This window comes from Haloferula sp. A504, assembly GCF_044385805.1.
In the GTDB taxonomy this organism is placed as follows: domain Bacteria; phylum Verrucomicrobiota; class Verrucomicrobiia; order Verrucomicrobiales; family Akkermansiaceae; genus Haloferula.
Genome location: NZ_JBISBU010000047.1, coordinates 1 through 40,669, shown reverse-complemented (window position 1 = coordinate 40,669; position 40,669 = coordinate 1). Strand labels below are relative to the sequence as shown.

Below are 40,669 nucleotides of genomic sequence, written 5' to 3'. Positions count from 1 at the left end.
GCCTTCGACCACTACCGCGACCACCGCCAAAAATCAGTGAACACCATCAATATGGCACAACCCATCCAATCATAGCCTGCCAAGCAAACGCCCTAACTTCGGCCTACTCAACCTTTTCCGGCAGCAAACTGATTTCGGTCGAGCCCGCATCATCGGGCAGTTCGGGTTCCTCGAAGTCCACCGGCGGACCGAACAGCCAGAAGCGGCGCTGGCGCTGCTTTTCCTGGTAGGCCAGGGCCATTTCCTGGCCGCTTTTCAGCTCCTTCCAGTCGTCCGGACGGGCCTCGACGACCGGCACGCCGGGCTTGAACGGGGCGGTGGCGAGGTCCGTCACCTTGTCGACACCGGCGACGGTGCCTTCCTTGATGGCGGTCATGGTGCCGCAGGAACTCAGGGCGAGAACCAAGGGAACCCAGCTGAAAATACGGAGGGACATGGGGAGGTTCAGCGAGATGAGGGAAGGAGGAACTCTCCCCTCGGACTTGGGATCGTAACTCCCTGGCGGGCGTAAAGTCAAATGGTCAGTGCCGGGATTTGAGGACCAGGAAGTTCCTCACGGGCTTGTTCCACAAGGGGCGGGTGAAGGCCGGGCCGCCCGGCAAGGCTCCGGAAGCCCAGATTTCCGACGAGCGGCCGCCGTCGAGGTTGAGGGCGGATCGGAGCCGGATTCCGCCGATCGTGGCTCCGGTGAGCGCCGTGGCGAGGTCGGCCAGCGAGCAGGCGCCGGTGCGGGCGAGAATCCAGCCGTGGCGGCCGTCGGTGGCGATGAAGGTGCGGGCGGAGGAGACCTTGGTGCCCAGCCCGGGAACGGTGCGGTCGTTTTCGACGAGGAAGGGCCCGGCCTGCAGGGCCTGGCTGCCGCCGGAGAAGCCCTGGCGACGGACGAGGGCGGGGCGATCGTTTTTCTCAACGTAAAATCCGGAGCCGAGGGACGAGGCGCGGTTGATCGAGCCGGTGGATTTGCCGGAGGCGACGACCCGTCCGAGTGGCTGGCCCTCGGGGGTGAAGAAGCCGCCGTTGACGGCGGCGAGACCGTTCAGGGCACGACCCGCGGCGCGGGCGTCGGGCCAGAGCGAGGCGGGGCCGGAGGGCTGATCGGCGACGACAAGGCGGTGACTGCGGGCGTCGAAGGTGATCGCCTGGATCGAGATGCCGGCGAGGGAGGTCTTGAGGTGGCGGGGGGTGCGGAGGGGTGTTTCGGAGGGGGCGTCCGTGGAAGCCCGGAGGACGGCGGGTTCGGTGGGGCCGGAAGGAGCAGCGGGAACCGGACGGTCCCTTTCCCCGGTGGTGCCGATTCGGAGATCGGCGGTCCCTTGCCGGGGGGCGCAGGCGCTCAGGCAGAAGGCAAGGAACAGCGCGAGGCGGATCATTCGAGGTCGAAATGGGCGTGGAAGTGCGGAAGGTAGGCGTTTGCGAAGTCAGCGACACTGACGGGGCGATCCGCCTCCTGTTCGACGCAGCTCATCGTGACGCCGTCGATGCCGCAGGGCGTGATGGCGAAAAACGGCAGCAGGCATTCGCGCGTGACGTTCATGGCGAAGCCGTGGCGGCTGATCCATTTCGAGACGCCGACGCCGATCGAGGCGAGCTTGCGGTTTTCGATCCACACGCCGGTGAGGCCCTCGCGACGGCCGGCCGCGATGCCGAAGTCGTGGCAGGTGAGGATGAGGGACTCCTCGAGCTTGCGCAGGTGTTCGTGGAGATCCTTGCCGCGCTGGCGGAGGTCGAGGATGGGATAGCCGACGAGTTGGCCGGGACCGTGGTAGGTGGCCTGGCCGCCGCGGTTGATCTCAAACACGGGGGCGGGGAGCTTTTCCGGGTCGCGCAGCGAGCTTTGGTCGCGGCGCCGACCGATGGTGTACACGGGTTCGTGCTCGAGAAGGAACAGGGTTTCCGGGCCGTGGGCATCGAGGATTTCGGCGGCGGCGCGCTCCTGGAGGTCGAGGCCTTGCTGGTAGGGGAGGGGGTTCTGGAAGCGGCGGATTTGCATGGTTTGCCGGGCGATGGACTCGGGCTCCGCGGCCCCCTGAAGGGGGAACTACGAACATCCGTGGCGGGCGGGTTAGATCGGGGTGCGGCCGAGGGCTTTGGCTTTGAGGGGGTCGGAGGCCTGGAGGTGGGCGAGGCCGATGGCGAGCGCGTCGGCGGCGTCGTGCGGCGGAGTTTCGGCAAGGCCGAGCAGGGCGCGGATCATGAAGGCGACCTGGGCCTTGTCGGCGTTCCCGCGGCCGACGACGGCCTGCTTCACCTTCTTGGGCGCATATTCGTAGATGGGAAGTCCGGCATCGGCGGCGGCGATGAGCGCGGCGGCGCGGGCGGCACCCATGCTGATCGCCGTCCGGTGCGACTGGACGTAGATGATGCCCTCCACGGCGACCTCATCGGGTTCATGCGTCTTGATGACGTTGGCGAGGTGGGCGCGCACCGCGGCCAAGGCGGCGGACTGCGGAAGTCGCTGGGGAATTTGGATGACCTCGTAGGCGATGACCCTGGCCTCGCGGAAATCGCCTTCGACCACCGCGTAGCCGGTGTTGCGGATGGCCGGGTCGATGGAGAGGACGCGCACGGGCGAAGTTCCAAGTGAGAAGTTCCAAGTGCCAAGCCGTCGGGCCTGCGGCTCCGGACGGCCTGGAGTCCGCGCTCCGGCCGTTCAGCGGCGACGCTTCTTGCCGCCACCCTTGCGCTTCTTGCGGACGGGACGCGGGTCGTCGTCGAGCAGCGCGGTGTAGAGGTAGTCGAAGTTCTCGAGCTTGCGGCGCGGGATGGTCTTGTCGACGAAGACCTCGACGGACTTGGCGAAGTCGAGTTCGTCGGCGGTGAGCAGGGTGAAGGCGTCGCCGGAGGCTTCCGCGCGGCCGGTGCGCCCGATGCGGTGGACGTAGTCCTCGGCATTCTCCGGCACCCGGTAGTTGATGACGTGGGAGACGTCCGAGATGTCGATGCCGCGGGCGGCGACGTCGGTCGCGACGAGAACCTCGTACTTGCCTTCCTTGAAGCCGGCGAGCGCCTTCATGCGGTCGGCCTGCGCGATGTCCGAGTGCATGGCGATGACCTTCGGGTGGCCCTTTTCGGCGAGCATCCGGCAGACCTGGTCGGCCTCCTTGCGGGTGCGGGTGAAGATCATCACCGAGTGGTAGTCGGTCTGGTCGAGCAGGGCGATGAGCAGCTCGTCGCGCTGGTCCATGGAGACCGGGTAGAAGGCGTGGTTGACGCTGTCGGGCACCGAGCGGCGGGCGATTTCGACCTCGATCGGGTCGGTGAGGCACCACTGGGCGAAGGTCTGGATGGCCGGCGGCATGGTGGCCGAGAAGAACAGGGTCTGGCGTCCGTCCCAGGGGCAGAGGTTCACGATCTTGCGCACCTGCGGGAGGAAGCCCATGTCGAGCATGCGGTCGACCTCGTCGAGGATGAGCGTCTGGATCTCGCCGAAGCGCATCGTGCCGCGGAAGAAGTGGTCGACGAGGCGGCCGGGGGTGGCGACGACGATGTCGGCCTTCTCGAGCTGTTCGGTCTGGGTGCCGTAGCCGACGCCGCCGTAGAGGAGCGCGACGTGGGTGCCGCTGCCTTTTCCGTATTTCTCGAACTGCTCGGCGACCTGGTGGGCGAGTTCGCGGGTCGGCTCCAGAACGAGGATCTGTGGTTTGCCGAGGGGCTTGATCTTCGACAGCGTCGGCAGCGCGAAGGCGGCGGTCTTGCCGGTTCCGGTCTGCGAGGCTCCAATGACATCCCTGCCCTCGAAAATGAGGGGGATGGCCTGAGCCTGAATCGGGGTCGGGTTTTCGTAGCCCGACTCGCGGACCGCTTGGAGGACGGTCTCCGATAGACCGAGTGAATCAAATCCCATGCGCCGTGAGGCGTAGTCGCAGCCGTCGACCCGGTCAAGGGTGGTCTTGCCTGCGAAAAGACGATCAGTTGGGGATGGGTGCCGGGGGTGAGTGGATGAGCAGGCACTCTTCCAGCATCGGCTGGATCTCCTGGAGCAGCGGTTCGCCCTCGGCGAGGGGAGTCAGGTAGCGGGACTCGATGCGCTGCAGGGCGTAGTCGAGATCGACCCCGGCCAGCGAGTCCGGTCGTCCGCGGACGAGCGCCACCAGCAGGGTGTGTTCACCGGGCCGGACGAGGGCGCGGATCTTCTTGGAGAAGGGAAGTTCGCCCGGTTCGCCGTGGTCGCGCCCGGCGAGCATCGTGGCCAGCCGGCCGCTGGTGGTCTGCACTTTGCGGGCATCGGCATGGCGGGCCGGGTTGACGCTGGCGAAGGAAACGAGGGCCAGATCGCGACGGTCGAGCAGGTGGATCTCCTCGATGCGGAAGCGCCGCATCTTTTCGTCGACGGTTTCCTCGAAGCTGCGGCTGCTGAAAAGCGCGTCGAGCCGCCACATCGCCCGGTGCCAGAGATCGGGCGGGTCGAAGGGACCCCCGGTGTGTTCGGCGAGCGTCCGGCGGAAGGCGGCGCGGATGAGCGTTTCGAAATCGTCAGGGTTCGGCAGAGCGGTGGCACCGATGACGGGCCGCAGCGCCTCGGCCAGTTCGCGGTCGGTGTAGTCACGCGGGGGTGCCGGTGATCGTTGTGGCAGCGGGGCGACGTCCGGCGCGCGGTCGGGCGGCGCGGACCGGGTGGCGGTCTCGGTGGCCAGCGGGGCGCTGACCTCCGGCCGGGGGCGGGGTCGCGGGGTCGTCGCGGCGGTCACCGGGGGCATGTCGGGCAGCGGGCGGGCGCGGGCCGGGCCGCCGACGGGAACACCGAGGGGCAGGGGGGGGAGGGCCAGGGAACTCATGGGGGGAGGGCCGGGAATCAGGATGACCGGGAGGGAAAGCGGTCGGCGATCTCGCGGGCCGAGGCCGCGAGTTGTTCGAAGGCGAGGTGGATGCGCTCGGCCTCGGCCGGGGCCGACATCTCCTCGCGGACCCAGACGCGCATGCGCTCGAGTTCCTCGCGCAGTTGTCCGACGAGGCGGGTCTCGCGTTCCTGGAGCTGCTCGAAGAGCTGCCGCTGCCAGCGGTCGAAGCCGGGTCTGAGCTGGGCGTCGACCGCCTGCCGTGCCTCCTCGGCGAGGTCCTGGCGGCTGCGGGCGACGCTTTCGATCCGCCGTGCGAGCTTCTGGGTTTCTTCCTGCTGGCGGAGCCGGTCGGCATCGAAGGCATCACGCAAGGTCACGCTCGCGTCGCGGCATTCCTGGCGCAGCGATTCCAGATCCCGCGACCAGGCAGCGGCAGCCGATTCGACCGGCATCGGTTGGAGCTGGGATTCGAGGCGGTCGAGACGCCGCTCGACGGACTGCATCTGGCGACCGACGAGGATCTCGCGGATCCTCTCGACCTGTTGGGCGGGCTGGGGGGTGGGGGATGTCGGTGGCATGGGTGAATGCACACGGGGGGTGAACCCTCTTTTCATAAGGACCCGGAGAGTTCCGGAAAAGCCGAAGATGAGTGCTTCGCTTGTTCGGATGATCAGGATGGATTGACAAATTCGACGAACGGGTGAGTCGACGGGAGACAAGCGGGTGGTTCCGTGGTAAGAGCCTTCCGGGATGGCCAAGAAGGAGGACAAAGAGAAGGACGACAATGCGGTCGATCTGGAGCGCAACAAGGTGCTCCGGGACGCCTACGAGAAGACCCGCAAGAGCCTGATCGCCCGTCTCGACAACTGGGAGGACCAGCGGACCTGGGAGGAATTCTACCAGACCTACTGGCGGTTGATCTACGCGGTGGCGATCAAGGCCGGACTGCGGCCCGAGGAGGCCCACGACTGCGTGCAGGAAACGATCCTCTCGATCGCCAAGCAGTCGAAGAAGAAGCTCTACGACCCCAACCAGGGTTCCTTCAAGACCTGGCTGATGAACATGACGCGGTGGCGGATCAACGACCAGTTCCGCAAGCGCAAGAAGGACACGGCGATGGCCGGTGGCGACTGGATGGACGACCGCAAGACCGCGGTGATCGACCGTTTCGAGGATCCCAAGGGCGACCTGCTCGACCGCCTGTGGGACGTGGAGTGGAAGAAGAACCTGGCCGATGCCGCGCTGGCACGGGTCAAGGCGCAGGTTTCGCCGAAACAGTACCAGATCTTTGACTATTATGTGGTCAAACAGTGGGACGCGAAGAAAGTGCAGGAGCACCTCGGCGTGAGCATGGCTCAGGTCTATCTGGCCAAGCACCGGGTCGGGGCTGTGTTGAAGAAGGAGCTCGCCCGCCTCGAAGAGAATGCCGACGACTAGAATCCGCCCGGATCCGACCATTCCGGATCATGAGGTGCTCCGCAGGATCGGGGGCGGTGCCTACGGCGAGGTATGGTTGGCGCGGGGGGTGACCGGTGCGCTGCGGGCGGTGAAAATCCTGTGGCGCGAGGATTTCGACGATGAACGGACCTTCGAGCGGGAGTTCGAGGGCATCTTGAAATACGAGCCGCTCTCGCGCGATCACCCGGGGCTGGTCAACGTGCTCCACGTCGGGCGATGTGAGGAACCGAAGTCGTTTTACTACTACGTGATGGAGCTGGGGGATGACGTCACCACCGGCGGCGACATCAACCCGATCGAGTATGAAGCGCGGACGCTGCGGACGGATGTCCAGCGTGCCGGAGGCAAGCCGCTCGACACGGGCTTCTGCATCGAGGTCGGCCAGCTGCTCGCCGAGGGCCTGCACCACCTGCACGAGCACGGCCTCGCCCACCGGGACGTGAAGCCTTCCAACGTGATCTTCGTCAATGGCAAGGCGAAGCTGGCCGACATCGGGCTGGTCGCGGCGCGCGGCCAGCGCACGTTCGTCGGGACCGAGGGCTTCGTGCCGCCGGAGGGACCCGGCTCGGCGCGTGCCGATGTGTATTCGCTGGGCAAGGTGCTCTACGAGGTGGCCACGGGGAAGGACCGGCTGGATTTCCCCGAGCTTCCGGATTCGATTCCGTCCGGCACCGACCGCAAGCAGTGGCTGGCGCTCAACCAGATCATCTGCGAAGTCTGTGAGCCGCATGTGTCGCGGCGCTCGATCAGCAGCGCGGGCGAACTCGCCAAGGCGCTCGAACTGCTACGCCAGGGCAAGCGCCGCCGGCGCCGCAGACCGGTCGCGGGAATGCTCACCGCCTTGATCCTCGGGGGAGGGCTGGCATGGGGCGGGTGGCAGGCGGCGCATCAGGGACCTTGGGCGGAAACCCTCGGGCTGGTTCCTCCGGCGCCCCCCGCGGCGGCGCCGCTGAAGGCCTTCATCAAGGTGACCAGCAATCCCGACGGCGCCGACGTGATCGAGATCGTGGACGAGATTTCGGGTGCCGGCGAGTTGATCGGACGCACGCCCACCGAGGTGCTCGACTCGTATGTCGGGGAGGAAATCTCGCTGCGGATCCTGCGGGACGGGTATCAGCCCTACGAAGTCACGGTGAAGGTGCCCGCTTCGGCGGCCGAGGAGCCGCTCGTGGTTTCGGCCCCGCTCAAGGTTTATTCGCCGCCGGCCGCGGACGAACCCTGGAACGACCAACTCGGAGAGGATTACCGTCCGCTCGACGGGGCGCACGAGAGTGTGCGGCCGGTCGGCGAGGCGGCCTGGCTGACCTATCTGGCGGCCACCGAACGGCCGGCGAAGGTCGGGCAGATCATCGAGATCGAGGATGGGGGCCGGAAGGACAAGGTGGTGGCGACCAGCAAGGCCGAGGCGGCGGCCTACTGCGAATGGTTGGTGGAGACGGGGGTGGAGCAGGGGTATCTCACCGGCGACCACGAGGCGCTTCCCCGCTTCGTCGATGACTTCCCGAAGAACAAGCTCAATGGTGCCGCGAAGAAGGATGGCTGGAAGCCGTTCCGGGTGCTGGTACGGCGGATTCCGTACGGCCGGATCATGGTCGAAAGCCATCCGCCGGGTGCGGAATTCTACCTCGACGGTGTCAGCCAGGGATCGGGTTCGGGTCCGTTGCTCATCGAGCAGGTCCAGCCCGGGAAAATCGAGCTGATGGCTTCCCTCGAAGGCTACAAGTCCGAGACGCGGCGCATCGACCTGAAGCCCAGCGAGACGCTGGACCTGACCTTCGACCTCGAGCCGAACATGAGCGTCGTCATCACCGAGCCGTGGGAGAACTCGCTCGGCATGCAGATGGTTCCGGTGGGCGACGGCTGGATGGCCTCGATCTGGGAGACCCGCCGGGCGGATTTCCGCGAGTATGCCGAAGCGATGGGCGAGCGCATGCCGTCCCCGGCGGACTGGCCATTCGAGGCGGATGCGAACGGCGATGAACTGCATCCGGTGGTTTCCGTGTCCCGGGATGAGGCGGAGGCCTTCTGCCGGTGGCTGACCGACAAGGAACAGGACGAGGACCGGCTGACCCGCTCGTTGGAATACCGCCTGCCGACCGATGCCGAGTGGACGCAGCTTGCGGGTTCCGACGAGCTTCCGGATTTCTCTCCGGCGAAGCGCGACCGGCTGAAGCCCAAGGTGTTCTTCTGGGGCCGGGGATGGCCGCCGCCCGCGGGTGCCGGGAACCTCGGCGAGGTGCCGGGCTTTGCCGACGGCTTCGCGGCGACGGCGCCGGTCGGGAGCTTTGCGGCCAATCAGGCGGGGCTCTACGACATCTGCGGCAATGCCCAGGAGTGGGTCTCGGATCCCTACAGCAGGCTGAACCCGGACAACGGCGTGCTGCGGGGCGGCGGCTGGCGCAGCTCCCGCGACGAGAACTTGTACATCGGATCCCGCAACCCCCAGCCGCCGGATGCGACGGATCCGACCTACGGCTTCCGCGTCGTGCTTGCCAAGAAGCCGGCCGAGGTGGAGGAAGAGGATCCCGAAGAAGAAAACACCCCCGAAGAACAAGAAGATGGTCCAGATCCAGATTGATTACGAAGGCGAACTCCACTGCACCGCCACCCATGGCCCCTCGGGGTCCGTGATTTCGACGGATGCCCCGGTCGACAACAACGGGCGCGGCGAGGCCTTTTCGCCCACCGACCTGGTGGCGACGGCGCTCGGGTCCTGCATGGCGACCGTGATGGGCATTGCCGCGCAGCGCAAGGAGATCCCCGTGGAGGGGATGAAGGTCACCGTCCGCAAGCACATGTCGGCCGAGACGCCCCGGCGCATCGCCCGGTTGGAGTTGGATCTCAGCGTGCCGCTGCCCGCCGATCATCCGGAGCGGGCCTTCCTCGAGGCGACGGGCCGCGGTTGCCCGGTTCACCACAGCATTCATCCCGACATCGAGGTCGAGATGAATTGGGAGTGGACCGGTTGAGCCGGGCCTTCCCGGGAAAAGATTGAACCCGCCCCCGGCATCGTGCCGGAGACGGGTTCGTGCAGCAACCTGACGATGAAAACGGTCGGGTCGTAGATATCAGAAGCGCCAGACGAGGTCGAGGGTCAAGCGGCTCTCGATCACGCTGTTCTCCTCATCGGTGAGCGGGATCTCGTAGGCGACCCCGGTCTGGATCCGGTCGGTGATCTTCGAGCGGAAGCCGACCGCGGCGGTCACCAGGTGGCGGTTCCGGTCGGCGTTTCCGGCACCGATGTTGAAGAAGTCGCTGCCTTCGAATTCCGCAATCACCGGGACGGCCCCGCCGGCCTGGGCGTTGAAGGCGCGACGGCCGTCGCCCGCGTCGATCACCGAGAACCAGTTCAATTCGATCAGCGGAATGAACCACGGCGTCACCTCGTAGCTGGCGTGGGCGCTGAGGAAGCCGGTGGTGGCCTGTTGACCCGAGAAGGGGATGGACACCCCGGCACCGCCCGCGAACTGCCAGTCATCGATGGTCTGGACGCCGGACAGGATCAGGTTCACCGATCCGTCGCCGGCTCCCTGGAACACATCCGAGTTCCCGGTGGGAAACTCGAAGGTCAGCGAGCCGCTGAGGGCCCGGCCGGCGTCGGGGTCGAGGATGAACGCATACTTGAGTCCGCCACCCAGGTTGGCGAAGCCCGAGGTGTCGGCCAGGGTCGCGTCCGGATTGAAATCGATGTAGCCATCCTTGGTCGCGACGATCGAGAGTCGCTCGGACAGGGCATACTCGAACTGCAGGGCGTAAACCTGGACGTCGCCCCCGACCGGCAGGTTGCCGGCCGTGGTGTTCACGAAGTCGGGCAGCGCGTGGTAGGCGAAGATCGGGCGGATGTTGGTCGACGGAACCGCCAGATCGAACAAGGTGGGGTTGGTGATCGGCCGCCGCAGGTCGTAGATCCAGTCGCCGTTCGAGGGCGCGGGATCGTCGTTGATGACGGGCGACACGCCGGCCAGGGCCGGGGTTCCGATGGCGAGGGCGACAAGGGGAAGCAGGGTGCGTTTCATGGTGTTTGGTGGATTGGATTGGAACGGCTTTCGGGCCGCCGCGAAGAAAGTCCAAGAACCACCGACCCCCAATTGGAATTCCAGCGGATTTTTCCAATTAGGCGATTTGCAATGCATGAAAGAAAAGTCGTAGTTCGTCGATGTGAAGTCCGCCAGACGTAGGCCTTCCGGGTCGTCAAGGGGCAGGCGGACGGCCGGATTTTGGCACGCTGGGGGCGACAAACCGCCTTCGTTGCTTCAAAATCCACTTGCAGGCCGGGCTCCGGTGATGGAGTCTCTTTTGCGAAACGTTACAAAGTTAGGTAACTCACTAATTAAATGATTCCCGAGCAAGCTCCCTTTTCCCCCCAAGAGCGATCCGCGCTGGAGGCGCTGTTGGCCGGACTGACACCGGGCCAGCGCTTGTGGCTGGGCGGTTACTTGTCGGCCCAGGCCCCAGCGCCCGCCGCCCCGGCCGCGGGCAAGCCGGAGCCACTGACGGTGCTCTACGGCACGGAGTCGGGGAATGCCGAGAGCCTCGCCGACCTCACCGCGAAGCAGGCCAAGCGGCGTGGTTTCAAGCCATCGGTCAGGAACATGGCCGACCTTTCGCCCAAGGACCTGGCGAAGGCCGGCAAGCTGCTGGTGATCGTCAGCACCTGGGGCGATGGCGACCCGCCGGAGACGGCCACCGATTTCTACAACGGCCTGATGAACGACACGGTCGATCTCGGTGGCGTCGAATTCTCGGTGTGCGCGTTGGGCGACACCTCCTACGAGCAGTTCTGCAAGACCGGCAAGGACATCGACGAGCGCCTGGAGAAGCTGGGAGCGAGACGAGTGGCGAACCGTCAGGACTGCGACGTCGACTTCGAGGAGGACCACGCAGCCTGGCTCGACACCGTGCTCAAGGCGCTCGCACCGAAGGGGGCGGCGGCTCCGGATGCCGCCCCGGCGGTGGCGCTTCCGACGGCCTCGGCTTTCGGCAAGAAGAATCCCTTCGACTCCGAGCTGCTGGAGAGGGTGCTGCTCAACGGTGAGGGTTCGCAGAAGGAGACCTGGCACTACGAGCTTTCCCTGGAGGGCTCGGGTCTGACCTATCTTCCGGGGGACTGCCTTGCCATCGTGCCGGTCAACGCGCCGGACATGGTCGAGGGCGTGCTCAAGGCGGCGCGGCTCAAGGGGACCGAGGAGGTCGAGATCAAGGGAGCAGGGACCAAGCTGCTGGCCGATGCGCTTCGCGAAGACCTCGAGATCACCACGCTTTCCAAGGCGATCCTCAAGAAACTCCAGGCCGAAGCGGGTTCGCAAAAGCTCGGCAAGCTGCTCGCCGAGGATGCCAAGGACGCGCTGAAGGATTACCTCTGGGGCCGCTGGGTGGAGGATGCCCTGACGGATTTCGCCCCCAAGGGGCTCTCGGCACAGGCGCTGGTGGAAATCCTGCGCAAGCTGCCGCCGCGGCTCTACTCGATCGCCTCCAGCCCGCTCGCCCATCCGGACGAGGTTCACCTCACGGTGGCGTCGGTCCGCTACGAGGCCCACGGCCGGACCCGCAAGGGCGTCGCTTCGACCTTTCTCTCCGACCTGGTCGAGACCGGTCAGCCGGTGAAGGTCTACACCCACGTCAACAAGAACTTCCGCCTGCCGCATTCGGACGACACCCCGATCATCATGGTCGGCCCCGGGACCGGGATCGCCCCCTTCCGGGCCTTCATCGAGCATCGGGCCGAGACCGGTGCCAGGGGCGACTCGTGGCTGATCTTCGGCGACCAGCGGTTCACCTACGACTTCCTCTACCAGCTCGAGTGGCAGGGCCACCTCAAGAGCGGCGCGCTGGGCCGGCTCGATGTCGCCTTTTCCCGCGACCAGCCGGAGAAGGTCTACGTGCAGGACCGGATCCGCGAGAACGCCGCGGAGCTCTACACCTGGCTCGAGCGCGGTGCTCACTTCTATGTCTGCGGCGATGCCTCGCGCATGGCCCACGACGTTCACGAAGCCCTCATCGAGGCGGTCGAAACCGCCGGCGGCAAGAGCCGCCAGGAGGCCGAGGCGTACGTCGATGCGCTCAGGAAGGACAAGCGCTACCAGCGCGACGTCTACTAAGTTCCAAGTAAGAAGTTCCAAGTTCCAACAACATGTCTGACGAGAAACTATCCGCGAACGAGGGGATCAAGACCCGTTCGAACTACCTGCGCGGGACGATCGCGGAGGGTCTGCGCGACCTGTCGACCGGCTCGCTGAGCGAGGACGACCAGCAGTTGCTCAAGTTCCACGGCACCTACCAGCAGGACGACCGCGACCTGCGCGCCAACCGCCGCAAGCACAAGCTGGAGAAGGCCTATTCCTTCATGATCCGGATCCGGGTTCCGGGCGGCGTGGCCACGCCGGGCCAGTGGCTCGAGACCGACCGCATGGCGGATGAATTCGCCAACGGCACGATCAAGCTGACCACCCGCCAGGCCTTCCAGCTCCACGGCATCATCAAGTCGAACCTGAAGCGGACCATCAAGGAGATCAACGACACCGCGATGGACACGATCGCCGCCTGCGGCGACGTGAACCGCAACGTGATGTGCAACCCGAACCCCTACCTCTCGTCGGTCCACGACGAGGTGCTGCGGGCGGCCCAGGACATCTCCGATCACCTCACCCCGCAGACCAGGGCTTATCACGAGATCTGGCTCGATGGCGAGAAGGTCGAGAGCTCGAAGGAGGAGGTTGAACCGATCTACGGCAAGACCTACCTGCCGCGGAAGTTCAAGATCACCATCGCGGTGCCGCCGAGCAACGACGTCGACATCTATGCCAACGACCTGTCCTTCATCGCCATCGTCGAGGATCGCAAGCTTGTCGGCTACAACGTCGCCGTCGGTGGCGGCCTGGGCATGACCCACGGCAACGAGGCGACCTTTCCGCGGATTGCCGACGTGATCGGCTTCTGCACCCCGGACCAGGTCGTCGATGTTTCGGAGAAGGTGGTGATGGTCCAGCGCGACCACGGCGACCGGACCGACCGCAAGCATGCCCGCCTCAAGTACACGATCGAGGATCGGGGCGTGGATTGGTTCAAGGCGGAGCTGAACAAGTATCTCGGCTACGACCTGGAGCCGGTGCGCGACTTCAAGTTCGAGAACAACGGCGACCGCTACGGCTGGGTCGAGGACGAACTCGGCAACTTCCACTTCACGCTCTTCGTCGAGGGCGGACGCGTGGTCGACACGCCCGGCTATCCGATGCGGGAAGGTCTTCGTGAGATTGCCAGGGTCCATGAGGGCGACTTCCGCCTGACCGCCAACCAGAACGTGATCATCGCCAACGTCGCGGCCGAGAAGCGCTCGGAGATCGAAGCCCTGCTCGAGAAGTACGGCATGCACCAGGCCCACCAGCGCAGCTCGCTGCGGCTTTCCTCCATCGCCTGCGTCGCCCTGCCCACGTGCGGGCTGGCCCTGGCCGAGGCCGAGCGCTACCTGCCGGACGTGGTCACCGACATCGAGGAGAAGCTGGAGGAGCTGGGTCTGCGCCACGATGCGATCACGATCCGCATGACCGGCTGCCCCAACGGCTGCGGCCGCCCCTTCATCGCCGAGATCGGCTTCGTCGGCCGCGGGCCGAACCGCTACAACCTCTACCTCGGCGGGGGGCATGCCGGACAGCGGCTGAGCAAACTCTATCGCCAGGACCTGGATGCGACCGACATCCGCGCCACGCTCGATCCGATTCTGGAGCGATACGCCAAGGAGCGGAACGAGGGCGAGCACTTCGGTGACTTCGTGATCCGGGCGGGCATCGTGAACGAAACCATCCAGGGGCCGGACTTCCATCAGAACATCAAGGAAGAGGCATTGAAGAACTGACCATGGCGACTGCGACGGACATGGAGGCCGGTCTTTCGGCCGAGCTCGAGACGCTCACGGCCGGAGAACGGCTCGAGCTTCTCGCCGGGCGTTTCGGCGACCGGCTGGTCGCGTCGACGAGCTTCGGGATCCAGTCGGCGGTGATGCTCGACCTGCTCTCGCGGCACGCGCCGCAGGTGCCGGTGGTCTTCATCGACACCGGCTTCCTGTTTCCCGAAACCTACCGCTATGCCGAGGAGCTGACCGCAAGGACCGGCATCGACCTCCGGATCTACCAGCCGCTGGTTTCGGCCGCCCGCATGGAGGCGCTCCACGGGCGGATGTGGGAGCAGGGCGGGGAGTCGCTGGAGCAATACGGCATCATCACCAAGGTCGAGCCGATGAACCGCGCCCTCCGCGAGATCGGCGGCGACGTGTGGCTCAGCGGCGTCCGGCGCAGCCATTCGAGCACGCGGGTCGACCGCGCCTTCGCCGAGCGGCAGAAGCGCACCCTGAAGGTCTATCCCATCCTCGACTGGGCCGATGCGCAGGTTTCGGCCTACATGCATGATCGCGGCTTGCCACCCCACCCGCTTGCGTCCAAGGGTTACGTGACCATGGGAGACTGGCACAGCACCCGTCCCGCGGAACCCGAGTCGGGTGCCGAGGCGACCCGCTTCAACGGCGAAAAATTCGAGTGCGGCCTGCACCTCGAGTCGATGAACAACGATTTCCAGATCTAACACGAACGAACCCCGACGAAACACGAACCCCGACGAACCATGCCCATCGCAGAAAACATGGTTGCCACCATTGGCAACACCCCGCTCATCAAGCTCAACAAGGTCGGTGCGGATCTCGGTGCCGAGATCTGCGTCAAGGCCGAGTTCTTCAACCCGCTTTTCAGCGTCAAGGACCGCATCGGCAAGGCCATGATCGAGGCCGCCGAGAAGGACGGCTCGCTCAAGCCCGGCGGCCTGATCATCGAGCCGACCTCCGGCAACACCGGCATCGCGCTCGCCTTCGTCGCCCGCGCCAAGGGATACCGCTGCATCCTGACCATGCCCGAGAGCATGTCGATCGAGCGCCGCGTGCTGCTGCGCCTGCTCGGGGCCGAGATCGTCCTCACGCCCCGCGCCAAGGGCATGGGCGGAGCGATCGCCAAGGCCAAGCAGCTCATCGAGGAGAATCCGGACTCGTTCGGTCCGGGCCAGTTCGACAACCCGGCGAACCCGCAGGTTCACCGCGAGACCACCGCCGAGGAGATCTGGCGCGACACCGGGGGCGAGATTGCCGCGTTCGTCGCGGGCGTGGGCACCGGGGGCACGATCACCGGGGTTTCCGAGGTGCTCAAGCAGCGCTGCGACCTGAAGACCTTCGCCGTCGAGCCGACCGCCAGCCCGGTGATTTCCGGCGGTGATCCCGGCCCGCACATGATCCAGGGGATCGGTGCCGGCTTCATTCCCGGCAACCTCAATGTCGACATCATCGATGAGACGATCCAGGTCAGCAACGAGGATGCCTTCGCGACCGCCCAGGCGCTTGCTCAGGAGGAAGGCCTGCCCGCGGGGATCTCGACCGGCGCCAACGTCTGGGCAGCGATGCAGGTGGCGGCCCGGCCGGAGTTCGCCGGCAAGCGCATCGTCACCATCGGCTGCTCGTCCACCGAGCGCTACCTTTCCACGCCGCTCGCAGAAAGCGTGCGCGAGCAGGTCAGCCAGCTCCCGGTGGCGGAGGTCTGAAGTGGCGCAAAGGTTTGCTTTGCGAGTGATCCCCACGGCTCAGCCGTGGGGGCGAATCGGAATATCAGTCGGCGGTCGTCTCTTCGAGGCGAAGATCCTTGAGGTAGGGATTTCCTTCGAGGGGTGTCAGATCCGTCACCAGGGTGCCCCGAATGTTCAACTGCCAGAGCTCCGACAGGTCTTTCAGCGGCGTCAGGTCGGAAACTCCGGTTCCCGACAGGTGGAGAAACTGCAGATTGGACAGCCCCTCGAGTGGTGTGAGGTCGGTGACCCGGGTGTTCGTCAGGTAGAGCCTTTCGAGGTGGTCCAGCCCTGCCAGGGGAGTCAGGTCCGCCACCTTGGTGTTCGCGAGGTTGAGTTCCCAGAGCTTCGGCAACCCTTCGAGTGGCGACAGGTCCGTGACCCCGGTGTTCTGCAGGTACAGCCACCGAAGCTTGGGCAGGCCTTTCAAGGGTGACAGGTCCGTGACCTCGGTGCGCCGAATGTCCAGAAGCCATAACTCCCGCATGCTTTTCAGCGGAGACAGATCGGAAACCCCGGTTCCGGCCAGGTCGAGAAACTTCATGCCGGTCAACCCGTCGATCGGCGTGAGTTCCGTCACCGGAGTGTTCATCAGGTTGAGCCTTTCCAGATGGTCCAGTCCCCCGAGGGGCGTCAGGTCCTTCACATCGGTATCCCGAAGATTGAGGCTCATCAGTTCGGGCATGCTCGCAAGCGGCGTCAGATCCGTCACGCCGGTGCCCTGAAGCTCGAGCCAGCCGAGCTCGGGCAGTCCGACCAGAGGCTTGAGATCGCGGACTCCTCTCGCGCGCTTGAGATCGAGGGAAAACAGGCTCGGCATCCCTTCCAGGGGCGTCAGGTCGGTCACCTCCGTGCTCCGAAGATCCAGCGAGCCGAGCTTTGCCATGTCCTTCAACGGCGGCAACTCCGTCCCGGTCGCCTTGTCGAGATGGAGGGTCTCGAGGCTCGCCAGGGTGCCGAGGAAGCTCATGTCGGCCAGCGACCCCCGGAGACTCAGGATCGTCGGTTCAAGAAGGAGAATCCGGTCGATCACCGCCGCCCCGTTTCCAGGTGTGATGGGGACTGCAAGGCGGAGGCCATCCTGCCCAACGTAAAGACCCGCGTCGCATCCAAGCTCCTCGAACTCGGCCCTCCAGCGGCTCTCGCATTCCTTGACGTCCGTGGTCCACGTCTTGTCGGGAAGCCGCCACTCCGACTCGAACTCCAGTTGAAAGGCGAGGTCCCAAAGCAAAGAGGTATCATCGGGATCGGCATGACGATCGATTTCCTGGTTCAACTCCGGAACATCCCGCTTCCGGATCAGGGTATTCCGAAGCTCGGCAAGTGCGGCCTGCCGGCGTTCCGGTGATGGGTCAGCCAGTTGCGGAATCAGGGCTCGAACCCGTATCTTCCTTTCCAGCTCTTTCGTCTGCCATTCGGGTTTGCTCCTGCCGCTATTCCCTTCGGCTTCAGCACCGGTCTCCGCCCCGTCGCGCTCGCCGCATCCCATCAGCAGCAATGTCAACAGGAGTGGAAGCAGGTGTCTCAAGATCGTGGAATCGCCTTCCCATCACTACGCCTGCGGTGGAGAAATTCTCTCTGCAACCACCGAGCCGGGGTCGGTCCCGCGAGCCAGGGTCCTTGATCTTGAGCAATGGGGTGACCATATCCGGGCCTCCATCCGGCCGATCGGCCCATTTCCGGAATCGGAGAGCTCGTCGTCTTGGCCTGGTTTGCGACTTCATCGTGCAGCGGTTCGGTGAATGATCCATCGTCACGGTCGGCTGCTCGTCGACCGAGCGCTACCTGTCCACGTCCCTCGCCGAGAGCGGAGAGCGTGTGCGTGGAGGTCAGCCAGCTGCCGGTGGCGGAGATCGGATCGACTTCCGTTTTTCGTGTCTCTTACAGATTGCCTGTCCCTTTAAGTGCAAAGTTTAAAGATTGCGGCTCCGGTAGGGGCCTCCGTTTTCCTGTTGGAATGGCCAGGCGCTGGCCTGCCGACCACCTTGCAGCAGCGGGCAACTCGTTGAAATTTTGTTGAACCATCCGGGGCTTCCCGCCACTTAAGGCAGCGAATGAACCGCACCGAGGGCGGGGACCAGCCGGAGGGTCCCCAGAAGAATTCGCGCCCACCTGCGGATCCCACCGACGAGGATTTGATCGATGGGATCAACGGGGGTGACGAGCGGTCCTTCCAACTCCTCTACGACCGCCATGGTGAGTGGGTGCTCCGCATGGCGTGGCGGATCAGCGGCGACGAGCATGTCGCCCAGGATGTTGCCCAGGAGGTTTTTCGCTACTTCCTCGGCAAGTTTCCCGGCTTCGAACTGCGCTGCCGGCTGCGGACCTTTCTCTATCCGGCCATCCGCAACCTCTCGATCGGTGCCCTGCGCCGGGAACGCCGCTTCGTCGGCGGGGAATCCGGGGCACTCGTGATCGAGCGGATGCCGGCAGCGGACCCGAGGGCTTCCGAATTTCACGAGTTTCACCGGATCATCGGCAGGCTGAGCCCCGATCATCGGGAGGTGCTGCTGCTGCGCTTCGTCGATGGCATGACGCTGCCCGAGATCGCGGAGCTTACCGGCATCCCGCTGGGCACCGCCAAGTCACGCCTGCACCACGCACTCGCGGCCCTTCGTGCGGACCACGATCTCGAAAATCCCGCCGCGCCGGTGAACGAATCGGGTACGGAGGACACTTCATGGAAAGAGACGCGATGAATGCCGACCCGTCAGAACCGGATCGCCAGCCTGAGGAGAACCTTCCCCCGGAATGGTTGGAAGCGCTTCGCACGCTGCCCTCCGAGCGATGCCGCCTCTCTGCGGAGACCGAAGTGGCCATCGCCGCGATCGCAGGGGAGCGGCTGGCGGTCATCCGTCGCGGGGCGTGGCGGCGGTGCTGGCGGCCGGCCCTGGCCGCGGCCGCCTGCGTGGTTGGTTTTCTCGTTCTGTTCAACCGGCCGGATCCGGAGCCGAAGGTCACCACGGTGAAGCCCGAGGACGAGTATGCCCTGATCCTGCGCGAGGTGTCGGCGGTGTTTCCCCGGCAGGTCAAGGCGATCGTCGCGGGTGGACCGGAACTCGAGATCGATCTGGCCGATCAACCGCTTTCCGGGCCTAAGCAGGCGGTGGTGGTCGAGGTTTGCGAGGAGAAGGGCTGCAAGACGGTGATCACTTACGTCGGCCAGACATTCGAGATCGGCAGTCACCGGCTGACCGTCCGCGCGGATGAGAGCGGAGCGATCATCGTCGATAGTCCGGAGTTTGACGGGACCGCTGGGAGTCCCGAGCATCCGGCTCCGGGCCTTTTCATCAATACACGACGGATCTGATGCATGGGTTTATGCCAGGCTTTCTCGGCGTCATCGCGTGCTGCGCGGCGGCAAATGAGGTGCACCGCTTTGATGCCGACGGCCGGCATCTCCCGGCGGGATGGCCGGAGCCTCAGCCCCGGATCGTCGTGCTGGCAGAAGAGCCGCTTCGTCTTCAGTTCGAGGGAGTGCCGGCCGATTGGAAGCCGGTCGTCCATCTCCACAGGGTCACTGGCACGCGCCGCGTTCCGCTGGCGGGGGGCGAGGCAGAGGGTGCCTCATGGACATGGACTCCGCCAGCCGCTCGCGGACCCGCGCACTACGAGGTCCGCTTCGGTGGCGAACCCGAGCGGGTCGTCCACATCGAGGCCCGCGATCCCAGCTGGCTGAAGGCCACCCTCGGGATGCTGCGCAACCAGGTCGATTGGAATGCCGTGGGACTGACGGCCGACGAACGCCGCGCGCTCACCGATCACGGCCTGCGGATCGGCGGGTCTTCCGGCCGTGATATGGGTGTGACCGCTTCGCTGGAAATGACTCCCCGCCAGGGCGACGCCGCGCGTCGCCGCGTGGTCTGGGACGAACGGCATCCGAACCTCGTCGTCTGGCGTCCGGGTCCGGCCGCAGGGGACCTCGAGGTGCGTGCCCCCCGCTGGTGGATTTCCGCTGCGGCGCTGGCCACCGACGAGGGGCTGATCCGTATGCTCGATCTTTTCACCGAACCTCCCTACAACCCCTGAACGAAGATGATTGCCATCCACAGATTTCTCCGCCCCGCCGCGATGTCGATCGCCGCGGCGTTTGTCCTGCCAGTGACCTCTTCCGCCGAGGAAGAAGTCGCCCAGCCCCTGTCAGCCGCGGTCCTCGATTTTGCCGACGGTAACAACGGACTCGACGGCGTCGGTGCTTCCGTCGCCGCGCTGCTGCAGGTTCAGCTCACGGTTCACTCCGAGGCCATCCTCGTCGAGCGGGCCGAGCTCAACGAGATCCTCGGCGAGCAGGAGCTCACGCTTTCCGGTGCCGTCACCCCGGCTCAGGCCGCGAAGGTCGGCCAGCTCACCGGCGCCGAGGTCCTGGTCAGCGGGCGGGTGTTCGCCGTGCAGGACCGCATCCACGTCGTCGCCAAGGTCATCTCGGCCAGCACCAGCCGTGTCTTTGGTGCCACCGCCGCCTACGACCGCGGCAAGCCGGTCGAAGGCGCGGTTGAGAAACTCGGCGCGGACGTGGCCAAGATCCTCAACGAGAAGGCGGCCGACCTCCGCGGCGGGGCATCGATCGAGGAACGGACGCTTGCGGAAGTGAAGAAGATGTTCATCGATCAGAACACCGGAAAGGTTTACGTCCATATCCCCGAGACGATCATCCAGGCCATCGTGCCCGACCCGGCCGCACAGACCGAGATCGGCCGCACGCTGGAGGCGGCCGGTTGGGAGGTGGTCGAGGCGGAAGCCGATGCGGACCTCGTCGTCCGCGGCGAGGCCTTCGCCGAGACCGGCGTGCGTCGCGGCAACCTGTGGTTCACCCGCGCCCGGCTCGAGTTCACCGTCAAGGATGCCAAGGGCAAGGTGCTCAAGACCGACCGCATCGTCGCCGGCAATGTCGATCTCACCCAGGCCGTGTCCGCCAAGGGCGCCCTGCAGAAAACCGGCCTGCTGGCGACGCCGGTCATCGGGAAGGCGTGGACCACGGCTTCTGATGAGAAGGAGTAGCTCCCACCATATCGCCTCGATGCCACGACCCCTCGTTGCCGCGATCGTTGCCACCGGCCTTTCCACGGCCTTTGCCGCGGAGCTTCGATTCATCCCGGCCACTCCGGAGAATACGAGCCTGCCCGACGGCTCTCCGGTCGAGGAGGGGTCCTCGCATTGGAAATGGCTGCCGGACGAGGGCAACGGAGGTGTGTGGGAATTGGCGGATGATCTCGACCGCAGCGCATCGTCGCTGGTCGTGTGGATTGACGGACTCAAGCCAAAGACCGGATACGAGGTTTTCGCGTATTTCTGGGCAGATAAGCCGGGACTGAGTTCGGGTGCCGATTTTCAACCAGTCCAACTGGGCTGCAGCGTGGCGGATTTGCAGACTTTCGATGGGATTGCCGCGAGAGGCAAGGAGGGCGGAAATTCATGGATGACAAGGCCTGGTTCGGTGATCGGTGAAAGACTTGGGTATCAGGCGAGCATCCGGTTCGAGATGCCGGAGGGCTTTCGGACGACCACCGAGTCCGCGATGCTCGTCCGCGCTCGGCTCGGGTTTTCCTGGGCCGACAATCGAGGCAAATTGCCGGTCTTCGTGGCAGCGTATCCCTATCGGAACCTGCCGGGCCGTGTCTGGATTGATGGTGTGGGGGTTCGGGAACATGAGGCCGGTGAAGCAGGAAAAGGGAGGCGACGGGAAGGCACACGACTCCACCGGGCGGTGCGCACGGCCGACTGGATCACATTGCGCCGTGAACTTGCCCTTGGAGCCGAGGTCAATGCTCTTGACGAAGATGGTGTGACATCGCTGTTCCACGCCTGTGCCTCCGGGGACCGGGAAATGGTGAGCCACCTCCTTGAAGCGGGTGCCGCTCCGGACGTCCCGGGGCAGAAGTTGTCTGCGCTTTCGGCGGCCGCGATGGTACCGGATCTGGAGATCGTGGAGGAGCTGCTCGAAAACGGGGCGTCCGTGCCGCTGTCGCGCACCTTGGTCTTGAAAAGAAGCGGTACGGGGCCGAATTATGCTTCCGCACCTCAGATCGAGCATCCCGCTGCCGCCGCTATTGGAGCCGGTTCGTTGCCGGTTCTGAAGCGACTGCTTGAAGAGGCTCCGGAGCTCGATCTAGAGGCAATCTCGAATCCATACATAGTCGCGGATGCCGTCAGTTTGGGATACTGGGAACTTGCCGAGTTTCTGATCGACCGGGGGTGTGGACTTACCACCATGAACGACCGGAATTTCCCGACCATGCCGGGAGCGGTGCCTCTGATCCGGGCCGTAAGCATGGGAGGAGAGGAAGCGTTGCCGGTGGTTGCGGCGATGGAGCGGCGCGGCTTTCCCCCAGTGCTCTTCTACAAAGAGGACCCCTGGCCCGGATATGCCGGATTTGACGGTGGTCGACTGTTTCCGTGGGATGGTCTGACTGCCGCCGCATGGTCGGGGCAGCTTGAGATGGTGCGGCGGTTTCTTCCCGGTGCCGCGCCAGCGGGTCCTGTCTATCAGCATCGGCTCATGTCCCTCGCTCTCCACTCGGGAAATGAGGAAATCATCGCGCTTGTAAAGGGCCGGTTTCCCGATGTCCGTCTTCCCCGGTGGAAGCTGGAATCCGGGCAGCGGGCCGATGGAACGGTTTCTGATAAGGCCCTGCGGCTGCTACTTCCGAGAACGTCTGCGCCACCCGCACGCCTTGCATCGGAGCCCGGAAGGCGTGTGCTTGCAGTGGTCTCGTCACCGGATTCGGCAGGGCCGGGTGACGCTTTGGCGGCTTTGGCATCCGGACGCGATGGGTGGGAGGTGGTGGATCGTGAAATGGTGGAACAGACGCTGACCGAGAATCGTATCGCAGCACCCTGGCTCGATGGCCGGCATGATCTGGGTGCGCTGGGTGACCGCTTGGCGGCGGACGTCTTGATCGTGACCAGCCAGCTCCGAGGGCGTTCCTTGGGACTCTACCGCTTCGAAGTCGTGGAGGTGCGGAGCGGCTTGGTGGTGCATCGGGAGTTTTTCAATACCAAGGAACTTGAGCCCGACCAGGACTTCGCCGGATTGCTCGATCGTTCTGAGCGGGTGCTGGCGGGAGTAGAGGCGGAACAAAGGAGACAGGCGGTCACTGTGTTGTCCTTCAGCGGGTTGGGAGATCTGGCGAACTCTCGGGCACTGATCGATGAGCTTGATGCCGCAGTTCGTCGCGGGATCGATGCGACTCCGGGAATGATCTCGATGGATCGCTCCCAGACGGATCGACTGATCGAGGAAAAGAGCCTTGGGGGAGATGACTCGCTCTGGTCTGCGGCCCACTTGCTCGAAGGGGTTGTGCGCCCGACGGATGCGGGCAGGATCGAGGTTGCGCTCCGCCTTGAAAGCCTTACCGGGGAGGGAAAGGCGACGCACGACGTGGTGGTGAGTGGAGAGGCGATGATGGTCGCGGATCTCGCATTGCAGGCATGGAACGATCTGCTGGTTAAGCTTGATGCCACTCCAGATCCAAGGGTGGGGCTGGAGGCCGACCCCAAGGACACCAGGCGTGAGGCGGAACGACTTCTGCGTGAGGCGGAATGGCTATCCAACGTGATGGACGTGGAGCCCGAGGGACTGATCCAGAAAGTGGAGGCAGCAGCGGCTCTTGGGGCATCTCCGGAGCAGGTGGTGCCATTCCAGCTCGAACTGCTGGCCGATCTGGCGTGGCCCGATCGTGCGATCGCTCCCCATGCCGACTACCTGCCGATTTCTGTGCATTTGGCCGACCGCTTCGCTGCCGCCTTGCCCGAGTTGCGCAGGCTGCTCCATCATGCCGCCTACTTGTTTGATCGACACGGCGAAGACCTTTTGGCTCGGCGGGTCCGGGACCGCTCGTTGAAGGGAAGCCTCGCGGATGATCCGTTTTGGAAAGTCATCGAAAAGTTGTCCGCCGTGCGTGCGGCACTCGCGTCCTTTGATCGCCTGTTTGGCGCGAATGTTCAGCGGGACGTGGAGCTTTTTGGCAGGGAATTGGACGAGTTCACCGCGCACTACTTCAAGGTGGCGAAGCCGATCGTTGTGAAAGCGCATCCTCCGGCTTACAATCACTACAAACTTGATGTACTCGACAAATCGGTCCTTCTGCGAAACCCGGCGCTGGCGTCGGGGTTGGTTGGGATGATGCATGCGGGTGCCCCGCTCCCGGATGCCGCCGCCACCTTTGAAAAGGCATTGTGCCGCTCGGGCTCAGGAGGATATGGGGAATTCGGATGGCTCGCACCGGAAAAGCTGCTGGCCCGGAAGTTCCTTGAGAGCCTGCCTCAGTCCGATTCACCACTTGTTGCGGTCAGGACAGCGGAGGCCGGTTGCGTTCTTGCCCGACCAGCAGATCGCTCGCAGGCGCTGCGCGGCTTGATGAAGGCAAGAGCGACTGCCTTAGGCAGGAATGAAGCCAAGGATTTGGATATCGAGTTTGGGACGAAGCTGATCAAGCGGCACATTCCCTTGCTTCTGTTCAGGAGTTCGATGGGGATTCTGGGCACAAGGGAGCCACGTCATGGTGGGGCGCTGATTGCATGCGTTTTTCACCAACCGGAGAGTGCCCCTGACTTTCTCACCCGGAACGCCATGTATCTGCATGCCATCCGCAGTGTGGCTCATGTGCCCGCAGGTTCGCCGCGGATCCGGTCTGTGCCGCCCACGCGGGAAAGGACCTTGGATAATTATGCCACGATCGCAGACAGTCTGGTGAGCGCTGGCGCGATCAATGATCTGCATCACTTGATGGAAGGTGCGGCATTGTTTGAGCTTCTGACCGGGTTCGAGTTGTGCCGTGAGCTTGGATCAAAGTACTCGAATCTGTTGGATAAGTCTGTTGCGGACGAGTCATCACGCAACGCGGTCACGCCCCGCTTGCGGGTCGATCTGCGCGGCGCCGACGGGCTTCCGGGCATTGCCTGGCAGCCCATGGTCGACTCGTCCAACCCGGAGGTGCTCTGGATTCTTCACTACCCTTACGATAAGGGCCTTGTGAACCCGGGTAGCCTCTTCCGGACAGAGAATGAGCCAATCGATTTTCGCGAGATCGAGAGCTGGCCGCGCCATTTGGAGCCATGGTTGGTTGCCGTGGACTGCCAAAAGGCCGAGTTGATCCGGCCGGTCGATCTGTCTTCGGTGCCGATTCCCGCAGGTGCGAAAGGCTCTCGGACCAAAGGCTCCGTCTATCTGACACAAGAATTCGGGCAAACCAAGGAAGAGATCCTGGTCAATGTAGTGAGGGTGGATCCGAGCCAAGAGAAGGATCCTCTGGTGGCCGTGCGGATCCGCAAACGCGACGGCAGGGTGACAGCACTCCCGGCAGGCTTCACCATTTCCTCACACTCATACTGGAGATCGGGCAAGGTCAATCCTGTGACCTCGATAGACGGTTCATTCTACTTCCTGGGGCTGCAGAGCAGCCGTTTTGCATCCTCCGGACGGCGTGGGGGTTGCGTGATCTGGCGTCTCGATGCCGACGGCGAGCTTGCGCCACTGAACGTGCCCGGCCGCAAGCCGGAGCTCACACCATTCGATGCATTTGACCGAGCTCCCGCCGCTATTGTGGCTCAGGGGAATGAGCTCTTTGTTTACCACAAGCCCGAACACTGCGGATATTTTGATCCTGAGAACGGCACTTGGAGAATGCTGGAATTCGGCGACCGAAAAGAGGCAGAGAGTCATCAAAGCAGGATTTATCAGAGGCTCTACCAACAGATTGTGATGCCCATCCATGTTCTGCGCCGGGCGGATGGAAAGCCCCCGCTCAACATAAGCTACGATTCCCGAGTTCCCGGACACTTGGTTATCGAGGGCCGGGGGATCAAGGAACGCGTCCATGTTCCAGTCACCCTTGATTTGCCACAAGACTATCTTGACTCGGCAAAATTCGTCGTCCAGCAGCAGGACACTGGTGAGAGAAGTGTGCTGCCCTTCGATGGTCTTGTGGACGACTTTTTCCCCGTGCCCCTGAATCAGACTGCGAAGCATCTCGTGGTGGCGCTCAAATATGGTCGTGGATTGGGCTACTATTCCGGGGGGTGGTCTGCCAAATTCCTTCCCTTCCTCTGGTTTGTTCCCAAGGAGGAGTTATTGGACGCAGTCGATAAATTGACAGAGCCCTGAATATTCGTCATCGCAGGAGCATGAACCGAAGAACATGAAGTGGCCATCCAGTTCTCCAAGGTCGCGCTGCAAAAGACAGGCCTGCTGGCGACGTCGGTCATCCCAAGGGCGTGGCACCAGCCCGGTGACCAGGAGTGAAACGGCGGCGCTTCAGATTCCTGTTTTTCGGAAGTGCCCGTCCAACAAGCACCCCAAAGAACCCGCTTTATTCATGAGGTTCCTGCCCTTCGTCTTCTTTAGTTTGCTTTCAGGTTTGCTTCCGGCCCAGGTCCGGTTCATTCCAGCCACTCCTGAGAACACGCGCCAACTTGATGGTTCTCCGATAGCAGATGATTCATCCGTCTGGAAGTGGTTGCCTGAGGAAGGGAACGATGGCGTCTTGGAATCGGCGGGCGATCCCGAGCGCAACGCGCCGCCGCTGGTGGTTTGGGTCGATGGGCTGGAGGCGAAGGCCGACTACGAGGTCTTCGGCTACTTCTGGGCCCCGGGATTTGGAGAAGGACAGGCCAAGGGACCGCACCACTGGCCGGCGCGGTTCGGCTTGGGGCTGGCGAGCCTCACGACCTATGGCGGAGTGCATTCGGAGAGGATTCCGTGGATCATCAGTCCGGGGGCGAAGATCAGCGGGGTCCACGGCATCTCGGCAACCCTCGAGGAAAAGGATCCGCTCAAGCTGGGAGAGATAAATCTCTCGACGGCGAATGGCGGCACCCGGCTGATCCGTGCCCGGGTGGGCGTCGCGCGGACCGACGACGAAGGTCGTCTCCCGGTGTTCCTGGACGACTTTCCCGACAGTATCCACTGCGGCAAGACGTGCATCGATGGCGTGGCGGTGAGGAAGGCTGCGGAGGACAGCGTGCCATCGGCGGGGGCAGGCGGCTCGCAAGCATTGCATTTCGCGTTGCGTGTGCAGGACAGGCTGAGTGTCGAACGCGAACTGGCGGCGGGTGCGGACGTGAACGCGCTCGATGCCGATCTACTTTCGCCACTGTTTCACCCGGCAGCCGATGGCGACCAGGGGATGGTGAAGTTGCTGTTGGAGGCTGGTGCGGATCCGAATGTGGCGGGTCAGTCGGTGTTGGTGCTCACCGCAGCCGCCTCGACGGGAGATACGGCGATGATGAAGCTGCTGCTGGAGGCGGGTGCAGAGGTGCCGGAAGGACGGCTCAAGCCTGCCTCGTGGATGCCGGAGAACCTTGATCAAAGCCATCTGCATCCCGCGATCGCGGCAATCCGGATCGGCTCGCTTGCGACCCTGAAGCTCCTGCTTGAAAAGCGTCCGGACCTTGATTTCGAGGCCCTCGGGCCGGCGTATGACGAGAGCAAGCCCCGCAACAACAAGGCGACTTCCTTGTTCGTGGTGCAGGATGCGATCGCGATGGGGCACGACGAGCTTGCCGCCTTTCTCATTGATCGCGGATGCGAGTTGCGGAGCAACAAGTTCGGTGGACCGCACTCTTCGGTCGCGAGTCCCCACTTCTCGCTGCTGGCCCGTGCCATCACCGAAGGGGATGCGCTCAAGAGGACCCGCGCGGCACTGCTCCGGCGAGGGGTCCCGGCGGTGCGGCCCCCGCTTCCCGACACGGACTACTACGGGGATGGTCGCTACTTCTACGGGGTGGTTCCCTGGGATGGGCTCAGTGCGGCGATTCGGATGGGGGATGTGGGCTTGACCCAGGAACTGCTGCCACAGGCGGGCCAGGTGAATGGGCGTTATCAGGACCTGCTGCTGGCGCTGGCGCGTTGGACGGGTGAGCCGGAGATTCTGGCGATGCTCAGGGAGAAGTTTCCCAACGCCGGTTCGCGGCAGTTTGCAAATCGCGAGCCAGACAAGGAGGCTGCCGGAGGCGAAGAACTTCGCATGCTGCTGCCCCGCACCAGGCCCCCGGCCGGGCAACCCGACGCCGTCGCGGGCCGATGGACGCTTGCGGTGATCGCGGCACCGGCGGCTGCCGCGCAGGGAACCCTTATCGAGGTCGCAGCAGCCGGAGAAGAAGATTGGACCGTGGTGGACCGGGAGTTGGTGGCAAGTGCCCTGACCGAAGCGCGAATGGCGAATCCCTGGGGCGGGGGTGAGCATCGATTTGCGGAACTCGGAGACCGCATGGCGGCGGACCTCCTCATCATGGTGTCTCTCCTCGAGGGTAAGGAAACCAAGCTTCTGCGGTTCGAGGCCGTCGACGTGGCGACGGGTCTGGCCGTTTTCCGCGAGCACATGGATCTGGAGGTATTTGATCCCGACAAGTCAGTGAATCCGCTGCTCGGGCGGATCCGGGCACCCTTCGAACGAGCCCGGACCGGGGACCGCCCCAAGGCGATCACCCTGTTGCCCTTCTCGGTTGCCGGGGATCTGCCCCATTCGCGATCGCTGGAAGGACTCTTTCGGGCAGCCATCCAGGCGGAGGTGGATTCGACCCCGGGGCTGCTGTCGGTCGGCATGCAGGAGATCCAGGCGATCTCCAACGAGCAGGCCCTGGGTGGCGAAGGGGAGCTTTGGGCGGCGGCCTTCACCCTGGAAGGGGGCGTGGCCTCTCTCGATGATGACCGGATCGCCGCAACCTTGCGCCTGCGCTCGATGACCGGTGACGGGGAACGGTCAGTCGATGTGACCGAGGAAGGTGGCGTCGACGAACTCCCGGTGCTGGTCTCGCGGGCGTGGGTCGGGCTGACTGCCTCCGAACTTTTTGGTAAGGCGGAGCCACCACGGAAAAAACCGGATGTGCAGCAGGCAAGGGCCGAGGCGGCGCGTCTCTTGAGGGAGGGCGAGTGGCTGCTCAATTCAAACCTGGCCTCCGAAGCCTTGCCGCTTCTCGAGCGGGCACGATTGCTCGGTGCGGAGCCGAAGAGCCTGGTCTTTTTTCATTTGAAGGCCCTAAGAGCCGACCTCGGGCTTCGAGAGGTGTTCCTCAGGTCGGACATGCCGAGGTTGGCCCTCACGGAGCATCCATTGTCGCTGCCCTATCAAGGCCGGTTGCTCGATTCGATGGCCGCCGCCCGCGTGCTGCTGGACCAAGCGTCCTATTACCATGCCCGCTATGGTGAAGCCTTCCTCAAGTGGGATGATCCTGTCTTCTGGGAGGTGGTGGAGGACCTCTCCTTTGTCCGGGCGTCCATCCCGAGAAGCCTTCCTCCTGGGGTCTCGATAGACGAGATCCGGGAATTCGGCTCCGAACTCGACCGCTTTACCGCCACCTATTTCGAGAATCGCTTGAAGATGAAGAAACCGACGATCGCTCCATCGAGGTTCAGCCACACGCTTCCGGGGTCGATCCCGGCCCCGATGCTGCGCCGTAACCCCGAACTCCTGAAGGGTCTGGTGCAGATGCTCTTCGCCTGTTCGGACGTGGAGGATGGAGGTTCGTCGGAGCATCAGGATCTGCTCCGGCAGATCGGCTGCATCGACGGCAGCGGGGTTTGGTATGGCGCAAGCGAATTGGTCGCCGATGCGGTCCGGAAACGTTTCGATGACAAAGCGGGGCCGACGCACTCGCTGCGGGAGGCCGCGCTTGCCTTCGTCCATTCCAGGGGCGACGCGCATGCCGATGCGGCGAGACGGCTGGCTGAAGAGAAGGCGAAGCTCGGACGGGGCGAGCGCCAACGCCGACCCACGTGGATCGGCGTTCGCTGGCCGGAGAGGTTTGGGAATCCGGGCTTGCTTGACCGGGGTGAATTCTCCCTGCCGCTTCATGGAGAATCCATGCTTGCCTCGGTCCTGCACGAACCCATGGGCCACCGGGAGGTCTTCCTCCGTCAATGGTATGCCACGGCGATCCGGACCCTGGTGGAGCTCGAGGAGAAATCCGCGGGTGACGCGGACCGCTACATGAAGCTGAACTCGCCTGGGGATCGATACGACGGGCTGGCGGACAAGGCCGCGTCCAAGCCTGACGCTGGCAAACGGATCGCCGAACTCTCCGAGGCGACATTGCTGTGGGAGCGCATTCATGGACGGCCATTGCACGACGGCATGATCAAGCGGTGGAAGCGCCTGCATCCATCGGGTGGAAACGAAGGCCTTCGAGCGAGGCTGCTGGTCGATCTTCGGCAGGTCGACGGTTCCCTGCCGGGGCTGTTCCAAACGCCGATGGTGGACCAGAAGGACCGCGAGCAGCTGTGGGTCTACTATCACTCTTTCGAGAGCGAGGCGGTGGAACGCAAGCTCAGCTCGAGGACGATGTTCCGTGCGAATCGACGAGCCCCCCGGGTGCTCGGAGTCGATTGTGGTTCCGGAACAATCGCCACGCGGGTGGAACTCGCCCGGGCCCCGGGATTCGAGGGGCTCAAGCTGGCGAAGAACTCGCAGTGGGGCATGGACGAAGAATCGGGATTTCTGGTGCAGACCGACAACCGGATCCTGACCAATGCCGCATGGTTGCGTGATCTTGGCGGGCAACCCAACAGCCTCGTGACCGCGGTGCTGCTGGACAAGTCGGATGGTCGGATGATTCCGATGGATCCGCCAACACGAGTGGGGAAAGCGGAGGATCCGACGATGATGATGGGAAAATCGGTCGGGGCGGTGGCCTTGGGCGACGAGTTCTTCTTCCTCCAGCCCGCGGGAGACGCGGATGCCCCCCATCCCACGAGAAACCGGAATGCGTGGCAGTTGATGAGAGTCGGGCCGACAGGTGAGAGTCAGCCGGTCACGGTCTTCGGGCGCAGGCCGGAGCTTACGCCGTTCGATTCGGTGGATCGGGCACCGCGGGCGATCCTGAAGGACGGCAACCGGGTGCTGGTGATCCACGACTGGGATCACGTCGGGCGATTCAATCCCCGTGACAACTCCTGGGAAATGGACACGCGGGGGCCGAGGCCGGCCAAGCAGTCCGGCAGAAATCTGGCCAAGGCGGAATTTCGAAGCTGGATCCTTCCTCACCATGAAGTCGGTGGCAGGGGCCCCAAGATCGTCATCGATGCCCAGAAGCCCCGGCCCGGCGAGTTGACCTACCGGAAACCAGGTGGGCGGGAGGCCCGCCTCAAGGTGGAACTCGACCTCCCCGAGGATGCTCGCCGGCAGCCCGTGTTCGACGGGGAACTGGCGATGGAGAAGAGCGACACCGGAGGAATGAGAAGCGGGGGCAGATTCAAGACCCTCGATCAACTCCGGGGCGAGGGGAGACTCTACCTCGTGGTCTTGAATCAAACAAAGGACGACCTGATCCTCGGATTGCAGACCAGCGGACGCTTCGAATGGTATCCCGGGAGGCGCGATGGATTGTTTCTGCCGTTGATCTGGGCACTGCCGAAGGATGAATTCCGGGCGGCGGCGATGGCCCCGGTCGAGGACTCGAAGAAATAGCCGGGGTTTCAGGTCTATGGTTTCACTTCCGGAATCGGATAGCGCATCGCCTTGACCTGCTTCGCGAGTTCGTCTCGCAGCGGTCCCATGAATGATTCCTCGTCCGCGAGGTTGCGGATCTCGTAGGGATCCTTGCCGAGGTCGAAGGCCTCGGTCCATTCGGAGTGGCCGGGGTATTCGATGAGCTTGGCGTGGTCGGTTCGCAGACCGTAGAGGGTGGGGACGTTGCCCATCTCCTTGTAGTACTGGGCGAGGAAGGAGGACCGCCAGTTCGAGGTGTCTCCCTTCGCGAGCGGACTCCAGTCGCGACCCTGCATCGACTCCGGAACCGCGACGCCGGCGAGCGAGAGGAAGGTGGGGGCGAGGTCGATGTTGAGCACCATCCCGTCGACGACCTGCCCAGCCTTGAAGAGGCGTGGATAGCGGACGAGATAGGGGACGCGCAGGGCTTCCTCGTAGATCATGCGCTTGTCGCCGCTGCAGTGCTCGCCGAGGTAGTAGCCGTTGTCGCTGGAATAGACGACCACGGTGTCGTCGGCGATCTTGAGTTCGTCGAGGGCGTCGAGGATCCGGCCGAGGTTTTCGTCGGCCCCCTTCACGTGGCGGAGGTAGTCGAGGTGGGTGTCGTTGTCGGCGAGGCCGGGCCAGTACTTGCCGGTTTCGGGATTTGGCTTGGCGAAGGGCGGGGGGACGTTGGCGTTGGGCGTGGTGCGGCTTTTTTCGCCAGCGTAGAGGTCGCGCAGGCGATCGGGCAGGTTCTTTCCGCCGCGCGGGGTGTGCGGGCTTTTGAAGCCGAGGACCAGCGAGAAGGGTCGGTCGCCCTGCGCGCGCATCCAGTCGATCGCGAAGTCGGTGCTGACGTCGTCGACCCAGCCCTCGGTGGGGGTGTCCTCGCCATTGATGACGAAGGGGCAGTCGAAGTAGATGCCCTGGCCGACGAAGCTGGCGGCGTGGTCGAAGCCGGGCCGCTCGCGTTGTTTGCCCATGTGCCACTTGCCGAAGTAGGCGGTGCGGTAGCCGTTCTCACGAAGGACGCTGGCGTGGGTGACGGCGTCGGCGGGGAACGGCGTGCTGTTGCCCTTGACTCCGTTCATGTGGTTGTAGGCCCCGGTGAGGAACGACGCGCGGCTCGGCGAGCAGAGCGATAGGGTGACGAAGGCGTTATCGAAGCGCACACCCTCGCGGGCCAGCCGGTCCATCCCCGGTGTCTCGAACCAGGGAAAGCGGGCGCGTTCTCCCTGTTCACGCTGGACGGTGCCGAAGGCATCCCAGCGCTGGTCGTCGGTGTAGATGAAGACGAAGTTCGGCCTGCGGGTTTCGGCCTGGAGGGGGAGAAAAAGGGCGAGGCCGGCGAGCAGCAGTGGTTTCATCGGAGGGATGCATACTCGACTCCAGTGCGCGATCTTGCCGGGCTGTGGCGCAAAGCATCGCTTTGCGCCACCTGCAGGCTTGGTCCAACCTTGAATCCTGAGGCGGGCTTCAAGGGGTCGTGTCGAAGGACTGACGGAAGAAGATGGGCGGTGTCACTCCAATCAACTCGATCTCGGTGAGGGTCTGGCTGCCGACGGTGTTCACCGAGTCGACGTTGTAGTCGACTCCCTCGACCATCTCGCTCCATGAACCGGTGGCGAGGGTCGTGGACTTCTCCCAGGTGGCGAAGACGTCCGCGGCACCGGCGCGCGACGGTAGCGTGAGGATGTTGCCGTTGAGGAGCACCCGCCCGGAGGGGTCGAAGGGCCCGGTCGGGTCGGTGCCGAGCGCGTAGTCGAGATAGTTGGAGAGACCGTTGCCGTTGTCATCGTCGCCGGGCGCGAGAGTGGGAAACAGGGAAGCGAAGGTGACCGAGGTCGAGGAGCCGAATTCGTAGGCACCCAGGTCGATCGCCGGTCCGGCGAAGCGCAGCAGGCCGTCGAGTTCCAGCGTGGTGTCGTTGGCCGAGTTCAGTCCCTGGTCGATGACCGGCGAGCCCGCCTGCAGGCGGAGGTCGGCACCGGTGGCCGGCGCGGTGAGCGGATTTACCGGGGAGGTGAAATTCGGATCGTTGGCGGGATTCGTGCCGTCGAGGTTTCCCACCCCGGCCGGGGTGAGGAACTCCAGCAGGCTGTGCGAGTAGGTGACGGTCGAGGATGGATCGACATAGATCGACTCGCCGCCGACCACGGCCGTGCTGGTCGCGTCGTTGCCCCAGATGACCGTGTTGGCGATGGCCACGGTTCCCGAGGAAACGGCCACCGCTCCACCGAGATTCGCGTGGTTGCCCTGGAACGAGCAATTGACCAAGGAGCCGGTCGCCGAATTGTCGAAGCGGATCGCTCCGCCGCTGCCGCCGGATCCCGTCGCGTTGCCGGAGAAGGCGCAGTTGACCACGTCCACGCCGCCGAAGGACACGTCGATGGCGCCGCCTCCACTTCCTTCGTTTCCTTCGAAGGTGCAGTTTTCGACCCGGCTTCCGGTGCTTGAAAACCGCAGCGCTCCTCCTCCCGAGATCGAGACGTTCGAGACAAAGGTCGAGCGGGTGATCGTCGCGAAATCCGCATTGATGGCACCACCCCCCTGGCTTGCGGCGGTCGTTTCATTACCCGTGAAGGTGCAGTCGTCCACGATCAGATCCGTCTCGGCCTCGATGGCGCCACCCTGCGTGCCGGTGTTGCCGACGAAGCTGCTGCCGGTCACCTCGGCATTCTCCTGAAGGTCGAGGGCCCCGCCGACATTCGCGGTGTTGGTGTTGAAGTGGCAGCCATCAATCCGCGCCCTCCCCCCGAAGGTCGACAACACGGCCCCACCCGATGTGGCCGCCGTGTTGCTGGTGAAGGTGCAATCCTGCATCAGCAGGGCACCGAAGTGCTCGATCGCGCCGCCGCCGTCGTCGCTGGTGTTTTCGATGAAGCTCACGCCGGTCAGCCGGATGTTGGCCACGGCGGGATCGGTCACACCGGAGGTCAGGTTCATGCCACCGCCTCCGGATCCGGCGTGATTGTTGCGGATGATGACATTCTCCATCCGCAGCTCGCGGGAGTTCAGGTTGGCCATCACCCCGCCTCCGAAGTCCGCCGAATTGCCGCGGATGCGGCAGCTGATCACATCGGTGTCGCACGCACCCCCGGCCACGCTGAGCCCCGCTCCCGACACCCCGCCCAGCGCACCGGTGATGGTCACGCCCGTCAGCAGAACCGGCTCGGTGTTGTAGGCTCCGTCGACCGGGACGAAAACCGCACAAACGACATGGGCGTTGTTTCCCACGAGGCCTGCCGGATCGGTGGTGATGCCCAGCGAATTGACCGTGTCGTTCTGGTCGAGGTCGCCGGAGAGCACCGTGAAGTTCACTGCCGGCGCCCGGGCTTCGCGGTCGGTCTCGTTTCCGGCGAAACCGCCGTAGAGCCGGATCGTGTCGTCGATGACGAAGCTCGCGTTCCTGTCGCTGCCGTCGCCCGGGCGGTAGATGCCTTCCGCCAGCCAGATCTCGTCGCCGTTGATGCAGGCCGCCAACGCATCCTGAAGGTCGTCGAAGGCCGTCGCCCAGCTGGTGCCGTCCATCGTTCCGGTCGCGTCGGCATCGACGTGCCAGATGCGTGGCTGGTATTCGACGGCTCCGAGGTCGATGGTGTCGTTGAAGATTCGCTCGCGGCCGACGATGTCGATAATCAGGAACACCGGGGTGTCGTCACCGGCGTCGTTGATCGGCGAATTCGAGGCCTGGCGGAAGTCGGTCCACACCTGCGGCGACTGGTTGAAGGCGAGTATTTCGAGAAAGAGCGGATCGTTGGCCGGGTCGGTGCCGTCGAGGTTGGAGCCGGACGCCGACAGGTCGTGGTGCTGCACCAGGGTATGCGAATAGGTCAGCGAGTCGGTGCCATTGTTGTCGATCTCGTCCAGCGGGCCGTCGGATGAGAACGAGTTCCAGACCACGCAGTTGATCAGTTCGCTCGACGAGCCGAGGTCGTGGATGCCGGAGCCGAGGTCGTCGATGGCGGAATTGCCGTGGAAGGTGCAGTTGATGAACTGGTTCGTGCTGTTGCTTGCGATGTAGGCGCCGCCGCCGCGCGTCGCCGCATTGCCGGCGAAGACGCAGCTGCGGAAGGCGATCGATCCTCCGTTGTTGCCGTAGTAGGCCCCACCGTTTTCGCCGCGATTGGAGAGAAAACTGCAATTCCAGAGGTCCACGTTCGATCCGGAAACAAACATGCCCCCGCCGAAACCCGAGTGGTTGCCCTGGATCCGGCACGACCTCAGGTCCAGGGACTCGAAGAGGACCGCGTAGATGCCTGCCCCACTCCTCTCGGTAGGGGTAACGGGGGCGACTGTCTTTCTTTTCCCCCCGGTGATCGTGAAGCCGTCGATAAACACATCTGCCGATCCGCCCTGGACAGTCACCACCTGATAGCTGTTGTCACCCGTGATCGAGTCGGGGTCGGTGATGACGCCATCGGCATCCTTGCTGCCGTCGTTCTGGTCGAGGTCGCCGCTCAGCACGGTGACGGGTTTCGCTGGATTGAAGTTCCGTGCGTTAAGGTCAGGCTCCGTTCCCACGAACCCGCCATACAGGCTGATGTCCTGATCGAGCACGAAGCTGCTCGTGCGGTCGTTGTCGACCTGGCCCGCGCCCTCGTCGGGGTAGTAGATTCCCGCTGCCACCCAGATCTCATCGCCCGGTGCGGCGGCCGCCAGCGCGTCCTGAAGATAAGGGAAGGCGTCGGCCCAGGAACTGCCATCGGCGGCACCCGTGGCGTCCCATTTCACGCGCAGGATCGAGGCACCGAGCGGAGCGGCTTGAAAAAGGAAGAGAGTCAGCAGCAGAAAAAGGGCGGGGCGCATCATGAGGTTCAACCAAACAAATTCCCGCATTAAATAGGAGAATCGCCGGAGGTGGTCAATCTTCAGAGTGCGGCAGTTCCTCAAGCCGAAGCGGGAGCTTCGCCGATCTCTCGCAAAGCGGAGCTTTGCGCCACAGCCATCACTCGCCGGTGACGCGGAACTCGACGCCCGAGATGTGATTCTGGTAGAGATCGAGCTGCTCGACCGAGCGGATCAGTTCGCCATCGATGCGGAGGTTCTCGAAGACGATGCCGGAGATGCCCTTGTCCGGGCTGAAGCCGTTGAGGATGGACGGCTTCTTCGGCTTCGAGCCGGTGCTGACGTTGCGGAAGGTCACGTTGCGGACGAGGCCGCGGTTCTTCTCGTAGCGGGCGGTTTCCTCCGCCGGCGGCACGAACCATTGCCACGGATTGTTGGCCACTTCGGGGCGGCTCGGCGGGGCCTTGCGCTTCGGATTGCTGCGGTGGTATTCCCGTGGGACGTCGTCGCTGTAGATCGAGAGGCCGACGTGGAAATCGACCAGGCGGTCGGGGTTCTCGACCCGCACGTTCTCGATGAGCACATCCTCGACCTGCGCGCTGTCGCCATTGTGCAGGGTGAAGGCACCGCCCTTGACGTGGATGATGTCGGAGTCGCGGAAGGTGATGTCGCGGATGTGGTCGATGCGGAGTTCGAAGCCGATCTCGAAGCCCTGACCGCCGTCGTCGTTCCACAGGACGCAGTTCTCGATGAGGATGTCGCCCATGCTGTCGCCGGGAACGCGCTCGACGTCGTGGCCGGCCAGGGTTTCGGGGTTGATCATCTCCTCGAAGGGCACGTGGGTGATCCCGGGCGGATAGATCGCCTTGACCGCGATCGGATCGTCGTTGGTCCGCCAGAAGCAGCCGTCGACGCGGACCTTCTTCGAGTATTCGATGTCGAGTCCGTCGCTGTTCTTGCGCCAGCCGATCACCTTGGTGTTGCGGACGGTGACCGACTCGGAGGCGCTGAGGTGCATCGTCCAGCCGTGGGGATCGAGGATGATGAAGTCCTCGAGCAGGGCTTCGCGGCATTCGCGCAGGACGAGGTGGTTGATCTTCCGCTCGCGGGTGCCGGCGTCGAGGATGCCCGGACCGCGGATCGCGATCTTGTCGGCCTTGCGGGCGCGGACAACCCCGCGGACGATCGCGCCGCCCTCGAGGTAGAGCGTCTCGCCGTCGCCGACTTGGATTTCCTCGAAATCGTGGACCTTTCCTCCCTCGAAAAATCGCACCTTCGGATCGCTGCGGTCGGGAGCCTCGCGCACCGGGTTGGCGAAGACGAACAGGGGATCTTCCAGGTTGCCATCGATCTCGACGCTCAGGTTGCGGGGTTTCTCCAGACGGAAGCGAACCGTTTCTCCGTCCACCTTCGCTTTGATACCCGCGCTGAGCGGCCGGATCGCCACGGCGTCGGGCCTTTTCCCGACGGAGACGACGACTTCGACCGGCGCGGTCATGCCGAAGCTGAGAAAGGCGCCACGCTTGGTCTGAATCGCGGGGATTTCGGCTCCGTCGATGCTGGCCTGGTAGGCCGCGCTGCGCGGCATTTCCGTCGGAAAATTGTATGGCACGACTGTCGCCGCCAACGATGACAGCAGGGCGGCGGCGAGAAGGATGAAGGGGAAACGGTGCATCGGCGGGAAGGTATACGCGGGAGCAGGTCCCTGTCATGCCTCAGTCTCCGAGTTTCTCGAATGCCGCTTGGAGGCTTCGGCGGGCGGCGGCCTCTTCGTCCGAATCGGGAGGGGTCGTGACCGGGGCGGGCGACCGCCGGAGTTCGACGACCGGCCGCAGCTGGCCGCGGTGGTCGAGGATGAAGTCCCGGCTGCGGATGTGTCGCTGTTCCTTGTCCTGGATGTGGACCCATTCCCTCGGTTGGCCCGGCTTGCCCAGCAGCTGCGGGGCGAAGCTGCGACCGTGGGTCATTTCGTCGGGAAGGGGGGCGCCGGAAAGCTCGCATAGCGTCGGCAGCAGGTCGGTGAAGTCGACGAGGTCGTCGGCGAGGATGATGAGGAAGTTGGGCGCGCTCTCCGCAGCGGTGGCGGTGACCGCGAGCAGGGCGGCGGCCAGAGTGGTTCTCGTTCGCCGGAGCATGCTGACAAGCATGACGTGGCGCGAAGAAAGGTCGAGCGCGACGGCGGAGGTTGTCGACTGCATGACGAGCCCTTTGCGGTGAAAGGTGGCATCCGGTCCGTAGGTATGGCAGGGCGATGAAGGCATTTCTGCTCCTGACCTTTCTGCAAGCAAGGACTGAAGGCTTTCCAAGTCAGGCGAAGGCAGATAGTCTCCGGACCATGAAATTCTGGAAGGTTCTCGCAACATCGGGGGTCCTGCTGCTGGCCGCGTGCGGTGGCGGCGGTTCGGTCGAATCGGTTCCCGTTTCTACGGCCGCGCACTCGGTCACGCCGCCCAGCCAGGCCCGTTTGCCGATGTCGACGGTTTTCAAGGGCGAGTCGAAGTTCCGCGCGCTGGTCGCCAAGGCGGAGCGCGAGAACTGGCGCCGCCTGCCCCTGGGCCAACGGACCGTGAAAGCGGCCACGGCGATGCTCGGGGTTCCCTATGTCAACTACACGCTGGAGGTCGACGATCACATCGAGAGTCCGGTCGTCAACCTCAACGGCATGGACTGCTGGACCTACTACGAGAACGCCCTCGGTTTCGCCCGGATGCTGGCCTACAAGCCGGGTCCCTACCGGCCGGAGGACCTTCTGCACATGATCGAGTTGGAGCGCTATCGCGGCGGCCGCTGCAACGGCAGCTACATCAGCCGGATGCATCACCTCGAAGAGGTCTTCCACGACAATCAGAAGCGCGGTCTCGCCAAGAACGTGACCAGCAGTCTGCCGGGAGCGGTGCGGCTGCGCCGTGAAATCCGCTACATGCCGGAACAGTGGAGAAGCTACCGCTACCTTCGGAACAACCGGGAATTGATTCCCCTGATGGCCGGCATCGAGAAGCGCTTGTCGCGCCTGCCGGTTTACCACGTTCCGAAATCCCGGGTCCGCAGTGTCGAGCACCTGCTGCAGGACGGGGACATCTGCGCGATCACCAGCACCTGGAAGTATGGCTACACCTCGCACGTCGGGCTGATCGTCCGCCGCGGCGGACGCGCCTACTTCGCCCACGCCACCTCCGATCGCGACAAGGGGCGGAGAACGATCATCGACAGACCGATCACGGACTACCTGAACGGCTCGTCGAAGCACGCCGGGATCGTGATCTGCCGGCCGCTCGACCTGAAGCCTTCGCCGATGTGGAACCAGCAGATGGCGGGGAACTGACCAGGGTGATCAAGCTGGGGATGGAGTCGAGAATTGAGGGGAGAAATCAGGACCATGATGAATGGGATGGATATGATCTTGGGCCTCTGAGCCAAGGAACCCGCTTTGAGAGTGCATCCCTTCGAATGGGAAAGGACTTTTCATGAAATCATCCTATTGATCCGATCCATCCTGGTTTCTAAACAGCGTCATGGTCCTGATCTTCTCCCTAGTGTGGTCTGTCTAACAGATTGGTAGTTTTGGGAACCGCAGATTAAGGGGATTACGGAGATTTTCAGGAACCAAAGAATCTGCGTAATCCGTTTAATCCCCCTAAATCCGTGGTAGTCGGCCTGATCCAGCCCTGACGGATAGTTGCTCGTCCGTAAGGCGGCCTACACTAGCTTGATCGCCCTGGGGAACTGACAGGGCGGTGGATCGCCCTCCAGAATCGGCTTGCACTGTTCAAATGGACGTGGTTTGTTCCTGCGAACACTGTTCATCGAACCATGGCCGAACAACTGACCCGTCGACAGCAGGAGATCCTCGAGTATCTCAAAGCCTACCAACGCGAACTGGGACTGATGCCCTCGACGCGTGAAATCCAGCACCACTTCGGATTCGCCAGCCAGACGGCCGCGGTGAGCCACCTGCGGGCGCTCGAAAGGAAGGGAGCCATCCAGCGGCTGCCGAACAAGGCCAGGGCGGTGGTCTTCCCCGAGGACCTGGACCGCGAGGAGATCGTCGACATTCCGGTTTATGGATCGATCGCGGCGGGCATGGCGCAGGACGCGCCGCCGGAGCAGGAAGGCTGCATCTCCATCGACATCCGCTCACTCGGAGTTCGCCCGACGGCCCGGACCTTTGCGCTCAAGGTCAGGGGCGATTCGATGATCGATGCCCACATCTGCGACGGCGACACCGTGGTGCTGGAATTCCGTGAGCCGAAGAAGGGCGACATTGTGGCGGCCCTGATCGATGGCGAAACGACGCTGAAACGCTATGTGATCAAGGACCGCAAGCCCTACCTTCACGCGGAGAATCCGGACTATCCCGATCTGATCCCCGCCAGGGAACTGGTGATCCAGGGCGTGATGATCGGCCTGCTGCGCAATCGTGCCGCGTGAGTTTCCGGAGGTGGCGCGGGCGGTGAATCAGGAGGCGGGGCGCCCCCGCCCCGCGATGGGGATGGCGGAGCGGACGGCCGGCTGATTTCGAGGCGTCGGCTGCGCGGGCCCGGGGGCGGCCCGCCTCCTAGTGTAGGCCGCCTTACAGACGAGTGATTATCTGCCAAGGCTGAATCGTGCCGAATACCGCGGATTTAGGGGATTGAACGGATTACGCAGATT

28 protein-coding genes are annotated in these 40,669 nt (G+C 64.1%); 15 read left to right on the top strand and 13 right to left on the bottom strand.

Annotation, left to right across the window (positions count from 1 at the left end; genetic code table 11):
- Positions 1 to 103: 103 nt before the first annotated feature.
- From ACG2LG_RS18125 to ACG2LG_RS18095, 7 genes are all read right to left on the bottom strand, one after another.
- The gene (locus tag ACG2LG_RS18125) at positions 104 to 436 is read right to left on the bottom strand and encodes a hypothetical protein (protein WP_396261377.1); all 333 of its coding nucleotides are present in this window, start codon (positions 434 to 436) and stop codon (positions 104 to 106) included.
- An 85-nt stretch (positions 437 to 521) separates the two neighbouring features.
- Complete coding sequence (locus ACG2LG_RS18120) at positions 522 to 1,370, bottom strand: phosphodiester glycosidase family protein (protein ID WP_396261376.1); 849 nt, start codon at positions 1,368 to 1,370, stop codon at positions 522 to 524.
- Entirely contained in the window at positions 1,367 to 1,990 is a 624-nt protein-coding gene (gene lipB, locus ACG2LG_RS18115) for a lipoyl(octanoyl) transferase LipB (RefSeq protein WP_396261374.1), read from the bottom strand. The genes ACG2LG_RS18120 and lipB overlap by 4 nt, the downstream gene beginning before the upstream one ends.
- 72 nt (positions 1,991 to 2,062) lie before the next feature.
- Positions 2,063 to 2,566: a crossover junction endodeoxyribonuclease RuvC gene (ruvC, locus tag ACG2LG_RS18110; protein ID WP_396261372.1), complete on the bottom strand. Its 504-nt coding sequence runs from the start codon at positions 2,564 to 2,566 to the stop codon at positions 2,063 to 2,065.
- Positions 2,567 to 2,650: 84 nt separating this feature from the next.
- Entirely contained in the window at positions 2,651 to 3,844 is a 1,194-nt protein-coding gene (locus ACG2LG_RS18105) for a DEAD/DEAH box helicase (protein ID WP_396261370.1), read from the bottom strand.
- A gap of 64 nt (positions 3,845 to 3,908) precedes the next feature.
- A complete protein-coding gene (locus ACG2LG_RS18100; protein ID WP_396261368.1) occupies positions 3,909 to 4,775 on the bottom strand; it encodes a hypothetical protein in 867 nt (288 codons plus the stop codon).
- A gap of 17 nt (positions 4,776 to 4,792) precedes the next feature.
- Complete coding sequence (locus tag ACG2LG_RS18095; RefSeq protein WP_396261366.1) at positions 4,793 to 5,356, bottom strand: hypothetical protein; 564 nt, start codon at positions 5,354 to 5,356, stop codon at positions 4,793 to 4,795.
- A 172-nt stretch (positions 5,357 to 5,528) separates the two neighbouring features.
- Between ACG2LG_RS18095 and ACG2LG_RS18090 the strand changes: the two genes are divergently transcribed.
- From ACG2LG_RS18090 to ACG2LG_RS18080, 3 genes are read left to right on the top strand one after another with little or no spacing between them, the layout of a single operon-like run.
- Positions 5,529 to 6,215, top strand: coding sequence for an RNA polymerase sigma factor (locus ACG2LG_RS18090; RefSeq protein ID WP_396261364.1), 687 nt, complete (start codon positions 5,529 to 5,531; stop codon positions 6,213 to 6,215).
- A complete protein-coding gene (locus ACG2LG_RS18085; RefSeq protein WP_396261363.1) occupies positions 6,202 to 8,814 on the top strand; it encodes an SUMF1/EgtB/PvdO family nonheme iron enzyme in 2,613 nt (870 codons plus the stop codon). The genes ACG2LG_RS18090 and ACG2LG_RS18085 overlap by 14 nt, the downstream gene beginning before the upstream one ends.
- Positions 8,795 to 9,205, top strand: coding sequence for an OsmC family protein (locus ACG2LG_RS18080; protein ID WP_396261361.1), 411 nt, complete (start codon positions 8,795 to 8,797; stop codon positions 9,203 to 9,205). The genes ACG2LG_RS18085 and ACG2LG_RS18080 overlap by 20 nt, the downstream gene beginning before the upstream one ends.
- A gap of 99 nt (positions 9,206 to 9,304) precedes the next feature.
- Here ACG2LG_RS18080 and ACG2LG_RS18075 read toward each other — a convergent pair whose 3' ends face one another.
- Entirely contained in the window at positions 9,305 to 10,252 is a 948-nt protein-coding gene (locus tag ACG2LG_RS18075; RefSeq protein ID WP_396261359.1) for a hypothetical protein, read from the bottom strand.
- A gap of 318 nt (positions 10,253 to 10,570) precedes the next feature.
- Between ACG2LG_RS18075 and ACG2LG_RS18070 the strand changes: the two genes are divergently transcribed.
- From ACG2LG_RS18070 to cysK, 4 genes are read left to right on the top strand one after another with little or no spacing between them, the layout of a single operon-like run.
- Entirely contained in the window at positions 10,571 to 12,334 is a 1,764-nt protein-coding gene (locus ACG2LG_RS18070) for a sulfite reductase flavoprotein subunit alpha (protein ID WP_396261357.1), read from the top strand.
- Positions 12,335 to 12,366: 32 nt separating this feature from the next.
- Complete coding sequence (locus ACG2LG_RS18065) at positions 12,367 to 14,085, top strand: NADPH-dependent assimilatory sulfite reductase hemoprotein subunit (protein ID WP_396261355.1); 1,719 nt, start codon at positions 12,367 to 12,369, stop codon at positions 14,083 to 14,085.
- 2 nt (positions 14,086 to 14,087) lie between these two features.
- Positions 14,088 to 14,807, top strand: a complete 720-nt coding sequence (locus ACG2LG_RS18060) for a phosphoadenylyl-sulfate reductase (protein WP_396261353.1) — start codon at positions 14,088 to 14,090, stop codon at positions 14,805 to 14,807.
- Positions 14,808 to 14,846: 39 nt separating this feature from the next.
- Entirely contained in the window at positions 14,847 to 15,806 is a 960-nt protein-coding gene (gene cysK / locus ACG2LG_RS18055) for a cysteine synthase A (protein WP_396261351.1), read from the top strand.
- A 64-nt stretch (positions 15,807 to 15,870) separates the two neighbouring features.
- Here cysK and ACG2LG_RS18050 read toward each other — a convergent pair whose 3' ends face one another.
- Positions 15,871 to 17,355: a leucine-rich repeat domain-containing protein gene (locus tag ACG2LG_RS18050; RefSeq protein WP_396261349.1), complete on the bottom strand. Its 1,485-nt coding sequence runs from the start codon at positions 17,353 to 17,355 to the stop codon at positions 15,871 to 15,873.
- A 526-nt stretch (positions 17,356 to 17,881) separates the two neighbouring features.
- On the opposite strand from ACG2LG_RS18050, the gene ACG2LG_RS18045 reads away from it, so the two are divergent.
- From ACG2LG_RS18045 to ACG2LG_RS18020, 6 genes are all read left to right on the top strand, one after another.
- The gene (locus tag ACG2LG_RS18045) at positions 17,882 to 18,526 is read left to right on the top strand and encodes an RNA polymerase sigma factor (RefSeq protein WP_396261347.1); all 645 of its coding nucleotides are present in this window, start codon (positions 17,882 to 17,884) and stop codon (positions 18,524 to 18,526) included.
- On the top strand, positions 18,508 to 19,137 hold the full coding sequence (locus ACG2LG_RS18040; RefSeq protein WP_396261346.1) for a hypothetical protein: 630 nt from the start codon (positions 18,508 to 18,510) through the stop codon (positions 19,135 to 19,137). The genes ACG2LG_RS18045 and ACG2LG_RS18040 overlap by 19 nt, the downstream gene beginning before the upstream one ends.
- A gap of 11 nt (positions 19,138 to 19,148) precedes the next feature.
- Positions 19,149 to 19,856, top strand: coding sequence for a hypothetical protein (locus ACG2LG_RS18035; RefSeq protein ID WP_396261344.1), 708 nt, complete (start codon positions 19,149 to 19,151; stop codon positions 19,854 to 19,856).
- A gap of 6 nt (positions 19,857 to 19,862) precedes the next feature.
- Positions 19,863 to 20,825 carry a CsgG/HfaB family protein gene (locus tag ACG2LG_RS18030; protein WP_396261342.1) on the top strand — a complete coding sequence of 321 codons (963 nt, stop codon included), beginning with the start codon at positions 19,863 to 19,865 and terminating at the stop codon, positions 20,823 to 20,825.
- Between the two features lie 19 nt (positions 20,826 to 20,844).
- Positions 20,845 to 25,929 (top strand): ankyrin repeat domain-containing protein, encoded by a 5,085-nt coding sequence (locus ACG2LG_RS18025; protein ID WP_396261340.1) that lies wholly within the window; start codon positions 20,845 to 20,847, stop codon positions 25,927 to 25,929.
- Between the two features lie 379 nt (positions 25,930 to 26,308).
- Positions 26,309 to 31,228: an ankyrin repeat domain-containing protein gene (locus ACG2LG_RS18020; protein WP_396261338.1), complete on the top strand. Its 4,920-nt coding sequence runs from the start codon at positions 26,309 to 26,311 to the stop codon at positions 31,226 to 31,228.
- A 14-nt stretch (positions 31,229 to 31,242) separates the two neighbouring features.
- Here ACG2LG_RS18020 and ACG2LG_RS18015 read toward each other — a convergent pair whose 3' ends face one another.
- From ACG2LG_RS18015 to ACG2LG_RS18000, 4 genes are all read right to left on the bottom strand, one after another.
- Positions 31,243 to 32,598, bottom strand: coding sequence for a sulfatase (locus ACG2LG_RS18015; protein WP_396261336.1), 1,356 nt, complete (start codon positions 32,596 to 32,598; stop codon positions 31,243 to 31,245).
- 109 nt (positions 32,599 to 32,707) lie between these two features.
- Positions 32,708 to 36,043 (bottom strand): choice-of-anchor Q domain-containing protein, encoded by a 3,336-nt coding sequence (locus tag ACG2LG_RS18010; protein WP_396261334.1) that lies wholly within the window; start codon positions 36,041 to 36,043, stop codon positions 32,708 to 32,710.
- A 136-nt stretch (positions 36,044 to 36,179) separates the two neighbouring features.
- Entirely contained in the window at positions 36,180 to 37,694 is a 1,515-nt protein-coding gene (locus ACG2LG_RS18005) for a hypothetical protein (protein ID WP_396261332.1), read from the bottom strand.
- 40 nt (positions 37,695 to 37,734) lie between these two features.
- Positions 37,735 to 38,280, bottom strand: coding sequence for a hypothetical protein (locus tag ACG2LG_RS18000; RefSeq protein ID WP_396261330.1), 546 nt, complete (start codon positions 38,278 to 38,280; stop codon positions 37,735 to 37,737).
- Positions 38,281 to 38,354: 74 nt separating this feature from the next.
- Between ACG2LG_RS18000 and ACG2LG_RS17995 the strand changes: the two genes are divergently transcribed.
- Together ACG2LG_RS17995 and lexA are read left to right on the top strand one after the other, a co-directional pair.
- A complete protein-coding gene (locus ACG2LG_RS17995; RefSeq protein ID WP_396261329.1) occupies positions 38,355 to 39,341 on the top strand; it encodes an N-acetylmuramoyl-L-alanine amidase-like domain-containing protein in 987 nt (328 codons plus the stop codon).
- A gap of 488 nt (positions 39,342 to 39,829) precedes the next feature.
- Positions 39,830 to 40,447 (top strand): transcriptional repressor LexA, encoded by a 618-nt coding sequence (lexA, locus tag ACG2LG_RS17990; protein ID WP_396261327.1) that lies wholly within the window; start codon positions 39,830 to 39,832, stop codon positions 40,445 to 40,447.
- The last annotated feature ends 222 nt before the right edge of the window (positions 40,448 to 40,669 follow it).

What these genes read in the sequence shown, in the direction of transcription:
- ACG2LG_RS18085 (WP_396261363.1), top strand. Translation starts at nt 6,202, where the DNA reads ATGCCGACGACTAGAATCCGCCCGGATCCGACCATTCCGGATCATGAG.
- ACG2LG_RS18045 (WP_396261347.1), top strand. Translation starts at nt 17,882, where the DNA reads ATGAACCGCACCGAGGGCGGGGACCAGCCGGAGGGTCCCCAGAAGAAT.
- ACG2LG_RS18090 (WP_396261364.1), top strand. Translation starts at nt 5,529, where the DNA reads ATGGCCAAGAAGGAGGACAAAGAGAAGGACGACAATGCGGTCGATCTG.
- ACG2LG_RS18065 (WP_396261355.1), top strand. Translation starts at nt 12,367, where the DNA reads ATGTCTGACGAGAAACTATCCGCGAACGAGGGGATCAAGACCCGTTCG.
- ACG2LG_RS18025 (WP_396261340.1), top strand. Translation starts at nt 20,845, where the DNA reads ATGCCACGACCCCTCGTTGCCGCGATCGTTGCCACCGGCCTTTCCACG.
- ACG2LG_RS18060 (WP_396261353.1), top strand. Translation starts at nt 14,088, where the DNA reads ATGGCGACTGCGACGGACATGGAGGCCGGTCTTTCGGCCGAGCTCGAG.
- ACG2LG_RS18005 (WP_396261332.1), bottom strand. Translation starts at nt 37,694, where the DNA reads ATGCACCGTTTCCCCTTCATCCTTCTCGCCGCCGCCCTGCTGTCATCG.
- lexA (WP_396261327.1), top strand. Translation starts at nt 39,830, where the DNA reads ATGGCCGAACAACTGACCCGTCGACAGCAGGAGATCCTCGAGTATCTC.
- ACG2LG_RS18015 (WP_396261336.1), bottom strand. Translation starts at nt 32,598, where the DNA reads ATGAAACCACTGCTGCTCGCCGGCCTCGCCCTTTTTCTCCCCCTCCAG.
- ACG2LG_RS18070 (WP_396261357.1), top strand. Translation starts at nt 10,571, where the DNA reads ATGATTCCCGAGCAAGCTCCCTTTTCCCCCCAAGAGCGATCCGCGCTG.
- ACG2LG_RS18100 (WP_396261368.1), bottom strand. Translation starts at nt 4,775, where the DNA reads ATGAGTTCCCTGGCCCTCCCCCCCCTGCCCCTCGGTGTTCCCGTCGGC.
- ACG2LG_RS18000 (WP_396261330.1), bottom strand. Translation starts at nt 38,280, where the DNA reads ATGCCTTCATCGCCCTGCCATACCTACGGACCGGATGCCACCTTTCAC.
- cysK (WP_396261351.1), top strand. Translation starts at nt 14,847, where the DNA reads ATGCCCATCGCAGAAAACATGGTTGCCACCATTGGCAACACCCCGCTC.
- ACG2LG_RS18095 (WP_396261366.1), bottom strand. Translation starts at nt 5,356, where the DNA reads ATGCCACCGACATCCCCCACCCCCCAGCCCGCCCAACAGGTCGAGAGG.
- lipB (WP_396261374.1), bottom strand. Translation starts at nt 1,990, where the DNA reads ATGCAAATCCGCCGCTTCCAGAACCCCCTCCCCTACCAGCAAGGCCTC.
- ACG2LG_RS18040 (WP_396261346.1), top strand. Translation starts at nt 18,508, where the DNA reads ATGGAAAGAGACGCGATGAATGCCGACCCGTCAGAACCGGATCGCCAG.
- ACG2LG_RS18105 (WP_396261370.1), bottom strand. Translation starts at nt 3,844, where the DNA reads ATGGGATTTGATTCACTCGGTCTATCGGAGACCGTCCTCCAAGCGGTC.
- ACG2LG_RS18035 (WP_396261344.1), top strand. Translation starts at nt 19,149, where the DNA reads ATGCCAGGCTTTCTCGGCGTCATCGCGTGCTGCGCGGCGGCAAATGAG.
- ACG2LG_RS18125 (WP_396261377.1), bottom strand. Translation starts at nt 436, where the DNA reads ATGTCCCTCCGTATTTTCAGCTGGGTTCCCTTGGTTCTCGCCCTGAGT.
- ACG2LG_RS17995 (WP_396261329.1), top strand. Translation starts at nt 38,355, where the DNA reads ATGAAATTCTGGAAGGTTCTCGCAACATCGGGGGTCCTGCTGCTGGCC.
- ACG2LG_RS18120 (WP_396261376.1), bottom strand. Translation starts at nt 1,370, where the DNA reads ATGATCCGCCTCGCGCTGTTCCTTGCCTTCTGCCTGAGCGCCTGCGCC.
- ACG2LG_RS18075 (WP_396261359.1), bottom strand. Translation starts at nt 10,252, where the DNA reads ATGAAACGCACCCTGCTTCCCCTTGTCGCCCTCGCCATCGGAACCCCG.
- ACG2LG_RS18030 (WP_396261342.1), top strand. Translation starts at nt 19,863, where the DNA reads ATGATTGCCATCCACAGATTTCTCCGCCCCGCCGCGATGTCGATCGCC.
- ACG2LG_RS18080 (WP_396261361.1), top strand. Translation starts at nt 8,795, where the DNA reads ATGGTCCAGATCCAGATTGATTACGAAGGCGAACTCCACTGCACCGCC.
- ACG2LG_RS18010 (WP_396261334.1), bottom strand. Translation starts at nt 36,043, where the DNA reads ATGATGCGCCCCGCCCTTTTTCTGCTGCTGACTCTCTTCCTTTTTCAA.